Annotated in this window: 49 protein-coding genes, 1 other RNA gene and 2 pseudogenes (1 of these 52 running past the window's edge); 24 read left to right on the top strand and 28 right to left on the bottom strand. The window is 63.4% G+C overall.

What is annotated here, in order from left to right; translation table 11 throughout:
• The first annotated feature begins 261 nt into the window (after nt 1-261).
• From H9X91_RS05385 to H9X91_RS05340, 10 genes are all read left to right on the top strand, one after another.
• Nucleotides 262-735 carry a sigma-70 family RNA polymerase sigma factor gene (locus H9X91_RS05385; protein WP_204803295.1) on the top strand — a complete coding sequence of 158 codons (474 nt, stop codon included), beginning with the start codon at nt 262-264 and terminating at the stop codon, nt 733-735.
• Nucleotides 732-2081: a DUF4179 domain-containing protein gene (locus H9X91_RS05380; protein ID WP_204803293.1), complete on the top strand. Its 1350-nt coding sequence runs from the start codon at nt 732-734 to the stop codon at nt 2079-2081. The genes H9X91_RS05385 and H9X91_RS05380 overlap by 4 nt, the downstream gene beginning before the upstream one ends.
• A 169-nt stretch (nt 2082-2250) precedes the next feature.
• The gene (ruvC, locus tag H9X91_RS05375) at nt 2251-2763 is read left to right on the top strand and encodes a crossover junction endodeoxyribonuclease RuvC (RefSeq protein ID WP_204803292.1); all 513 of its coding nucleotides are present in this window, start codon (nt 2251-2253) and stop codon (nt 2761-2763) included.
• Between the two features lie 135 nt (nt 2764-2898).
• Nucleotides 2899-3504 (top strand): Holliday junction branch migration protein RuvA, encoded by a 606-nt coding sequence (ruvA, locus tag H9X91_RS05370; protein ID WP_204803289.1) that lies wholly within the window; start codon nt 2899-2901, stop codon nt 3502-3504.
• 10 nt (nt 3505-3514) lie between these two features.
• Nucleotides 3515-3745, top strand: coding sequence for a hypothetical protein (locus tag H9X91_RS05365; protein ID WP_204803287.1), 231 nt, complete (start codon nt 3515-3517; stop codon nt 3743-3745).
• Between the two features lie 7 nt (nt 3746-3752).
• Complete coding sequence (locus H9X91_RS05360; RefSeq protein WP_204803285.1) at nt 3753-4085, top strand: DUF6054 family protein; 333 nt, start codon at nt 3753-3755, stop codon at nt 4083-4085.
• Nucleotides 4086-4132: 47 nt separating this feature from the next.
• A complete protein-coding gene (gene ruvB, locus H9X91_RS05355) occupies nt 4133-5197 on the top strand; it encodes a Holliday junction branch migration DNA helicase RuvB (protein WP_204803283.1) in 1065 nt (354 codons plus the stop codon).
• Nucleotides 5198-5385: 188 nt separating this feature from the next.
• A complete protein-coding gene (glmM, locus tag H9X91_RS05350; RefSeq protein WP_204803281.1) occupies nt 5386-6741 on the top strand; it encodes a phosphoglucosamine mutase in 1356 nt (451 codons plus the stop codon).
• Nucleotides 6742-6808: 67 nt separating this feature from the next.
• Nucleotides 6809-7450, top strand: a complete 642-nt coding sequence (locus tag H9X91_RS05345; protein ID WP_204803279.1) for a sigma-70 family RNA polymerase sigma factor — start codon at nt 6809-6811, stop codon at nt 7448-7450.
• Between the two features lie 38 nt (nt 7451-7488).
• A complete protein-coding gene (locus H9X91_RS05340; protein WP_204803277.1) occupies nt 7489-7770 on the top strand; it encodes a zinc-ribbon domain containing protein in 282 nt (93 codons plus the stop codon).
• Nucleotides 7771-7858: 88 nt separating this feature from the next.
• Here the strand turns inward: H9X91_RS05340 and H9X91_RS05335 are convergent, their stop codons facing one another.
• From H9X91_RS05335 to H9X91_RS05320, 4 genes and pseudogenes are all read right to left on the bottom strand, one after another.
• Nucleotides 7859-8386: a methylated-DNA--[protein]-cysteine S-methyltransferase gene (locus tag H9X91_RS05335; RefSeq protein ID WP_420850731.1), complete on the bottom strand. Its 528-nt coding sequence runs from the start codon at nt 8384-8386 to the stop codon at nt 7859-7861.
• Nucleotides 8386-8517 carry a helix-turn-helix domain-containing protein gene (locus tag H9X91_RS14785; protein WP_204803273.1) on the bottom strand — a complete coding sequence of 44 codons (132 nt, stop codon included), beginning with the start codon at nt 8515-8517 and terminating at the stop codon, nt 8386-8388. The genes H9X91_RS05335 and H9X91_RS14785 overlap by 1 nt, the downstream gene beginning before the upstream one ends.
• A 5-nt stretch (nt 8518-8522) precedes the next feature.
• Nucleotides 8523-8651, bottom strand: a pseudogene (locus tag H9X91_RS14695) (Ada metal-binding domain-containing protein); the annotation flags it as partial.
• Complete coding sequence (locus tag H9X91_RS05320; RefSeq protein WP_204803271.1) at nt 8641-9312, bottom strand: DNA-3-methyladenine glycosylase family protein; 672 nt, start codon at nt 9310-9312, stop codon at nt 8641-8643. The pseudogene H9X91_RS14695 and the gene H9X91_RS05320, both read right to left, overlap by 11 nt.
• Before the next feature lie 168 nt (nt 9313-9480).
• Here H9X91_RS05320 and H9X91_RS05315 point away from each other — a divergent pair, with 168 nt between their 5' ends.
• Genes H9X91_RS05315 through H9X91_RS05305 form a run of 3 tightly spaced genes read left to right on the top strand, consistent with a single transcriptional unit; the run spans nt 9481 to nt 10603 of the window.
• On the top strand, nt 9481-10251 hold the full coding sequence (locus tag H9X91_RS05315) for a type III pantothenate kinase (RefSeq protein WP_204803269.1): 771 nt from the start codon (nt 9481-9483) through the stop codon (nt 10249-10251).
• A gap of 15 nt (nt 10252-10266) precedes the next feature.
• A complete protein-coding gene (locus H9X91_RS05310; protein ID WP_204803267.1) occupies nt 10267-10410 on the top strand; it encodes a hypothetical protein in 144 nt (47 codons plus the stop codon).
• A gap of 28 nt (nt 10411-10438) precedes the next feature.
• The gene (locus tag H9X91_RS05305) at nt 10439-10603 is read left to right on the top strand and encodes a hypothetical protein (protein ID WP_204803264.1); all 165 of its coding nucleotides are present in this window, start codon (nt 10439-10441) and stop codon (nt 10601-10603) included.
• Between the two features lie 73 nt (nt 10604-10676).
• On the opposite strand, the gene H9X91_RS05300 is transcribed toward H9X91_RS05305, so the two are convergent.
• Nucleotides 10677-11915, bottom strand: coding sequence for a 6-phosphofructokinase (locus H9X91_RS05300; RefSeq protein ID WP_204803262.1), 1239 nt, complete (start codon nt 11913-11915; stop codon nt 10677-10679).
• 214 nt (nt 11916-12129) lie between these two features.
• On the opposite strand from H9X91_RS05300, the gene fba reads away from it, so the two are divergent.
• The 4 genes from fba (at nt 12130) to H9X91_RS05280 (ending at nt 15773) form a co-directional block, all read left to right on the top strand.
• A complete protein-coding gene (gene fba, locus H9X91_RS05295; RefSeq protein ID WP_204803260.1) occupies nt 12130-13098 on the top strand; it encodes a class II fructose-1,6-bisphosphate aldolase in 969 nt (322 codons plus the stop codon).
• A 187-nt stretch (nt 13099-13285) separates the two neighbouring features.
• Nucleotides 13286-13918 carry a helix-turn-helix domain-containing protein gene (locus H9X91_RS05290; protein WP_204803258.1) on the top strand — a complete coding sequence of 211 codons (633 nt, stop codon included), beginning with the start codon at nt 13286-13288 and terminating at the stop codon, nt 13916-13918.
• A 49-nt stretch (nt 13919-13967) separates the two neighbouring features.
• Nucleotides 13968-14471: an amidase domain-containing protein gene (locus H9X91_RS05285; RefSeq protein ID WP_204803256.1), complete on the top strand. Its 504-nt coding sequence runs from the start codon at nt 13968-13970 to the stop codon at nt 14469-14471.
• Between the two features lie 84 nt (nt 14472-14555).
• Nucleotides 14556-15773 (top strand): S-layer homology domain-containing protein, encoded by a 1218-nt coding sequence (locus H9X91_RS05280; protein ID WP_204803253.1) that lies wholly within the window; start codon nt 14556-14558, stop codon nt 15771-15773.
• Between the two features lie 41 nt (nt 15774-15814).
• On the opposite strand, the gene H9X91_RS05275 is transcribed toward H9X91_RS05280, so the two are convergent.
• The 3 genes from H9X91_RS05275 to H9X91_RS05265 all read right to left on the bottom strand — a co-directional run bounded on the left by H9X91_RS05275 (nt 15815) and on the right by H9X91_RS05265 (nt 19439).
• Nucleotides 15815-16837 carry a tyrosine recombinase XerC gene (locus tag H9X91_RS05275; RefSeq protein ID WP_204803251.1) on the bottom strand — a complete coding sequence of 341 codons (1023 nt, stop codon included), beginning with the start codon at nt 16835-16837 and terminating at the stop codon, nt 15815-15817.
• A gap of 443 nt (nt 16838-17280) precedes the next feature.
• A complete protein-coding gene (gene radA, locus H9X91_RS05270) occupies nt 17281-18657 on the bottom strand; it encodes a DNA repair protein RadA (protein ID WP_204803249.1) in 1377 nt (458 codons plus the stop codon).
• Between the two features lie 65 nt (nt 18658-18722).
• Complete coding sequence (locus H9X91_RS05265; RefSeq protein WP_204803247.1) at nt 18723-19439, bottom strand: N-acetylmuramoyl-L-alanine amidase; 717 nt, start codon at nt 19437-19439, stop codon at nt 18723-18725.
• A 174-nt stretch (nt 19440-19613) separates the two neighbouring features.
• On the opposite strand from H9X91_RS05265, the gene H9X91_RS05260 reads away from it, so the two are divergent.
• Nucleotides 19614-20093: a spore coat protein CotJB gene (locus H9X91_RS05260; RefSeq protein WP_204803318.1), complete on the top strand. Its 480-nt coding sequence runs from the start codon at nt 19614-19616 to the stop codon at nt 20091-20093.
• Entirely contained in the window at nt 20093-20689 is a 597-nt protein-coding gene (locus H9X91_RS05255; protein WP_204803245.1) for a manganese catalase family protein, read from the top strand. The genes H9X91_RS05260 and H9X91_RS05255 overlap by 1 nt, the downstream gene beginning before the upstream one ends.
• A gap of 75 nt (nt 20690-20764) precedes the next feature.
• Here H9X91_RS05255 and H9X91_RS05250 read toward each other — a convergent pair whose 3' ends face one another.
• The 4 genes from H9X91_RS05250 to murD form a co-directional block, all read right to left on the bottom strand.
• Complete coding sequence (locus tag H9X91_RS05250) at nt 20765-21010, bottom strand: polya polymerase (protein ID WP_204803243.1); 246 nt, start codon at nt 21008-21010, stop codon at nt 20765-20767.
• Between the two features lie 461 nt (nt 21011-21471).
• Nucleotides 21472-23508 carry an NAD-dependent DNA ligase LigA gene (gene ligA, locus H9X91_RS05245; protein WP_204803240.1) on the bottom strand — a complete coding sequence of 679 codons (2037 nt, stop codon included), beginning with the start codon at nt 23506-23508 and terminating at the stop codon, nt 21472-21474.
• Nucleotides 23509-23523: 15 nt separating this feature from the next.
• Nucleotides 23524-24231 carry a sporulation protein YunB gene (yunB, locus tag H9X91_RS05240; protein ID WP_204803238.1) on the bottom strand — a complete coding sequence of 236 codons (708 nt, stop codon included), beginning with the start codon at nt 24229-24231 and terminating at the stop codon, nt 23524-23526.
• A 45-nt stretch (nt 24232-24276) separates the two neighbouring features.
• A complete protein-coding gene (murD, locus tag H9X91_RS05235; RefSeq protein WP_204803236.1) occupies nt 24277-25653 on the bottom strand; it encodes a UDP-N-acetylmuramoyl-L-alanine--D-glutamate ligase in 1377 nt (458 codons plus the stop codon).
• A 260-nt stretch (nt 25654-25913) separates the two neighbouring features.
• Between murD and H9X91_RS14310 the strand changes: the two are divergent.
• Nucleotides 25914-26486, top strand: a pseudogene (locus H9X91_RS14310) (cysteine hydrolase family protein).
• A gap of 43 nt (nt 26487-26529) precedes the next feature.
• An RNA gene (gene rnpB, locus H9X91_RS05220) (RNase P RNA component class A) lies at nt 26530-27097 on the top strand.
• Nucleotides 27098-27136: 39 nt separating this feature from the next.
• Here rnpB and H9X91_RS05215 read toward each other — a convergent pair.
• The 7 genes from H9X91_RS05215 to spoIVA all read right to left on the bottom strand — a co-directional run bounded on the left by H9X91_RS05215 (nt 27137) and on the right by spoIVA (nt 32744).
• Nucleotides 27137-27301, bottom strand: a complete 165-nt coding sequence (locus tag H9X91_RS05215) for a hypothetical protein (RefSeq protein WP_204803223.1) — start codon at nt 27299-27301, stop codon at nt 27137-27139.
• Between the two features lie 13 nt (nt 27302-27314).
• A complete protein-coding gene (locus tag H9X91_RS05210; protein WP_204803222.1) occupies nt 27315-28295 on the bottom strand; it encodes a helix-turn-helix domain-containing protein in 981 nt (326 codons plus the stop codon).
• Between the two features lie 279 nt (nt 28296-28574).
• Nucleotides 28575-29312: a YebC/PmpR family DNA-binding transcriptional regulator gene (locus tag H9X91_RS05205; RefSeq protein ID WP_204803220.1), complete on the bottom strand. Its 738-nt coding sequence runs from the start codon at nt 29310-29312 to the stop codon at nt 28575-28577.
• A gap of 6 nt (nt 29313-29318) precedes the next feature.
• Entirely contained in the window at nt 29319-30110 is a 792-nt protein-coding gene (locus H9X91_RS05200; protein ID WP_204803217.1) for a Nif3-like dinuclear metal center hexameric protein, read from the bottom strand.
• Entirely contained in the window at nt 30088-30804 is a 717-nt protein-coding gene (locus tag H9X91_RS05195; protein WP_204803215.1) for a class I SAM-dependent methyltransferase, read from the bottom strand. The genes H9X91_RS05200 and H9X91_RS05195 overlap by 23 nt, the downstream gene beginning before the upstream one ends.
• A 72-nt stretch (nt 30805-30876) precedes the next feature.
• The gene (locus H9X91_RS05190) at nt 30877-31086 is read right to left on the bottom strand and encodes a DUF1858 domain-containing protein (RefSeq protein ID WP_021750706.1); all 210 of its coding nucleotides are present in this window, start codon (nt 31084-31086) and stop codon (nt 30877-30879) included.
• Nucleotides 31087-31268: 182 nt separating this feature from the next.
• Nucleotides 31269-32744, bottom strand: a complete 1476-nt coding sequence (gene spoIVA, locus H9X91_RS05185; protein WP_204803213.1) for a stage IV sporulation protein A — start codon at nt 32742-32744, stop codon at nt 31269-31271.
• 222 nt (nt 32745-32966) lie between these two features.
• On the opposite strand from spoIVA, the gene H9X91_RS05180 reads away from it, so the two are divergent.
• The 3 genes from H9X91_RS05180 to H9X91_RS05170 all read left to right on the top strand — a co-directional run bounded on the left by H9X91_RS05180 (nt 32967) and on the right by H9X91_RS05170 (nt 35520).
• Entirely contained in the window at nt 32967-33842 is an 876-nt protein-coding gene (locus H9X91_RS05180) for a transporter substrate-binding domain-containing protein (protein WP_338111945.1), read from the top strand.
• Between the two features lie 103 nt (nt 33843-33945).
• A complete protein-coding gene (locus H9X91_RS05175; protein WP_204803211.1) occupies nt 33946-34719 on the top strand; it encodes an amino acid ABC transporter permease in 774 nt (257 codons plus the stop codon).
• A 15-nt stretch (nt 34720-34734) separates the two neighbouring features.
• On the top strand, nt 34735-35520 hold the full coding sequence (locus H9X91_RS05170; protein WP_204803209.1) for an amino acid ABC transporter ATP-binding protein: 786 nt from the start codon (nt 34735-34737) through the stop codon (nt 35518-35520).
• A 116-nt stretch (nt 35521-35636) separates the two neighbouring features.
• Here H9X91_RS05170 and H9X91_RS05165 read toward each other — a convergent pair whose 3' ends face one another.
• The 9 genes from H9X91_RS05165 to fmt all read right to left on the bottom strand — a co-directional run.
• Nucleotides 35637-37175 carry a DUF3794 and LysM peptidoglycan-binding domain-containing protein gene (locus H9X91_RS05165; RefSeq protein WP_204803208.1) on the bottom strand — a complete coding sequence of 513 codons (1539 nt, stop codon included), beginning with the start codon at nt 37173-37175 and terminating at the stop codon, nt 35637-35639.
• 255 nt (nt 37176-37430) lie between these two features.
• Entirely contained in the window at nt 37431-37586 is a 156-nt protein-coding gene (locus H9X91_RS05160; RefSeq protein WP_204803206.1) for a hypothetical protein, read from the bottom strand.
• 195 nt (nt 37587-37781) lie between these two features.
• On the bottom strand, nt 37782-38696 hold the full coding sequence (gene rsgA / locus H9X91_RS05155; protein ID WP_204803204.1) for a ribosome small subunit-dependent GTPase A: 915 nt from the start codon (nt 38694-38696) through the stop codon (nt 37782-37784).
• Nucleotides 38686-40689, bottom strand: coding sequence for a Stk1 family PASTA domain-containing Ser/Thr kinase (gene pknB / locus H9X91_RS05150; protein ID WP_204803202.1), 2004 nt, complete (start codon nt 40687-40689; stop codon nt 38686-38688). Before pknB ends, rsgA begins: the two co-directional genes overlap by 11 nt.
• Before the next feature lie 13 nt (nt 40690-40702).
• Nucleotides 40703-41449, bottom strand: coding sequence for a Stp1/IreP family PP2C-type Ser/Thr phosphatase (locus H9X91_RS05145; RefSeq protein ID WP_243414429.1), 747 nt, complete (start codon nt 41447-41449; stop codon nt 40703-40705).
• On the bottom strand, nt 41446-42489 hold the full coding sequence (gene rlmN, locus H9X91_RS05140) for a dual-specificity RNA methyltransferase RlmN (RefSeq protein ID WP_204803200.1): 1044 nt from the start codon (nt 42487-42489) through the stop codon (nt 41446-41448). The genes H9X91_RS05145 and rlmN overlap by 4 nt, the downstream gene beginning before the upstream one ends.
• Nucleotides 42486-43832, bottom strand: a complete 1347-nt coding sequence (gene rsmB / locus H9X91_RS05135) for a 16S rRNA (cytosine(967)-C(5))-methyltransferase RsmB (RefSeq protein WP_204803198.1) — start codon at nt 43830-43832, stop codon at nt 42486-42488. The genes rlmN and rsmB overlap by 4 nt, the downstream gene beginning before the upstream one ends.
• Entirely contained in the window at nt 43829-44575 is a 747-nt protein-coding gene (locus H9X91_RS05130) for a zinc metallopeptidase (RefSeq protein ID WP_204803196.1), read from the bottom strand. The genes rsmB and H9X91_RS05130 overlap by 4 nt, the downstream gene beginning before the upstream one ends.
• Before the next feature lie 33 nt (nt 44576-44608).
• Nucleotides 44609-44937, bottom strand: the end of a protein-coding gene (fmt, locus tag H9X91_RS05125) for a methionyl-tRNA formyltransferase (RefSeq protein ID WP_204803194.1). 586 nt of this gene lie beyond the right edge of the window; only the last 329 of its 915 coding nucleotides appear in the window; its start codon lies beyond the right edge, outside the window — the gene reads right to left on this strand; it ends in the stop codon at nt 44609-44611.

The raw sequence follows: 44937 nt of genomic DNA, 5'->3' as shown, positions 1-44937 counted from the left end.
CCCCGCCGCGCCCCGCGCGGTGGGGAGAGGAGGAGCAAGGGAGCGGGCGCAGTTTTCGCCGCAGGCGGAAACGGAGCTGAGCGGACTTTGCGACGACGACAATGGGGGGTGCATCTGCCCAGCCATCAGCATGGCTGTCATTCCCGCGTCCAATGGGACGTCCCCCTGAGCCCCCCCGCATCCAAAAATTTTCCCATTTTTGTGAAAACAAAACCCTTCTCCAGATTCTCTAAGGAATAGAGAGCAGAAAGGAGGCCCGCCATGGATCACGATGAATTCGCCCGCCGGGCGGAAGCCCTCCGGGCACGGCTGTACCGGACGGCGTATCTGTACCTGGGCAGCGAGGCCGACGCTCTGGAGGCCGTGGACGAGGGCGTCTACCAGGCCCTGCGGGCGCTGAAGCAGTTACGGGAGCCGGCGTTCTTCGAGACCTGGCTCACCCGGATCGTGCTGAACGAGTGCCACCGGGAGCTCCGCCGCCGCAGGCGACTGGCGGGTGAGGAGACCCTGCCGGACACCGCCGGGCCGGACGCTTACGACGCCCTGCCGTTGAAGGATGCCATCCGCCGCCTGCCGGAGGAATTACGGGCAGTGGTGATCCTGCGGTTCTTCGCCGGATACACCCAGGCGGAGACCGCCCGGGCGCTGAACATCCCCCAGGGCACCGCGGCCACCCGCCAGCGGCGGGCGCTGGCCCTGCTGCGGCTGGAACTGGGAGAGGAGGGAGACACATGACCCGAAATGAGGAGTATCAGGCCCTGCTCCAGGAGCTGGAGGCCACCCCGGCGGCCCTGGACACCACCGTGGAACGGGCCCTGCGCCGCCGGAGGCGAGACCGCCGCCTGCGGTTCTTCGGCGTTCCGGCGGGGAGCCTGGCGGCCTGCTTCATCGCCTTCGTGCTGCTGGTGAACCTGTTTCCGCCCTTTGCACGGGCCTGCGGCGGCGTGCCGGTGCTGCGGGCGCTGGCTCAGGCGGTTGCCTGGTCGCCGTCCCTCTCCGCCGCCGTGGAGAACGACTACGTCCAGCCCATGGGCCAGTCCCAGACGGTGAACGGCATCACCGCCACCATCGAGTATGTGATCGTGGACCAGAAGCAGGTGCACATCTTCTTCACCCTGGAGGGGACGGGGTACGAGAGCCTCTCCGCCGAGCTGCCGGAATTTACTCCCAGGCAGCGCTGCTCCGTGCTGTCGTCCGACTTCCGGCAGCCGCCGGGGACGCTGCTGCGCTTCACACTGGACTACCAGGACAACGACGTTCCGGAGGGCTTCACCATGGCCTTCGGCGTCACCGGGGAGACGGAGACGGAACCGGAGAACGCCCCCGCCGCGCCCAGCCGGTCCATCCTGGACGAACCGGAGCGGGAGGAGCCGGACATCCTGGCATCGTTCGCCTTCGATCTGGCCTTTGACCCTACCTACACCGCCCAGGGGGAGCTCGTCCCGGTGAACAGTACCTTCCAGCTGGACGGCCAGACCCTGATGGTGAAGGAGGTGGAGGTCTATCCCACCCACGTCCGTGTGAACGTGGAGGGGGCGGCGGACAACACCGCCTGGCTGAAGGACCTGGACTTCTACCTGGAAAACGAGGACGGGGAGCGGTTCGACTCCATCTCCAACGGCGTCTCCGCCACCGGAGACCCGGATACACCGGCCATGAAGTCCTTCCGGCTGGAGAGTCCCTACTTTGCGGACAGCACGCATTTGACCCTCCACATCACCGGCGCCACCTGGCTGGACAAGAACAGGGAGCGGGTCCGGGCGGATCTGAAAAACGGCACGGTGGAGTGGCTGCCGGAGGGAGTGACGGTGCAGGCGATACAGCACCGGGAGAACGGCTGGATGCTGACCTTTGATGTGACGGCACCGGCGGACATCCACAAGCAGGTGTTCGCCAGCCGGTACTACGACGAGGCCGGGACGAAGTATGACATGGACAACTTTGGCTGGAGCGTTCTGGACGACGGCCACGGAGAGGCCTATCTGCCCCTGAGGGACTATGACCAGGACACGGTGCTCCTGGAGCTCAATTGGTCCCACACCACCCAGGCGGAGGTTCCGGTCACGATCCCCATCAAATAAGATAAAAGTAAAGAGATAAGAGATAAAAGATCCACCTGCCGTGTCAGAGGGGACGATCTTTTATCTCTTATTTTTTATCTCATATATCTCATATCTCATATCTTTTAGGTTGCTTCTCTCCCCGAAATTTGCTATACTGATAAAGTATGTAAACTGGAGGGGAAGCGCCATGCGGATCCTGGGCATCGACCCCGGCTACGCCACCATCGGCTTCGGCCTCATCACGGCGGAGCGGGCACAAGTGCATATGGTGACCTACGGCGCCATCACCACCCCGGCGGGACTGCCCCTGTCGAAACGGCTTTACCAGATCGGCACGGACATGGAGGACTTGATCGGCCAGCTGAAGCCGGACGTCATCTCCATCGAAGAGCTGTTCTTCAACACGAACCTCACCACCGGCATCGCCGTGGCCCACGCCCGGGGCGTACTGCTGTACACGGCGGAGAAGTGCGGCATCCCGCTGCACGAGTACACGCCCTCCCAGGTGAAGATGGCGGTGGTGGGCTACGGCAAGGCGGAGAAGCGCCAGGTGATGGACATGACCCGCCGCCTGCTGCGTTTGAAATCCGTCCCCAGGCCCGACGACGCGGCGGACGCCCTGGCCCTGGCATTGTGCCACGCCCGGAGCGCCACGTCCCGCCTGCCCCAGCAGGACAGCGGGGTCAAGGAGACAGTCTGAACAATTAGGAATTAGGTGTTAGGAATTAGAAATTTTAGTGTCCGGCGGAGCCGGACCAATTGAAATCGTTCCGCCTGCGGCGGAACACAATCATTCCTAATTCCTCATTCCTAACTCCCAAGGAAGTGTGATCGAATGTTTTACTACTTAGACGGCACCGTGGCGGAGATCCTGCCCTATCTGGCGGTCATCGACTGCGGTGGGGTGGGGTACGCCTGTAAAACCACCAACTACACCCTCTCCCGGCTGAAAAAGGGCCAGCGGGGGAAGCTCTACACCTATCTGGACGTGGGGGAGAACGCCTTCGGTCTGTACGGCTTCGCCACGCAGAACGAGCTGAACAGCTTCAAGCTGCTGATTGCCGTCAGCGGCGTGGGGCCCAAGGCGGCCCTGGCCATCCTCTCCACCTCCACGCCGGAATCCCTGGCCATGGCCATCGTCACCGGCGACGAGAAGAGTTTGACGGCGGCGCCCGGCGTAGGCAAGAAGCTGGCCCAGCGGATCATTCTGGAGCTGAAGGACAAGATGGCCAAGGAGAGCGCCGTCACCGGGCTGGACTTCTCCGGCGGGGGAGCCGTCAGCGCCCCGGCCTTCACCAGCAAGGCGACGGAGGCAGCCCAGGCCCTGGCGGTGCTGGGCTACACCAGCGCCGAGGTGTCCATGGCGCTGAAGGGCGTGGACGTGGAGAATCTGCCTCTGGAGGAGATCATCCGCCAGAGCCTGAAGAAAATGGTAAAATGAGGTGGATGAATTGGGTACCAAGATCTTAGCGGTCGTACTGATGCTGGGCGCCGTCGGCATGGCGGTCCCCACCATGCTGTACGGCATGCGGTTTTCTGTGCTGTTCAACCGGGGCCGTCAGCAGCACGATCTGAACGACCAGGAAAAGCGCCGCCGGAACAAAAACGGCGTTCTCTTCGGCATTTGCCTGTGCTGCGTGTACGGCCTTGCCTGGCTGGCGGTGCAGGTCTTTAAGATGTGAGGCGGCCATGGCAAAATACGAGTGCACCATCACCGGCGATTTTGACGGCGTCCTCCGCCGCCTCCACGACGGCGTGATGAACGGCAGCGCCTCCGCCAGCTACGAGGACGGCAGCGACTACCGTTCCGGGGATTTTCGCTGTGCCGTCCGGGTGTATGAGCGGTACAGCTGGTCCGGCGGCAATCGGGTCAGCATGAGCATGACTCTGGCTGGCCGGGGAGATGAGCTGTTTCTCTCTGCCATTACCTCCGGCGGCAGCCAGGCCATGTTCTTCAAGGTCAACACCTGGGGCGAGGAGGCATTCCTGGACACCCTCCGGGACGTGCTGGAGCACCTGTGAGCCGCCCCGGGACCTGACAGCACCCCACGAAAAAGGGAAGTGACACTTTGAGCATCGACTTTGGAAACGACATCTACGAGGAGCCCATCGTGGCCAAGACGTTCCTGCAGGAGGACGCACAGGAGGGCTCCCTCCGGCCCAAGACCCTGCGGGAGTACATCGGCCAGGAGAAGGCCAAGGAGAACCTGAACATCTTCATCCAGGCTGCCCAGAAGCGGGGGGAGGCGCTGGACCACGTGCTGCTCCACGGCCCGCCCGGCCTGGGCAAAACCACCCTGGCCGGCATCATCGCGCAAGAGATGGGGGTCAACATCCGCATCACCTCCGGCCCGGCCATTGAGAAGCCCGGCGACCTGGCGGCGCTCCTCACCAACCTGAACGAGGGGGACATCCTGTTTGTGGATGAGATCCACCGGCTGAACCGGTCGGTAGAGGAGATCCTGTACCCGGCCATGGAGGACTACGCCCTGGACATCATCGTGGGCAAGGGCCCCAGCGCCAACTCCATCCGGCTGGACCTGCCCAAGTTCACCCTGATCGGGGCTACCACCCGGGCGGGGCAGTTGTCTGCGCCCCTGCGGGACCGGTTCGGCGTAACGCTGCGGCTGGAGCTGTACACGCCGGAGGAACTCAGCGAGATCGTCACCCGGTCTGCCGGAATCCTGAACGTGGACATCGTGCCGGAGGGGGCCTATGAGATCGCCCGCCGGAGCCGGGGCACGCCCCGGATCGCCAACCGGATGCTGCGCCGGGTGCGGGACTTCGCCCAGGTGAAGGCCGACGGCGTCATCACGAAGGATGTGGCGGACCAGGCTCTGTGCGCCCTGGAGATCGACCATCTGGGGCTGGACCCCATCGACCGGCGGATGCTGGGAGCCATCATCGAGAATTACGGCGGCGGCCCTGTGGGCCTGGAGACGCTGGCGGCCACCATCGGTGAGGAATCTGTGACCCTGGAGGACGTATACGAGCCGTACCTGATGCAGCTGGGCTTTCTGACCCGGACGCCCCGGGGGCGATGCGTGACGCAGAAGGCGTATCAGCATCTGCACATGCCCATTCCCGGCGGCATGACGGCAGAACCGCCGGATATGGAGCAGCTGAGCCTGTGAGGCGAGCCGCTTGTCTCCGGCTCAAGCGCCGCCGCTTGCGGCGGCTGCCTCCGGCATGTGCCTGCGGGCGCAGTCCTTTCAGCAAAGCCGAAAAGAAAATGAGGGGCACATCGTTCCAGCCGGCGACGCAGCATTTTTCCGTCCAATGAGGCGGTTCCATCATATGAAACGAACGAGGTAATGATATTATGGGTAAATTATTTGGCACTGACGGTATCCGCGGCGTAGTGGGGGAGAACCTCACCGCCGATATGGCCTTCCGGGTGGGCCAGGCCATCGCCACCGTGCTGGAAGAGGAGAAAGGCAGCCGCCCCACCTTGGTGATCGGCAAGGACACCCGCATCTCCTCCGACATGCTGGAATCCGCTCTGATGGCAGGCATCTGCTCTGTGGGAGGCGACGTGAAGCCGGTGGGCACCATACCCACCCCCGCAGTGGCATACCTCACTGTACAGGAGCGGGCGGACGCGGGCATCGTGATCTCCGCCAGCCACAACCCCTATGAGCACAACGGCATCAAGGTCTTCAGCGGCCAGGGCTACAAGCTCTCCGACGCGGTGGAGGGCCGGATCGAGGAGAAGATCCTCTCCCAGGAGCCCATGAAGGTGCGCACCCGGGGGGAGATCGGCCGCCGCCACCACGGCATGCGTCAGCTGAAGCGGGACTACATCGACTTTGTCGCCTCCACCATTGAGTCGGATCTGGCGGGCCTGAAAATCCTGGTGGACTGCGCCAACGGCGCTGCCAGCGCCACGGCGCCGGAGCTGTTCGGCCGCTTCAAGGCCCGGACGGACTTCATCCACCACGACCCGGACGGGGTGAACATCAACAGCCGCTGCGGCTCCACCCACATGGAAGATCTGGCCGCCTCCGTGGTGAAGGGGGGCTACGACATCGGCGTGGCCTTTGACGGCGACGCAGACCGCTGCCTGTTGGTGGACGAGACCGGCGCCACCATCGACGGCGACAAGGTCCTGGCGGTGTGCGCCATGGACCTGAAGCGCCGCGGGAAGCTGAACGGCAACGCTCTGGTGGCCACAGTGATGAGTAACCTGGGGCTCCACGAGTTCTGCCGGAACAGCGGCATCGACCTGATCTGCACCGACGTGGGGGACCGGAACGTGCTGGAGAAGATGCTGGAGAAGGACTACCGCATCGGCGGAGAGCAGTCCGGCCATACCATCTTCACCGACCTGGAGACCACCGGCGACGGCGAGGTGACGGCCCTCCAGTTCCTGCAGGTATTGGCCCGCTCCGGCGAGAAAGCGAGTTCCCTTGTCAGCTGCTGCGCTGTCTACCCTCAGGTGCTGGTGAATGTGGAGGTCCCCCACAGCGGCGGCGTGAAGGAGGCTATCATGGCATCTCCCGAGCTGGCGGAGGCCGTAAAGCAGGAGGAAGCGGCCCTGTCCGGCGCTGGCCGGGTGCTGGTGCGGCCCTCCGGCACGGAGGCCCTGATCCGGGTGATGGTTGAGGCCAAGACTACCGACGTCGCCCAGGCTGTGGCGGACCGCTTGGCGGATTTCATCAAATCGCAAAAAAAATAAAAATTTGTTTCTTGAATTTTTTTACAAATTGCTTGACATTTCACCAAATAGACAGGTATAATACGATATGTACAGTTCTAACGAGAAGACGCCCCAGCCCCTGGACCAGTGCAGTGACGAAATGCTCTGCACCCTGGCTGCCGGCGGCAGCCGCGACGCAGAGGAAGCTCTTGTGGCGCGGTATAACCGACTGGTCCGCAGCTGCGCCCGCCCCTTTTTCCTGGCAGGCGGCGACAGTGAGGACCTGACCCAGGAGGGCATGGTGGGCCTCCTCAAAGCTGTTCGGGAGTATGACGCCTCCAAGGAGGCATCCTTTCGGACCTTCGCAGAAATCTGCATACGAAACCGGCTGTATTCCGTTCTCCGCGCCGCGGCGCGGGATAAGCATCTGGCGCTCAATCAGTCGGTTCCCCTGGATACACCCTTCTTTGATGCCAATTCCTACACCTCTGGTACCAGCGATCTGACTCAGCGCGATCCCGAAGCGTATCTCATCGACAGGGAACATACCGCTGCCCTCTTATCCGGTGTCCGGAAACAGTTGTCCGAGTTTGAAGCAAAGATTTTGGGGTACTATTTAGACGGTCTTTCATGCAGGGAAATTGCCGAGACGGTAGGCAAGCCCCCAAAGTCCGTGGACAACGCCGTGCAGCGCATTCGGCGCAAGGTGGCACGGCAGCTTCTTTCCGGCGATCTCAGCGGAAGCTGAACGCAATATATTTTTCTTTTCAAAGAGAGGGTAACATCATGTACGAAGACAAGACCTTAGTGTGCAAGGAGTGCGGCAAGGAGTTCGTGTTCACCGCCGGCGAGCAGGAGTTCTATGCTGAGCGCGGCTTCCAGAACGAGCCCCAGCGGTGCAAGGCCTGCCGTGACGCCCGCAAGAACGCGGCCCGCGGTCCCCGGGAGTATTTCACCGCTGTCTGCGCTGCCTGCGGCGGCGAGGCCCGCGTGCCCTTCGAGCCCAAGTCTGACCGCCCCGTGTACTGCAGCGAGTGCTTCGCCAAGATGCGGGAGCAGCAGAGATAAACGATATCCGTTTTCGTCTCTTGCGAGAAGCGGCGTCCGAATGGACGCCGCTTCTTTTTATTTCAGCGCAGGCGGGAAGGGGTCTCTCTCACAGGGCCGTGCCCCGGGTGGGGACGTACAGCCCCGCCATGTCCACGCCCTCCAGCTCCAGCAGGAACTGCTTCTTGGCAACACCGCCGGCGTAGCCGGTCAGGCTGCCGTCGCTGCCCACCACCCGGTGGCAGGGGATCAGGATGGAGATGGGGTTGTGGCCCACGGCACCGCCCACGGCCTGGGCCGCAGCGGAGATGCCCCGGTCCCGGAGCTTTTGTGCCAGGGCACCGTAAGTGGTGACGGTGCCGTAGGGGATCTCCAGCAGGAGCTGCCACACCGCCTGGCGGAAGGAACTGCCCTGGGGCGCCAGCGGCGGCAGGGCAGGGAGGGGGGCCTTGGCAAAGTACGCCTTCAGCCAGGCTTCTGCCTCCCGAAAAACTGACAAGTCTTTTTCCTGTACAGTATCTGGAAGGCCAGCGCCGAAGTACTTCTGCCCCTCCAGCCACAGACCGGTGAGGGCCGTGCCGTCGGCGGCCAGGGTCAACGTACCCACCGGAGAGGGGAGCGTAGTCAGATATGTGATCATGATGACATCTCCTTTGTTCGATATGTGCCGGGGGAGCAGCCCAGCTCCCGCCGGAAAGCCCGGTAAAAGGCGGAGAGGCTCTCAAAGCCCGCCTCACCGGCCGCCTGGGCGGAGGGAAAGAACTGCACCCGGTCCCGCCGGGGCGGACGGGGGGGCAGGAGGGGCGGCAGAAGACGCCCGTGGAGGTGACGCCGTAGAAAAACACGCCGTCGAACCGCCGGTCGTTGGCGGCGACCGCCTGCCAGCGCTGGTCATCTGTCATGGACCGCACCTCGCTTTTTCTCCGGCGCCCGCTTGGCGGCCGGGTCCGTCAGCTCCGGCAGGGCGCCGCAGGCGATGGCCCAGAGATACAGGCTGGCGGTAGTTCCGTAGGGGCTGTATCGCTTCCGCAGGCGCCGGAAAAAGGCCGGGTCGATGGTCCGCTTCCGGTACAGCATCCGCATGCCCCGGAGGATGGCCAGGTCTCCCCAGCTGACCACGTCCGGCCGTTGGAGGCCGAAGATCAGCAGCATCTCCGCCGTCCAGGGCCCCACGCCCCGCAGGGAGGTAAGCTGGGCCAGCACCTGGCTGTCCTCCATCTCCGCCAGCGCCTTTAGGTCAAAAGCGCCGGACGCCACCTTCCGGGCGAATTCCAAAATGTACGACGCCCTCCGGTAGGTCATGCCCAAAGCCTGGAGGGACTCCACCGACATGGCGGCCACCGTCTCCGGTGAGAGGGGGGCCGCCGCCGTCTGGAGCCGCTGCCACACCGTCCGCTGTGCGGCCATGGACACCTGCTGGCCGATGATGTGGTGGAGCACGGAGGAGAAGAGGTCCGGGTCCACCTCCCGATGGATGGGACCGATCCGGTCGATGGCCGCTCCCAGTTTTGGGTCCCGGGTCCGCAGATGGGCAATCTCCGCCTCACCGTAAGGAAAGTCCATAGCGCCGCCTCCTCTTCCATGTCTGGTAAATCAAGTATAGCAGAGATGGCGGCGGATTTCTTCCCATTTTCGGATGTTTCATCGAAAAAAATTCCCGCCCTTGCATCCGGCAGCGGGGCGTGATACCATAGAACATCATAGAGGACAACGGGAAAAGGAGCGAGGCACATGCTGCTGGCCATCGATGTAGGAAATTCCACCACCTCCGTGGGGCTGTTTGACAGGGACAAGCAGCTGCGCTTTCTGGCGTCTCTGGACACGGACAGCCGCAAGACCGCGGACCAGATCAGCATCGACCTGATGAACCTGTTCACCCTCTATCACTTCCGGTTCGAGGACGTGACGGGCGCCATCCTGTGCAGCGTGGTGCCGCCGCTGAACTTCATGATGGAGAAGGCCCTGACCCGGCTGCTGGGCAAGCCCCCCATGGTGGTGGGTCCCGGCGTGCGGACGGGGCTGAACATCCGGCTGGCGGTCCAGTCCCAGGTGGGAGCGGACATCGTGGCGGACGCCGTGGCGGCGCTGGAGAAGTTCGAGCCTCCCATCGTCACCATCGACATGGGTACCGCCACCACTATCGGCGTCATCTCCGAGGGGCGGAACTATGAGGGCGGCATGCTGCTGCCGGGGGTCAATGTGTCTCTGGAGGCCTTGAGCCGCCGGGCGGCCCAGCTGCCGGCCATCTCCCTCCAGCACCCGAAGGTCCTCATCGGAAAGACCACGGAGGACTGCATGCGCTCCGGCATCGTCTACGGCACTGCCGGTATGCTGGACGGCGTCATCGACCGCATCCGGGAGCAGTTCCCGGGCCGGACCCTCAGCGTGGTGGCCACCGGCGGCAACGCCCCGGTGATCGTCAAGTACTGCCGGAACCACATCGTCTACGACAAGTACCTGCTGATGGACGGCCTGTGGGCCATCTATCAGAAGAACAAGTGAGGGGGAGGGAACTGCATGGCGATGTTGTTTGCCGTGGCCTTCTGGACCATCATCGCCGGGATCGCGGGGCTTGCGCTGGGCCCCGCCATCGGCATTATCTGCGCCATCGGCGTGGCGGCGGGATTCATCTGCTGGACTGTTCAGGGCCGGAAGAAGTGAGGCCCGATCGAGACAGGGGGGACATGCAATGGGTGCCTTGGGACATGCGCTGCTTTCTGTGCTGATCGTACTGGTGTCCGGGTATCTGGGCTGCTTCATGGGGATCGCCGGATGCATCATGGCCACGGTAGCCGCCGCTGTGGGGTGTATCATCTACCATCTAGAGCGGCGGCAGGAGAATAACAAAACATGAGTAAGACGAAGCTCCCGGCACGAAAATCGTGCCGGGAGCTTTCTTCGTGGTTGCTGGTTTTGGGAAAATCTGTTTACTTCACCAGGACCTTTTTCAGCTTGGCGAAGCGGGGCAGGGAGTCCACCTTGGGCAGCTTGGGCTCCCCCTGGATCAGGGGCAGCACGTAGTCGATGAAGGGCTTCTCCACGCCGTTGTGGGCGGCGTTGATCCACTCCAGAGGAACCTTCTTCTCGGTGTTGGCCACGTCGGTCAGGGGCAGCAGCTTCGTCTTGCAGACGTACTGGCCGTTTTCATAGCTGCGCTCGAAGCCCACCATCTTGTCGGTGATGCCGGCCACGGCGTTCTCCACGGCGGCCTTGCCGCTCATGACGGCCTCCTCGATATCGGTCTCGGACGCCAGGTGAGCGCCGCACCGCTGCAGCAGGCTCAGCTCAATGCCCCGGACCTTGGCGCCGGTCTTCTCCTTCACCACGTTGGCAAGCAGGGAGGCCAGGCCGCCCAGCTGGGCATGGCCGAAGCCGTCGGTGGCAGAGGTCTTGGCCTCGGAGACGAAGGAGCCGTCGGCGTAGTGAATGCCCTCGGAGACGGCCACCATGCAGTTGCCCTTCTCCTTGTAGATACGCTCCACGTCGGAGAGGAACTGGTCCATGTCAAAGTCCACCTCCGGCAGGTACACCAGGTCGGGACCCGCGCCGTAAGCGGAGGCCAGGGCTGCAGCGCCAGCCAGCCAGCCGGCATGGCGGCCCATGATCTCGATGATGCAGACCATTCCGGTGTCATACACCCGGGCGTCCTGATAGACCTCCATGCAGCTCGTCGCGATATACTTAGCGGCGGAAGCGAAGCCGGGGCAGTGGTCCGTGCCGTACAGGTCGTTGTCGATGGTCTTGGGCACACCCATCACACGGCACTCGTAGCCCACTTTCTGCATGTACTTGCTGATCTTGTTGCAGGTGTCCATGGAGTCGTTGCCGCCGTTGTAGAAGAAGTAACGGACGTCATACTTCTTGAAGATCTCCAGGATGCGCTTGTAGTCGGTGTCGTCCACGTCCGGGTCCGCCATTTTGTACCGGCAGGAGCCCAGGGCGGAGGAGGGCGTGTACTTCAGCAGCTCCAGTTCTGCCGGGTCCTCCTGGCTCATGTCGAACAGCCGGTCGTTCAGAACGCCCTTGATCCCGTGCTCCGCACCCAGCACGCGGGTGATGTTGGGGTCCTTCAGCGCCGTGGCGATGACGCCGTAGGCACTGGCGTTGATGACGGAAGTGGGGCCGCCGGACTGGCCGAAAATGCAGGCGCCTTTCAGTTCACTCATGGGAAAAATCCTCCTCAGCTTTTGTTTCGGGATGCTTCCATCATCATATCATTCAAAAAATGAATTGTAAATACTTGCATTTTAAAAATGTTGTGATATTATCATAGAGGAAAAACGTTTTCGTTCTTTTGACCGGCGCTTTTTGACAATTCGGGTCAGACCCCCCGGCCGAGGCGGGAGAGCGGGACGAATCAAAGAACAGGAGTTGATTCTTATGGCACTGGTTACCACTACCGAGATGTTTAAGAAGGCTTATGACGGCGGCTATGCCATCGGCGCGTTCAACGTGAACAACATGGAGATCGTCCAGGGCATCACCGAGGCTGCCCGGGATCTGGAGGCTCCCCTGATCCTGCAGGTGTCCAAGGGCGCGCGGGCCTATGCCAACCACACCTATCTGGTGAAGCTGGTGGAGGCGGCCGTCATCGAGTGCCCCAATATCCCCATCGCCCTGCACCTGGACCACGGCCCCGACTTCGAGACCTGCAAGAGCTGCATCGACGGCGGCTTCACCTCTGTGATGATCGACGCCTCCAGCAAGCCCTTTGCTGAGAACATCGAGATCACCCGCAAGGTCGTGGAGTATGCCCACGACCACGGCGTGGTGGTGGAGGCCGAGCTGGGCGCCCTGGCTGGCATCGAGGATGATGTGAAGGTCTCCGCCGAGGAGTCCCATTACACCCATCCCGAGGAGGTCCAGGAGTTCGTGGAAAAGACCGGCTGCGACTCCCTGGCCATCGCCATCGGCACCAGCCACGGCGCCTACAAGTTCACCGCCGCCCAGTGCACCCGGAACGAGAAGGGTGAGCTGGTTCCGCCTCCCCTGCGGTTCGATATCCTGGATGAGGTGGTCAAGCGCCTGCCCGGCTTCCCCATCGTGCTCCACGGCTCTTCCTCTGTGCCTCAGGAGTTTGTGAAGATGGTCAACGAGTTCGGCGGCAAGATGCCCGACGCCGTGGGCATCCCTGAGGAGCAGCTGCGCAAGGCTGCCCGCAGCGCCGTGTGCAAGATCAATATCGACTCCGACCTGCGTCTGGCCATGACCGGCACCATCCGCAAGTTCATGGCGGAGCATCCCGACAAGTTCGATCCCCGCGAGTACCTGAAGCCCGCCCGTGCCGCCATCAAGGAACTGGTGGCCCACAAGATCGTGGACGTGCTGGGCTGCGATCACAAGGCGTAACTTGCCAAATAACACCTCTACAGACCGGGGAGACGGGCGCGTCTCCCCGGTCTTTTTTGCATTCCGGTGCCAAAAGGGGCCGCTCCAGCTGGATTCCACTTCTGGTTGCGGAGGTTCCACACAGATGCGGTGGCAGCCAGGGACCCGATCTGCTACCATGGAAGCATCTGACAAGGAGGTCAAGACCATGACATTTGGAGAAAAGCTATATCAGCTCCGGAAGGGGCGGAGCATGAGCCAGGAGGCCCTGGCCGGAGAACTGGGTGTCTCCCGCCAGGCAATCTCCCGCTGGGAACTGGGAGAGGTGCTGCCGGACACTGCCAGCGTTTTGGCGGTGAGCCGCCTGTTCGGGGTGTCCACGGACTATTTGCTGCTGTCGGACTGCACCAGCGAGGCAGAGACTCCCGCAGCCCGGGCCGGCGAACAGAGCCTTCGGCAGCGGCAGGAGGCGGTAGGGAAGGGCGTCCTCAGTAGGGTCCTCTGGCTGGCTCCGGCCGCTGTCTACCATTTCTATCGCCTGGGCGCCTGGGAACCAGTATCTATCTGGTACCTGCTGGGGCTGCAGGTCCTGGTCTCCGCGCTGCTGTGCCGCCAGAACCACAGATACCTCCAAGAGGGAGGCGCCTGGCGGGATCTGACAGTACCGGATCTAGCGGCTTTTGCCTGTGTACTGCTGTTGCCCTTTCCACTGGGGGCGGTACTGAATACCTGGGGCGTGCTGCTGGGCCAGCTGGCCGCTGTGATCCCTTTGGTAAAAAGTATAAAAACTTTACGGCTTCACTATGGCCTGACCTGGAAGTCCTGGCGGAAGGACCGCTGAACCGTCCCGTCCCCCGCTGCATACAATGGGAGGAAAAGGAGGGACCCCCATGCGCTTTTTTGCGGACTACGACCGCTCGGCCGCGGTGCTCTACGCCCATCAGTGGGCCTATGGCCGGAATCCGGCCTTCTACGACTATGAGAACCTGGGGGGCGACTGCACCAACTTCGCCTCCCAATGCGTATTTGCCGGCAGCGGCGTCATGAATTTCACGCCGGACTTCGGCTGGTACTACATCGATGCCAACCAGAAGTCCCCATCCTGGACCGGCGTACCCTATTTCTGGAACTTCATGACCCGGAAGGAGCCCTCCGTAGGCCCGGTGGGCATTGCCTGCGACCTGACGGACCTGCGGCCCGGGGACCTGGTACAGCTGAGTTTCGACGGCCAGGAATTCCAGCACACGCCGGTGGTGGTGCGGGTGACGGCCCCCATCACCCTGGAGACGGTGCTGATTGCCGCCCACAGCTACGACGCCGACAACCGGCCCCTGTCCTCCTACACGTTCCAGGACATCCGGTTCCTCCACATGCTGGGCACCATCCGTCCATGAGGAAACAGAATTTACAGTTTGTTCATATTTCCACATGTCAGTCTGCTATCATGGAGACGACTTGTACAAGAGAGGGTGGTCTCCATGAAAAAGTTGTTGTTCAGCCTGCTGGCAGCGGCGCTGACGGCGGGGTTGCTGGTCCCGTCGGCCGGCGCCGTGGATACAGGCTTTTCCGACGTCCCCGCCGAAAGCGCCTTGGCGGGAGAAGTCCGGAAGGCCGTGGACTATGGCCTGATGAACGGCTACGATAATGACACCTTCGGCTATGGCGACTCCATGACCCGGGCCCAGTTCACGGCGGTGCTGGTACGGATGATGGGCTGGGGCACCGTGACGCCACAGACGCCCTCCTACACCGACGTACCCGCCTCCCACACCTGGTACGGCGTCATCGAGACTGCCGCCGCCCACGATGTGGCGGACGCCGGCGGCGCGTTCCGGCCCAGTGACCCGGTGACCCGGGGGGAGATGGCAGAGTTGCTGGTCCGGGCCCTGGGACTGAAGGGGGCGGCAGAGAGGCTGAACGACACTTCATCCACTTATTCCCGCATCCACAGCGGCACACCGTTCATCGACCTGCCCGAGGGCAAGGCGGGGTACATCGCCATCGCCTATCGGATCGGCATGACCAACGGCACATCGCCCACCACGTTTTCCCCGGACAACACCGCCACCCGGGCCCAGGCGGCGGCCATGCTGGTACGGGTCCATGAGAAGATGCACCAGCTCCCGGACTACGTCCACGGCTTCTACGCCATCTCCTCCTACAGCCAGCTGCATCTGGCGGAAGATTACACCGCTATCGGCAATCTGGCAGATAGGATCATTCTAATGGCCTATGACTATGATGCCAAGGATATGAGCGATTTCACGAAAACCACCTACTACCAGACTGCCGCCACAGTCCCCATGGACCAGGTCTATCTGAGTCTCAAGCTCCTGACGGACCGGGTGGCTCCGGAAAAGGTGCTGCTGGGCTTCTCCGCCAGATCCGCCGCCTGGCAGATCGACGAAAATGGAGATCTGCTCTCCGGCACGCCGGTGTATCCCACGGCAGAGACCGTGGCGGCCCGGCTGGCTCAGCCTGACACAGAGACCGGCTGGTCGGACACCTATCAGCAATCCTACGCCATCTACACCACAGAGGACGGCGGACGCTACTTCCTGTGGTACCAGGACGACGCCAGCATCCAAACAGAACTGCGGTGTGCCAAGCTGCTGGGGGTCTCTGGGGCGTCTCTCTGGCGGCTGGGCACCCTGCCCACGTCCGCGGACTGGAACTGGAACAGCCTGCTGAGCTGAGAGCGGCTCATACAAAGAAAGACGGCTGAGAGCTTTTTCTCTCAGCCGTCTTCTTTCGGCTTTTTCTTTGATTTTTTCACATGTGACAAGGGATTTGCCTTTGCAGCTACCCGGAGGGATTCATTGTCGATGTGGGTGTAGATCTCCGTGGTATTCAGGTGGTCGTGGCCCAGCACCTCCTGGACCGCCCGGACGTCCACGCCGTTCTGCAGCATCAGCGTGGCGGCGGTGTGCCGCAGCTTGTGGGAGCTGTACTCCGCCGGGTCGATGCCCGCCTGGCCCAGCCGCTTTTTCACCATGGCGTGGACCGTGGAGCGGCTGATCCGCTCGTTCTGGGACGAGAGGAAGAGGGCATTTTCATCCCGGCCGGTGATAGGCCGCCGCACCGCCAGGTACTTGGCAATGGCGTCCTGGCAGGCGTCATTCAAATAGATGATGCGGACTTTGTTGCCTTTGCCCAGCACCCGCAGGGCGTCGTCCTGAATGTCGTTGAGATTCAGGCCCACCAGCTCGCTGATCCGCAGGCCGCAGTTGAGGAACAGCGTCAGGATGCAGTAATCCCGCTCCTGGTTTTTGCCGTCCACAGCGTCCAGAAGCTGGATGCTCTCATCCAGGGTCAGGTATTTGGGCAGCGTTTTCTTCAGTTTCGGTGAGTCGATATCTTTGACAGGATTTTCACGAAGTAGGTGCATCTTGTTGGTGAGATAGTTGTAGAACGACCGGATGGTGGCGATCTTCCGGGCCCGGGACGCGGCGTTCAGGCCATAGCCGGAGTTCCGGCTGTTCTGGTGCTGGACCCGGTCCCGGCTGAGGTACGTCATGTAGCCGTAAATGTCCGTCAGGGTCACGGAGGCCACGAAGTCCAGATCCACGTCCATGATATCGATTTCCTCCAGAGAGTGCTCACGGAGTGACGGGTCGCGGGTCTGCTTGAGATAGCGGAAGAAATTCCGCAGGTCCAGAAAGTACTCGTCCACAGTCCGCTTGGAGTGTGCTTTAATAGTTTCATGGTACGAAAGAAAGTCCCGCAGGATCTGCGGCGCTTCGGTGCGGTAATCAGCCATGACGATATCAGCTTGCGGACAGATGCCGGATGCAGCCACAGGCGCACAGCCGCTGGAACAGCTTCCGGAGGGGCCCAGGCCATGCCGGGGGCTGAAAACGGCTCGAGAGCCGTCTGACTCTCCCATAAATTGAACAAAATTTTTATTTTGTTCAATTATATATCTGTCCGCAAAATCCTCCTTCCCTGAAAGGGTTTCTAAAAAAGCAACTGCAGGCCGCCGGCGGGCAGCGCGGCACACGCCGGGACCCACTGCCCAGCTCCGCGCCGGACATAAAACCCGCCGCTTCCGGCAAAGCTAGTCCCAAATCCATGGAGATGGGATGGTGCGTATGAGTTTGATCCCCTGTACCAGCCAATGCGTGTATCAGCAGGACGGCGTCTGCACGTTGGACAGCGCCGCGGCGGCGGGTCTCCCCGCTCTGGGCGGCGCCTGCGTCCACTTTATCCCGACGGACGCAGGGCGGCTCGGATCGCCTCACCGATATTCCGCACCGGGATCAGCCGAAGCCCCTCGGGCGCGGCCAGCTCCCCGGTCCGGCGGGACGGGATCAGGCACTGGGTGAAGCCCAGCCGCCGGACCTCGCTGATCCGCTGGCCCAGCTGGCTGACAGACCGCAGCTCCCCGGTGAGGCCCACCTCCCCGATGGCCACCAGATCCGCCGGCACCGGCCGGTCCAGATAGCTGGAGGCCAGGGCGATCACCGCCGCCAGGTCCGCCGCGGGCTCGTCCAGGCTCAATCCGCCGATGATGTTCAGATACGCGTCGCAGGCGGAGACCTTCAGCCCCCCCCGCTTCTCCAGCACCGCCAGCAGCATGGCAAAGCGGTTGTAGTCAAAGCCGTTGCTGGTGCGGCGGGGGTTCCCGGCGGGCGATGACACCGCCAGCGCCTGAATCTCCGCCAGCACCGGCCGGGCCCCCTCCATCACGCAGGTGACGCAGGTGCCGGGGGCGTCCTCCGGCCGGCCGGACAGCAGCATCTCCGAGGGGTTCTCCACCTCCTGCAGGCCGCTGTCCCGCATTTCAAAGACGCCGATCTCGTTGGTGGCGCCGAACCGGTTCTTGGCCGCCCGCAGAATGCGGTAGGCGGTGTGCTGGTCTCCCTCGAAGTACAGCACGCAGTCCACCATGTGTTCCAGGACCTTGGGGCCGGCAATGGAGCCCTCCTTGTTCACATGGCCGATGACGAATACCGTGATCCCCTGCCCCTTGGCCAGCTGCATCAGGGCCATGGTGCAGTCCTTCACCTGGCTGACGCTACCCGCCGGGGACTCCAGCGCGTCGCTGTACAACGTCTGGATGGAGTCCACGATCAGCACGTCCGGCGTCTCCGCCGCCACGGACTCCAGCACATCCCCCAGACTGGTCTCGGAGATGACGAACAGCCGTTCGCTCTGGACGTCCAGCCGCCGGGCCCGGAGTTTTAACTGGTGCTCCGACTCCTCCCCGGATACATACAGCACCTTGTTCTCCCGGCAGAGGCTCTCACAGATCTGGAGCATGAGTGTGGATTTGCCGATGCCCGGCGCGCCGCCCACCAGCACCAGCGAGCCCTTGACAGCGCCGCCGCCCAGGACCCGGTCCAGCTCCCTCATGCCGGTGGAGAAGCGAATCTCCTCATCCGCCTCCAGCTCCGTCACCGGCCGGGCTCGGCGGACAGTCCCCCCTCCCGCCGGGCGGGAAGCCCCCTTCCCTGCCGTCTTGGCGGCCTGAGGCTGCTCCACGATGGTATTCCACGCCCCGCAGGCCGGGCACTTCCCCGCCCACTTGGGCGTCTCATTGCCGCACTCCGTGCAGTAGAACAGGGTCTTTGCCTTCATTGCAACCTCCATAGTGAGTTAGGAATTAGGAATTGATGTGTTCCGCAATTCCTCATTCCTCATTTCTAATTCCTAATTGTCAATACGCCTGCCGCGATGGCGGCCGCCAGCTTGGTCTGGTAGGCCGGGTCACGCAGCTGCTCCGTCTCCGCGGCGTTGGACAGAAAGCCACACTCCACCAGCACGCCGGGAACCGTGATCTCCTTCATCAGGTACACGGAGGACGGCACCTGGGCCGCCTTCTTCTCGTTTCCGGCGTTGATGGCGCCGTTCAGGGCCGTTTGGACGGACTCCGCCAGCGCCTCCGCCCCCTCCTGCCGGTTCCAGAACACCTGGGCCCCCCGGGTGGAGGGCGACGACGGCAGGCTGTTCTGGTGGATGCTCACCAGCACTGCGCCGGGGATGGCGTTCACCAAATCTACCCGGTTGTGGAGATCGGAGACCTTCTTCTCCCGGAGCGAGGTGCTGCCGGGATCGTAGATGGCGTCCTCCCCCTCCCGGGTGACGGCGGTGGGCATCCCGGCGAAGGTCAGCAGATCCCGCACCCGCCGGGCGATGGCCAGGTTCAGGCCGCTCTCCACCGTGCCGTCACCGGCCACGGCGCCGCCGTCCTCCCCGCCGTGGCCGGCGTCCACCACCACGGTGAAGGGCGTCCCCTCCTCCGGGGCGAACGCCGCCGTGAAGGCGGCGTTCCCATGCCACAGCACGGCGGAGAGCCCGGCGACAAAACAGCACAGCAGGACCAGATACGCCACATGGCGCTTACGGATCAGAATCACCACAGGCAGCACCTCCCTGCAGGGAGCCTATGCCGATCAGCTTATCCCATATTCCCGATTATAGCGGCTCAGGCGACGGAAATCAAGGGCAGGCTCCTCCCCGCCCGTCTCCGCATAAGATGGCGTGGGCGCATGGCACCATGCGCACCCTACCCCAGAAGGAGGCATCCATTGCAGATGGAGAAACCCAACACCAATACGCCGCCCACGCCGTCTGTGCCGGCCGGCAGCTGCCAGCCCAACCAGGGCACGCTGCCCGGCACCTGCGCACCCATGGCGTTTCCCTTTGTGGCCATGCAGGAGGAGAACCCCGTCCGCTACAGCCGGATGGAGGCCCTGCAGACCGGCACCCTGTTCCCTGGGCTGGACCTGCCCTTTAAGGCGGCCATCCAGGCCAAGACGAAGATGTCCAACACCGCCCTGGTGGAGCTGATGGCCCTGGACTTTGCCATTGACGAGCTGGGGCTTTACCTCACCACCCACGCCCAGGATCAGGAGGCCCTGCAGCTGTACTGGTCCTATATCAAGCTGGCCAAGGAGGGCCGGGAGAAATACCAGAAGATGTACGGCCCCCTGCTGCAGACGGATCTGACGCCGGAGGATGGCTACGCCTGGCTGAAAGACCCGTGGCCCTGGGAGGAAGGAGGCAATGACTGATGTTCATCTATGAGAAGAAGCTCCAGTACCCGGTGAAGATCAAGAACACCAACCCCCGCCTGGCATCCCTCATCATCTCCCAGTACGGCGGGCCCGACGGAGAGCTTGGCGCGTCCCTGCGGTATCTCAGCCAGCGGTTCTCCATGCCCTATCCGGAGCTGAAGGGACTGCTGACGGACATTGGAACGGAGGAGCTGGGCCATCTGGAAATGATTGGCGCCATTGTCCATCAGCTGACGAGGAATCTCACCGAGGATCAGATCCGCTCTGCCGGGTTCGACGCCTATTTCGTAGACCACACGGCAGGTATCTACCCCACCGCTGCCTCCGGTTCCCCTTGGAACGCCGCCGGCATCGGGGTCAAGGGCGACCTGATCGCCGACCTGACGGAGGATCTGGCTGCCGAGCAGAAAGCCCGGGTCACCTATGACAACATCCTGCGCCTCTCCGACGACCCGGATGTGAATGACGTCATCAAGTTCCTGCGGGAGCGGGAGATCGTTCACTTCCAGCGCTTCGGCGAGGGACTGCGTCTTGCCAAGGACAAGATGGATGCGAAAAACCTGTACTTCGTGAATCCATCCTTTGACAGATGAGCTGCTGAATCCAAAACACCCGCCGCCCCTTTTTAAGGGCGGCGGGTGTTTTCAGGCGCTTTGGAGGCTGATTGCTCAGTCCCCGTTCTTCATCAGGTCCTCCACCAGGGGCATCAGCAGGGCCTGGTCCTCTTTCCGGTCGGCAAAAAGCTCCAGGGAATCCCCCTGCTCCTCGATGAGACGGCCGATAGCGATATACCGGGACATGGAGGATTTCAAATTAAAAATGTCTCCCTCCGGGCTCTTCAGGTACACCTCTCCGCCGCACTGATTGACAGCATCCAGGAACTCCTGCACATCCGCTTCAGAACGCAGTCGCATGGGAAACACATCCTTTCTTGTCAGACTACCAGCTCTCCGCTGGTGCTTCACAAAGATACCACGGCGGCCCCGGATTGTCTATGGCCGAACTGGATAATGTTTCAGGGGAGGCCCCCGGAAGTTATTGATGAAATGCACAAAAATTTATTATATTTTTATACAACTATACAACCAGTACAATCGCAGCTGGTCGGACTGGCCAAAGGCGCTTCTGTAGGGGGGATGTTGGGGTGCGTCCCATTGGTCGCGGGAATAGCAGCCATGCTGATTGCCGGGCAGATGCACCTCCCATTTCTCTTTTGGCCTTGCCAAAAAGAGAATGCGGGCGTACCTCCGAGGGAACGCCCCCCTGTGGGAACTGGATCATCCCGGACGGCGGCCCACCTGGTTTCCCCGGCGGAAGCCAGCACCCCGGCTGCGGAACGGCCGAAAAAGCGGAGGCTGCCGCCTCCGCCTTTCGTTTATGCTTCCGCCTCGCCCCGGCCCAGCAGGGCCAGAACGGCGTCCTTGTCGCCGGGGACCTCGTCCACCAGCACCCGGTACTGCTCCTCATTCAGCACCGGTACTCCCAGCTCCTGGGCCTTGCGGAGCTTGGAACCGGCGGCCTCTCCAGCCACCACAGCGCTGGTCTTTTTGGACACCGACCCGGACACCTTGGCCCCCAGGGCCTCCAGCTTCTCCCCGGCCTCCTTGCGGGAGGCGGACTCCAGCTCGCCCGTCAGGACGAAGGTCAAGCCCGCCAGCAGGTCCCCCGCCGGCTGGGCGGTGCTCTCCATGTTGACGCCCGCCTCTTTCAGGCGTCGGATCAGGTCTTTCGCCTGGTCGCCCTGGAAGTAGTCCACGATGCACCGAGCGGTGACGCCGCCCACGTCGTTGATCTCTGTCAGCTCCTCCTCCGTGGCGTTCATAAGGGCGTCCATGGTGCCGAAGTGGGCGGCGATGGTCTTGGCGGCCTTCTCCCCCACCTGCCGGATGCCCAGGCCGTACAGCAGGCGACTCAGGTCATTGGCCTTGGAGTTCTCAATGGCCCGGATCAGGTTCTCTGCGGACTTGTCCCCCATCCGGTCCAGCTGCGCCACATCCGCGGCGTGGAGGCTGTACAGATCCGCGGCGTTGGCAATAAGCCCGGAGTCGATGAGCTGCTGGATGACCGCCGGGCCGCAGCCGTCGATGTCCATGGCGTCCCGGCTGGCGAAGTGAGTCAGGTTCCGCAGCAGCTGAGCCGGGCACTCGGCGCCGGTGCACCGCAGGGCCGCGCCGTCCTCGTCCCGGACTACCGGTGCGCCGCACACCGGGCAGGTGTCCGGCAGCGTGTAGGGCACCGTGCCCTCCGGCCGTTTGTCAAAGTCCACGCTGAGGATCTCCGGGATGATCTCCCCCGCCTTCTGCACCAGCACCGTGTCGCCGATGCGGATGTCCTTCTCGGTGATGAAGTCCTGATTGTGGAGGGTGGCGTTGGTGACGGTAGTACCCGCCAGCCGAACAGGAGAAAGCACCGCCTTGGGGGTCAGCACGCCGGTGCGCCCCACCTGCACCACGATATCCTGGACCACGGAGTACTTCTTCTCCGGCGGGTACTTGAAGGCCACCGCCCACTTGGGGAACTTGGCGGTGGAGCCCAGGATCTCCCGGTCCGCCAGATAGTCGATCTTGATGACCGCCCCGTCGATGTCGAAGGGGTAGTCCAGCCGCTCGTCATTGATGCGGTCGATCTCCGCCTGGATCTGGGCCGGGTCGGAGAGGGTCTTGTGGGGGATGACCTTGAAGTGCTGGGAGGCCATGTACTCCAGCGTCTCCGTGTGGTTCTGGAAGGTCCTGCCCTCCGCCAGCTGCAGATTGAACACCTGGATATCCAGCTTCCGCTCCGCACAGATCTTGGGGTCCAGCTGCCGCAGGGACCCGGCGGCGGCGTTCCGGGGGTTTGCCATGGGGGGCTTGCCCTCCAGCTCCCGGCGGGCGTTAAGCTCAGCAAACACAGCCCGGGACATGTAGACTTCGCCCCGGACGATAAGCCGGGGCAGCTTCTCCGGCAGCTGCATGGGGATGGCGCGGATGGTCTTCAGGTTCTCCGTCACGTCCTCGCCCACCCGGCCGTCGCCCCGGGTGGCGCCCCGGACGAACACGCCGTCCCGGTACTCCAGCGCCACGGAGAGACCGTCCACCTTGGGCTCCACGGAGTAGGCGGCACCTTCTCCCAACGCCTCCCGCATCCGCCCCAGGAACTCGGAGACCTCGTCGGCATTGAACACGTCCTGGAGACTCTCCAGGGGCACCGGGTGCTCGTAGGTCTCGAACCCCTCCAGGATCTTGTCGCCCACCCGCTGGGTGGGGGAATCCGGGGTGATCTCCTCCGGGTGCTCCGCCTCCAGCTCCTCCAGCCGGCGGTTCAGCCGGTCATACTCATAGTCCGGGATCACCGGCGCGTCCAAGACGTAGTACAAATAGCTCTGCTGGTTCAGAAAGTCCCGCAGCTGCTTCATTTCCTCGCGGTAGTCCATAGGGCTGCTCCCTTCTCAGCTGTTGTTCAGAATGTAGTCCTTCAGATCCTCTTCATAGGTATCCGGGTCTGTGGAGAAATAGGTGTAGGTGTCCGGCACCGTTCCCACGATCACCGTCTCCGCCACGATGAAGGAGTTGGACACCTTGGTGGCGGTGCGGAATCCCGGCAGCAGGATGCTGACAGATACATCCACCGTCAAAATGATCTGGTGCTTCGTCTGGTTGATGCCGGCAGAGGTAAAGGCGTTGCGGAAATTGGCCTCTGACGAACCCACCGACTCCATCCGCACACTGATCCTGGGCCCCCGGCCCGCCAGCAGCGCAGATCCAGTCAGGCTGCCGATGGGGATGGACAAATCTCCGGTGGGTACCTGACTGATCCGGGTCAGGACGGTATCCAGGATCTCCGCCTGCAGGTGGTTGAAGGCCGCCATATTGCTCCGCACGGCGGTGATGTGGCCCTCCGTGTCCTTCTCAAAGGCTACCAGACCGTCATACTGCAGCTCGCCCTTCTCGATGGCCTCATACACCGCCTCACTGACGATGCGGGTGACGGTGTTGGACACCCGGGTCGTGGCCATGCTCTCCAGCAGAGGCCGCATCTGGGTGGCGGCAATAAAGGCCACAGTCAGCGCCAGGACCATGGTGAGAAAGAGCAGGGCCCGCAGCACCCTCCGCCGGTCCATCCGCCGGCGGTAGAAGTAAAATCCGCGCCAGATCATGATGCCGCCCCCCTTCCCGCCATTGTATGCGGGGGCGGCCTGGCCTTATTTCAACGCGTTCACCAGGTCCTTGAAGACCTTGCCCCGCTCCATGAAGTTGGCGAACCGGTCAAAGGAGGTGCTGGCCGGGGACAGGAGCACCACGTCGCCGGGCTGCGCCGTCCTGCGGGCCAGCTCCACCGCGGCGGGGTAGCTGTCCACCTCCATGATGGGGAGGCCAGTGAAGTTGGAGGCCTTCTCCACGGCGGCCCGGATGACCCCGGCGGTGGCACCGCAGAGGATCAGGGCCTTCACGTGCTCGTTGATCTCCGGGCCGATGGCGTCGTAGGAGATGCCCTTGTCCTTGCCCCCGGCAATGAGGATGACCTTCTCCGGGAAGGACCGGAGCCCGGCGATGGTGCGGCTGGGGCTGGAGGCGATGGAGTCGTTGTACCACTTCACCCCATCCAGTTCCCGCACCAGCTCGATCCGGTGCTCCACGCCGCCAAAGGTCCGGGCAAAGTCCCGGATGGTCTCGTCGGGTACCATGCTGTCCACGGCGGCGATGGCAGCCATGTAGTTCTCGATGTTGTGGACGCCGGGCAGCTTGATGTCGGCGGTGTCCAGCACCACCCGCTCGCCCTCAGCATTCCGGCAGACGATGGATGTGCCCCGGAGGAACACGCCGTCCGCCACCTCCCGCTTCCGGGAGAACCACCGGACCCGGCCCGGGGCCTTTTCCGCGCAGCGGACGGTGGCCTCATTGTCTGCGTTGAAGATGGCAGTATCCTGGTTCGTCTGGTGTGTAAAGATATTCTCCTTGGCAGCGATATACTCCTCGTAGCTCTTGTGGACGTCCAGGTGGTTGGGGGAAAGGTTCGTCACCACGGCGATGTGGGGGCTCCGATCCATGGTCATCAGCTGGAAGGAGCTGAGCTCCAGCACCGCCAGGTCCGTGGCCGCGATGTCCGGCGTGTCGCACAGCAGCGGGTGGCCGATGTTGCCCCCCAGGTGAACGGTGCGCCCGGCGGCCTCCAGCAGCTTTGCGATGATGGTGGTGGTCGTCGTCTTGCCGTCGGAGCCGGTGACGGCGATCTCGGTACAGGGGCAGACCTCAAAAAAGACCTCCATCTCGCTAGTAAGCCGGCTCCCGCGCTCCACCGCCGCCGCCAGCTCCGGCACGTCGGGCCGCAGGCCGGGGGTGCGGAAGATGACGTCCTCCGTCAGGTCTTTCAGGTAGTCTTCCCCCAGCTGGAGGCGGCAGCCGTGCCGTTCCAGCTCGTCTCCCAGCTCTCCCAGGTCCTCCCGGTTTTTTTTATCACAGGCAGTGACTTGGATGCCGCGGTCCAGCAGCAGCCGGATCAGGGGCTGGTTGCTGACACCGATGCCGATGACGGCCACGGACTTGCCACGCAGGGAAGAAAGATATTCCTCAAATTTCATGGAAACGCTCCTAACGCCGCGCCAGGCGGCAGAGATTGACAGACAAGGGAATTATACCGCAGTTTGGGGAAAATTACAACCGGGGTGGTCCGGTTCCCGGTTGTTTTCTCCGATCTTGCGCGGGGCGATCCGGTCTGGTATACTGGCCTCACCATCAGGAAAGGAGCGCTGCCGAGATGAAAATGAGCCTTGGCGTCAATTTTGACCGGGACTGAGCCCGGCTGTCCCCCTTCGAAAATCATCAAAAAGGAGTGACAGCCATGAAGCTGGGAACCAACTGCGCTCTGCTGGTCATCGACATCCAGCAGGAGGACTTTCAGAACATGACCCCGGACAATCTGGCGGACCCTACCTGGGACTGCATCCGCAGTGCCCGGAGGGTGCTGGACGTGTTCCGGGCCCGCCGCCTGCCGGTGATCCATGTCCAGGAGGCCCACCGGGCGGATCATGTGGACTTCGGCCGGGAGCTGGATGGCGCCGAGGGGCCCCACTGTCTGGAGGACAGCCCCGGCACGGACTTCGCCTAGCTCACCTATCCCCTGCCGGGGGAGTACCGGGTGGTCAAGCGGCGGTACAGCGCCTTCTTCGGCACGGATCTGGAGATCTTGCTGCGGGGCCTCCAGGTGGACACGCTGGTGCTGGTGGGCGGCCTGACGGACGTGTGTATCCACTACACCGCCGCGGATGCCCACCAGTGGGACTACCACATCCGGGTGGTGGCGGACGCGGTGGCCGGCTCTGATCCGGAGGCCCACGCGGCCTCCCTGCGGGCCATCCGGTATCTCCAGCGGGACGCCCTGGTGACCGCCGCCGATGTGGAGGCCGCAGAGTGACCAGGCGTTGACAATCCCGCCGGATTCCGGTAAAATAGACGGGCGAGTAAGACAGACAGTCGCGCGGCCAGGCCGAAAGGCCGGTCGTGAGGAAAGTCCGGGCTCCACAGGGCAAGGATAACGGGTAACGCCCGCCGAAGGCGACTTCAGGAAAAGTGCAACAGAGATATACCGCCCCGTCGTCGCAAGCTCCATATCCTTCGCTGTCATCAGCGCAACCCACGATGACGGCGCCGTTCCACGTTGGTTCGGCAGGATACAGTGCGTGCAGCGCCACCGCGTCCCCCACTCCGGAAAGAACCCAGCGAAGCGGTTCTTTTCGGAAGAGGAGGAGCAGCGGAATGAGTGAGCTTTCGCCGCAAGGCGGAAGCGAAGGATATGGAGCTTGCGACGACGAGGTAAGGGTGGAAAGGTGCGGTAAGAGCGCACCCGACGGCTGGAGACTGTCCGTCGCTGTAAACTCTATCCGGAGCAACACCGGTATGGGAGCAGGGGGTCCGACCCCCAAGGCTGGCCCGGCCGCTCCCGGGGTGGCTGGAGCGTATCGGCAACGATGCGTCGAGATAGATGACTGTCAAATACAGAACCCGGCTTACAGTCTTGCTCGTACAAGAAGAGGTCCTGGCGAACGCCAGGGCCTCTTTTGGTCCCTATTGATACCGGTACTGCTGCGCGGTGTACTGGTCGATGCAGCGGAGAAACAGCTCCCGGCTCCGGAAGGCCAGATACTGCCCGCCCGCCTCCGGGTGGAAGGAGACGATCCGCCGCACCGGGTCCACCCACAGCTCCCAGAGGGTGGCTGTATTGGTCTCCATGGGCGGCACCTCCTCACTGTTCCCAAATGCACGTCAGATTTTCCCGAATCTCCTCCGGCACCGTGTCCGGCCAGGAGACCGCCTGCACTTCCCCGTCCACCATATCGTAGACGGAATAGGGTTTCTCCGGCCAGCGGGTGCGGACCACCAGCTCGTCGATGCCGTCGCCGTCGGCGTCCCAGGGCGTGGCGGTGACGCAGTCCTCCACCCGCAGGATGTCCCTGGAATCAAAGGGTCCCAGATTGGTATAGACCCAGCAGATATAGTCGCACAGGTAACCCTCCCCGTATGGATTGGGGTAGTAGTTTTCGCTCTTGCGGTACACCATGGACAGGCCGAACAGCGGCCCCTCCCCTTCGTCCATTTGGGCGTCCATGATCCCGCCCAGGGAGTAGTTGCCGGTTGCCTCCAGCGCTGTCACAGTGCCCTCTCGGGTCAGCCGGCTGTAGCGGCAGGAGATTTGGAAGATCTGTTTGTCTCCCGCCTGATCTGCGAGCTGAACGCCGTCGATGTTCACACCGCCTCCGCACTTCAGCTTGATGAGGTGGCCCTCCTCCCCCTCGATGTACACATAGTCTACGCTGTCCACGGTCTCCATCAGCACCAGTGTGTCCCGTACGTCCTCTGTCACCATAATTTGCGTCCACGCCACCACGGCGGCTGTGATGGCCAGCAGCACCAGCACCGCCGCCAGCCGCTGCCAGGATCGCCGCCGCTCCTTCCGCACGCTGTCCCGGGAGATGTCCAACAGGTTCTGCATGGTCTCCTCCTCTCCTTTCACCGCCTGCCGCCGGCAGGCCATCAGCTCCTCCACCGTCAGATCCAGCGCCCCCGCCAGAGGTTCCAGCAGCGTCACGTCTGGATAGCTCATTCCCCGCTCCCACTTGCTGACGGCCTTGTCCGTCACGTGGAGCCGGGCGGCCAGATCCTTCTGGGTCAGGCCCAGGGACCGGCGCTCGCCGCCGATGAAATTGCCAAGCCGCTCCTTGTTCATGTGTATCACCTCGGGTCCAGTGTAGCCGAATCGTCGGATTTTGGCAACCGACTGGTGGTAGAGAGGAGAGTTCTGCTCCTACAGGGGGCTGCTTCCGCAGGAATGCAATGTCCTGCCATCAGCATGGCTGTTTTCCCCCGCCCAAATGGGTGGCTTCTTCTCTATGTGAATACATTGGACCTCTCTTGCGCGCTGATTACACAAAAGTTAAGTTTTGTTTATTTTTTAGGAGATGAAAAGAGGACGGGTCTCCCCGTCCTCTCGGTATCCAGCGATGGCTCAGTCGTTGTTCCAGTTGTGCCAGACGTTCTGCACGTCGTCGTTGTCCTCCAGCATGTCGATGAGCTTCTCCATGTTCTTCACGTCTCCCTCGCCGGTGAGGGTGATGTAATTCTGGGGCACCATCTCGATCTCCGCGCTGGCGAAGGCGTAGCCCTTCCCCTCCAGGGCCTTCACCACGTCGTTGAAGGCGTCGGGGTCACAGGTGATCTCCAGGGCGGGGCCGTCGGCCTCGAAGTCGGCGGCGCCGGCCTCCAGGGCATCCATCATGACGGTGTCCTCGTCCAGCTCACCCTCCTCGTTGTCGATGACGATGACGCCCTTCTTGTCGAAGGACCAGGACACGCAGCCCTGGGCGCCCAGGTTGCCGTTGCACTTGTCGAACGCGTGGCGGACCTCCGGCGCAGTGCGCTGGCGGTTGTCAGTCAGGGCCTCCACGATGACGGCCACGCCGCCGGGGCCGTAGCCCTCGTAGGTGACGGCCTCGTAGTTGTCGGTGCTGCCGGCGCCCAGAGCCCGGTCGATGGTGCGCTTGATGTTGTCGTTGGGCATGTTCACAGCCTTGGCCTTGGCAATGACCGTGGCCAGACGGGAGTTGTTGTTGGGGTCGCCGGAGCCGCCGCCCTCTTTCACGGCCACGATGATCTCCTTGGCGATCTTGGTGAAGGCGGCGGAGCGCTTGGCGTCGGCCGCACCCTTGGTCTTCTGGATATTATGCCACTTGGAATGTCCGGACATAGCTGATTACTCTCCTTCTACGTAATACTGGATGACCTCCCGGTGGGAGGCGGACTTGGACACGTCGAGGCCCGGGAACTGTCCGCACAGATACTCCACCAGCACGGCGCACACGGGGTCCTCGGTGGGGAAATGGCCCGCGTCGATCAGGCGGATGCCCTTCCCCTCCGCGTCCAGGAATTCATGATAGCTGAGGTCCGAGGTGACGAACACGTCGCACCCCGCGGCGATGGCCGCGTCCGCATAGTCGGCGCAGGCGCCGCCGCCCACCGCGATCTTCTGCACCGGGCCCTCTGCCCCGGCGTACCGGACGCCGTTGGCCCGCAGACACCGGCAGACATGCTGGGCGAATGCCTGGAAAGGCATAGGACTTGACAGGTGTCCCACCCGGCAGATCCCGTCCGTGACCTCCAGCGGCCCAGGGTCCTCCAGCCCCAGGGCGGCGGCCAGCGCATCGTTGACGCCGCCGGGGGCCACATCCAGGTTCGTGTGCATGCAGATGGCGGACAGGTCGTTCTTCAGGATTTTCAGCAGCAGGTGCCCCTGGGGCGTGTCCTGCCGGACGGACTGCACCGGCAGCCACTTGCAGTTCATCACCGGGTGGTGGCTGACGATCAGCTGGCACCCCTGGGCGATGGCCTCGTCCGCCACAGCCTCCGTGATGTCCAGAGCCACCAGGACCTGCCGGACCTCCCGGTCCGGGTCCCCCAGCAGCTGCCCCACGTTGTCCCAGTCCATGGCGCCCTCTTTGGGGGCCAGGCGGAACAGGGCCTGTTCAATTTCCCGGACCGTTGGCATGGCGCCATTCCTCCCTCATTTGCAGAAGCTCCGTGATGACGGCCCGGGCGTAGTCGCCCCGTTCCCTGGCCGACTGTGCCGCCGCCCGGTTGGACCCGGCCGCCGCCGCCTGGAGCTGGATGATCTTCTCGATGATGTACCGGTCCCCCAGAGGGTCATAGAGCAGATCCGCCCCGGCCCACTGCTGGCCCAGGGTCAGGGTCATCTCCCCCGCCCCGGCCTCCATGACGGGATAGAGGAATCCCCGGTCCCGCACCAGCGCCTCCCGCCGGATGGCATAGCCGTTCTCCGCCAGGAAGGCCCGCAGCGCTTCCGCCCGGCTCTGGGGCTGGAGCAGCAGCGTGTGGCCGCCATCGGCGGTCCAGGGCGCGCGGGCCAGGATCTGGGCGATGTTCTCGCCCCCCATGCCGGCGATGACGATGGTGTCGCACTCCTCCGGCTGCACCGCCGCCAGGCCGTTGCCCAGGCGGTAGGTGATGCGCTCCTCCACGCCGTACCGCCGGCCGGTCTGGCGGGCCCGGTCCAGGGGGCCCCGGCGCAGATCGCTGGCAATGGCAGAGGCCACGCGGCCCTGCAGCGTCAGCCACACGGGCAGATAGGCGTGATCCGTGCCAACATCAGCGAGGTGCGCGTTCTGCGGCACCCAGGCGGCGATCTGCCGCAGGCGCGGCGTCAGTTCCAGATGTTTTCCCATGGCGCCCTCCTGTCCGGCTGTCGGCGGAGGACGCATACAGGCAGCTCCCGTATGCGTCCCGCAGATTTGGAATTATTCCGCCTTCTTGTTGGCTTCCTCGTTCACCAGGGCCAGCAGCTTGTCGCAGTCCACGCCGTGGACCATACAGGCCTCCTCCACGGTCTCGCCCCGGGAGGAGGGGCAGCCCAGGCAGTGCATGCCGATGGACAGGAAGATGGGCGCGGTCTGAGGCGCCACGTCCAGGATGTCACCGATGATGGTGTCCTTCTTGATCTCGATCATCAGAGGTTCCTCCAATTCTAATCTAAAATTCAGCAGAGGTATTATACTCTAGTTTTCGCCTGTTTTCAAGAGAAAATCTCAGAAAAGCCTGGAAATCCGGAAGTTCCGGCCCAAAGGAGGCCTGTCCGGCCGGGGCAGCCGGAAAGCGGGCACCGGACATCCGGTGCCCGCCGGGGCCGCTTTTATAGAATGATGCAGATGAGTCCCCCGCTGCCCTCGTTGATGATGCGGGTCAGCGTCTCCTGGAGCTTCCGCCGGGCGTCCTCCGGCATCCGCTTCAGCTTGGCCTGCAGGTCCTCGTTCACCAGCTCGTGGAAGCTGCGGCCGAAGATGTTGGACTGCCAGATCTTGCTGGTGTCCCCCTCGAACTCCTGGAGCAGGTAGTTCACCATGTCTTCGGACTGCTTCTCGTTGCCCACGATGGGACTGACAGCAGTCTCGATGTCCGCCCGGATCATGTGGATGCTGGGGGCGCTGGCCTTCAGCCGAACGCCGTAACGGCCGCCCTGCTTCATGATCTCCGGCTCCTCCAGCTTCAGCTCGTCGATGCCCGGCACCACAATGCCATAGCCGGTCTCCCGCACGTCCCGGAGGGCGGATGCCACCTTGTCGTACTCCGCTTTCACCGCCGCCAGCTTGGTAAGCAGGCTCATCAGGTCCCCGTCATCGGCCACCTCAAAGCCGGACTGCTCCGACAGGGTCTGGTAGAACAGCTCCCGGGGCAGGGCCAGACGAGCTGCGGCCACGCCGGTGCCCAGGTCGATGGCGGTGATCTTCGCCTCGCTGATGTGTTCGCTCTCTCCCAGGGCGGCGATGACGCCCTCCACCTCCCGGATATGGCGGAGCTGTGCAGTGTTCTGGCGGACGGCGTCGTACAGTCCCGCTTTGATGGGGTGACTGGCAGGCAGAGCGTCCACCCAAGGAGGCAGGAACAGGTCCAGCTCCTGCATGGGGAACTCGTAGAGCACCGCCTTCAATATGGCGGCCACCGCGTCCTCGTCCAGCTCCAGGCAGTTGACAGCCATGCAGTGGACCTCGTACCGGGAGGAGATGTCCTTGGCGATGGCCTGGGCCCGGTCGCCCCGGGGGTCGGCGGAGTTCAGCAGAACGATGAAGGGCTTCCCCAGCTCCTGCAGCTCCCGGATCACCCGCTCCTCCGCCTCCAGGTAGTCCTCCCGGGGGATGTCGGAGATGGTGCCGTCGGTGGTGATGACGATGCCGATGGTGGAGTGCTCAGCGATGACCTTCCGGGTGCCGATCTCCGCCGCCTCGGTCATGGGGATCTCGTGGTCGTACCAGGGGGTAGTGACCATCCGGGGGGCGTCGTCCTCCATCTGGCCGATGGCTCCCTTCACCATGTAGCCCACGCAGTCGATAAGCCGCACGGAGCAGTTTCCCCCGTCCGGCAGCTGGATCTGGGCGGCCTCCTCCGGGACGAACTTGGGCTCGGCGGTCATGATGGTCCGGCCGGAGCCGCTCTGGGGCAGCTCATCCCGGGCCCGCTCCTTCCGGTACACGTTATCGATGTTGGGGATCACCTGGGTCTCCATGAACCGTTTGATGAACGTGGACTTCCCGGTGCGCACGGGGCCCACCACACCGATATAAATATCCCCAGCGGTGCGGGTGGCGATATTCTGATAGATACTGGTATTCATAGCATCCCGTCCTTTTTCCGCTCCATAGTCTTGTTCCATCTCTATGTCCCAGCGGAACAAAGTATGACAGCCCGTCTTGTTTTGGAGAAGATGCACAAATTCCGGCAACAGGCTTCTCTGTTCTTGGCCGTTTTTGCGGCTTTACAGAAATAATTTAGTGTGGTAAACTGCTAATGTAATGAAACGAACGGGATCCCCGTTCGGAGATTTGGAGGATCGACGATGAAAAACATGAAGAAGCTTTGGGCTCTCCTGCTGGCCCTTGCCATGGTGCTCTCCCTGGCCGCCTGCGGCGGCACCTCTGACGGCGAGACCGCCACCGACGACCAGACCACGGAAGACACCGCCACGGACGAGACCACCGAAACCGATAGCGACCTGGCCTATGTCCAGGACAAGGGCTCTCTGGTGGTGGGCATCACCTACTTTGCTCCCATGGACTACAAGGCGGAGGGCAGCGACGAGTGGATCGGCTTTGATGCCGATCTGGCCAAGCTGTTCGCCGAGAGCCTGGGCGTCTCCGTGGAGTTCCAGGAGATCACCTGGGACTACAAGGTGGAGGAGCTGAATTCCCGCGCCATCGACTGCGTGTGGAACGGCATGACCCTCACTGAGGACGTGGTGGCCGCCATGGGCACGTCCAACCCCTACTGCACCAACTACCAGACCCTGGTCTACTCCGCTGACCGGGCCGCTGAGTTCGAGGGCCTGACCAGCCTGGAGGGCCTGAATATCGCCGTGGAGTCCGGCTCCGCCGGTGAGGACGCCGCCGTGGCCCTGGGCGCCACCACCGTGCCGGTCCAGGCTCAGTCCAACGCCCTGATGGAGGTTGCCGCCGGCACGTCCGACGCCGCCGTCATCGACGTGCTGATGGCCGCCGAGATGACCGGCGAGGGCACCAGCTACGCCGATCTGGTCTACAGCCTGAACCTGAACGAGGCCCAGGACCTGCCCTCTGAGGAGTACGGCGTGGGCTTCCGGCAGGGCTCCGACCTGGTGGACGCCTTCAATACCTTCCTGACGGAGAAGGTGGCCGACGGTACCGTGCTGGAGGTGGCCACCACCTACGGCCTGCAGGACGCCGTGATCCTGGAGTGACCCTCTGTCCCTGCGAACGCCATCCAAAAGCAGAGCGCGCGCTGCGCGCTCTGCTTTTCGGCGGCTTTCCCCTCCATCACACTGACCTTGAGAGGACGATACCATGATCGAATTTTTCACCTCCAGCACATTTCAGACCGTGCTGTCCGCCCTGAACAGCGGATTTCTCAAGACCCTCCAGCTGTTTTTCATCACCCTCATCGGGGCGCTGCCCCTGGGGCTTGTCATCAGCTTCGGCTCCATGAGCCGCCTAGCGCCTTTTGCCCGGCCGGTCCACTGGTTCCTGCGGCGGCAGAAGCGGGCGCCGGGCCGGATCGCCAAGGCCCTTATCGCCTTCCGCCCTATCCGCCTCATCTGCCGCCTGGTGGTCTGGGTCATTCGGGGCACACCTCTGGTGCTGCAGATCATCGCCTTATTCTATGTGCCCGGCATCCAGCGGTGGTTCAGCTGGCCCAGCGGCGAGTCCGGCCGGATGATGGCCGTGTGCGTGGCCTTCATCATCAACTACGCCTGCTACTTCTCCGAGATCTACCGGGGCGGCATCCAGGGGGTGCCCAAGGGCCAGCAGGAGGCCGGGCAGGTCCTGGGCATGACCAAATCCCAGATCTTCCGCCACATCACCCTGCTGCAGATGATCAAGCGCATCGTGCCCCCCATCTCCAACGAGATCATCACCCTGGTGAAGGACACCTCCCTGGCCCGGGTCATCGCCCTGCAGGAGGTCATCTGGATGGGAGAGTCCTTCATGAAGGGCAACTCCGGCATCGCCGGCCTCACCTGGCCGCTGTTCTTCACTGCCGTCTACTATCTGATCTTCAGCGGCATCGTCACGGTGCTGTTGGGCAAGCTGGAAAAGAAGCTGGACTTCTTTCAGTAAGGAGGGAAACGCTGTATGGCAATTCTGGAAGTACATCACATCGAAAAGCACTTCGGCGCCACCCGGGTGCTGGAGGATATCAGCTTTGATCTGGAGCAGGGCCAGGCCCTGGCCATCATCGGCTCCTCCGGCTCCGGCAAGACCACGCTGCTGCGGTGCCTGAATTTTTTGGAGAAACCGGACCAGGGCACCATCTCCGTGGCCGGCAATCTGATCTTCGACGCCGCCGATCCCGCCACCCAGCGGGAGAGCGAGGTGCGGAAAAAGCGGCTCCACTTCGGGCTGGTATTCCAGTCCTTCAACCTGTTCCCCCAGTACACGGCCCTGAAGAACGTCACGTTGGCCCGGGAGCTGCTGGCCCAGGAGCAGCTGGACTTCAAGGAGAACAAGAAAAAGATCCTGGAGGACATCCAGGCGGACGGCCGGGAGCTGCTGGCGAAGATGGGCCTCAGTGAGCGGGCGGACCACTACCCCAGCCAGCTCTCCGGCGGGCAGCAGCAGCGGGTGGCCATCGCCCGGGCCCTGGCGCTGCGCCCAGATATCCTCTGCTTTGACGAGCCCACCTCCGCCCTGGACCCGGAGCTCACCGGTGAGGTGCTGCGGGTCATCCGGGAGCTGGCGGAGCAGCGGACCACCATGATCATCGTCACCCATGAGATGGCCTTCGCCCGGGATGTGGCGGACCAGGTGATCTTTATGGACGGCGGCGTCATCGTGGAGCAGGGCGATGCCCGCCAGGTCATCGAGCACCCCCGGGAGGAGCGGACCCGGCAGTTCCTCTCCCGGTATTCCGAGGGCTGAGAATCCCAGAGAACGCAAGAAAAGAGCGGAGCCAAAAGCTCCGCTCTTTTTGTCTCCTGAACCCTGCCCGCAGAGGACCGGCGCTTTCTTCAAAGCGGGAAACTGCTTTGAGGAGGTTATGCCCGCTTCCGAGGGATCAGCAGCAGCTGGTCCCTGGGGATGTCCCCCTCCGTCTCCAGCTGGTTGGCCGCCAGGATCACGCCGATGGTGGTGTTGTATCGCTTCGCCAGGTCCCAGGCAGTCTCCTGCTTTCCAAGACAGCGCAGCACCAGGGACGGAGCGCCGGCAGTGTCCTTGGGAGCATCGGTGTCGATCTTGCCGCCGGACACGCAGGCCCGCTTCACCCGCGCTGCCGCTGCCCCCTGGAAGTCCACCGGGAACCGGACCTCGATGCCCCGGTCCGTCAGACTGCCCTGGATCTCCGCCCGACAGGCAGCTCGTGCAGTGACCCGGCAGTCCTCCGGCAGCTCCAGCTGGCAGCTGACATCGATGGTCCGTTCTGCCACCAGGGGCACGCCCCCCTCGTCCAGATACAGCGCCCGCAGATCCGCTCCGGTCCGCAGAACGGTGCTCTCCCCCTCCCGGCTGACGGCCACCGGCCCGCAGGTGACGGAGAGTGCCAGGATAGAGTCCGCCACCACGCCGATCTCCAACACTTCCCGCACGCTTTGGCGGCGGGCAAGCTGCTCCCGGAGGGAGGTGAGCTCCAGCGGCGCGGCGTCATAGGTCAGGTCGTAGGCTGTGGAGTACAGGTCGCTGAGGATGCTGACCTCCTGGGTCTGGCGCACCAGAGCCGTAGCGTGGAGATACAGCGTCACAGCGATCTCCCGGCCCTCGGCGTCGGCGCCGTCCACCTGCAGGTCCGCACCTGTGAGCTGCAGCTGGACTGTGGGCTCCGCCCCCTCCGGTACCCCCTCCACCTCCATGATCTGGGAGAAGGGCAGTTCTCCGGAGGACGTGCAGCAGCGGCCGTCCGCCGTCCGGTACAGAAGGCTGACAGTGAAGATGCCCTTGAACAGCAGCTTGCTGCCCACGATCTTTGTCTCTGTTACCGCAGGGCACACCTGGCTGGTAAGGAGCTCTGCCGCCCCCTCCCGGCCCGGAGAAAGGTCCATCTGCTCAGAGAAGGTGAAGTCCTTCTCCACGATATGCGTCAGCAGGATGACATGCTGCTGTTCCTGCTTTTTTTCGATGCACAGCTCCGGCCCTGCCTCCACGTCCGTACAGATCCACAGGGGCCTGCGCTGGAAGCCGGTGAGGCGGGTCACCAGCTTGCAGTGTGTGAACACCTTCCGGGGATTCAGCATCCGGGTCTCCAGAAACTCCGTCTCTGTCTCTGCCAGCAGGACGGCACAATCGGCAAGGCCGCGGCCGTCGCTCTCCGCGGTGAACGGCATGGCAAATTCCAGGGTTCGGATGCCTCCCTCCCCCTCCGGCGTGTACAGCACCGTCACCCGGACCGTTCCGGAGACCGTTCCCCTGCCGTCCCGGAGCTCCCGGCTGTGGAGAAACACCCGGCCCGTGGTCTCAATGATCCGTGCGATGTCCGGGCAGTAGTCCGGCACGATGGTCTCCGCCGTCTCCTCCTGGGTCAGTGTCAGCTCGGCGCTCGTCTCATAGGCGTCGAGGCAGGTCTTTTTCAATTCCAGTTCCATGGTTCGCCCTTCCTTTCCGGCCGTTGTCCTCCGGGGACAGCCCGCCGCAGGCAACTGGCGGCAGGGACGGAAGAGGCCGCCGGCGGCGCTTCTCCCGCCCCTGCCGCCGCTACGTATGTCCACGGAGTCTCGCTCTGCTGACACTGTATGTTCGGCCGGGACTGGTTATTCCGATATCCTGAACAGCTTTCGTAAGATTCCGCTGAGTGCCTTGGGGGACTTCCACACCATGATCCGCATCCAACTCGCTCCTTTCTAACGCCGGCAGCAGGCGCAGCCGCACGCGATCAGCAGGAATGCCACCAGAAACATCAGCAGCCCCGCCGGGAAGATCGCCGCGATCAGGATCCCCGCCCCCAGCGCCGCCGCACAGATGCCCAGCAGCGTGCATCCGCCGCCTCTTCGAAACATACGTCCCACGCCCCTTTCTCACTCTCATTATATACGGTCCGGCGGGAAGGGTGCGGGGAGAGTGAGGAGTCAGGAAATAGGAGTTAGAAGTTATGGTGCTGCCTGCGGCGGCAATCTTAATGCGTCCGGCTCTGCCGGATATCAAACCTTCTACCTCCTATCTTCTATCTCCTGACTGCAAAAAGTCCGCCGCGTCTACTGACGCGGCGGGCTTTTTGCCTGTCTCTTTTTCTCCTGCCAGTCCTGGAGGGGCTTCAGCTCCTCGTACAATCGGACATAGCTGGCATGCCGGCTCTTCTGGATCTTTCCCTCCCGCACCGCCTCCAGCACGGCGCAGCCGTTCTCCTTGGTGTGGCTGCACCCCACGAAGCGGCACTGGTCCAGGTAGGGCCGGAACTCCACGAACGTCTCCGGCAGGCGGTGCTTCAGCTCCAGGTTCAGTTCGTCCGTCTCAAAGGAGGAGAAGCCCGGGGAGTCTACCACATCCGCCCCACAGTTCAGGTGGAACAGCTCCACATGCCGGGTGGTGTGGCGGCCGCGGCCCAGGGCCTGGCTCACGTCCCCCACCTGGATGTTGAATTCGGGGTCCAGGGCATTCAGAATACTGGATTTGCCAACGCCGGAGTTGCCTGTAAAGGCAGACAGCTTCCCAGCGATCAGAGGTTTCAGCTTCTCAATGCCCTCGCCTGTTTCGGCGCTGACCCGCAGGGTGGGGAACCCGGCGGCGTTGTAGATTTCATACAGCTCGTCGGCGCTGTCCAGATCGCACTTGTTCAGCAGCACCACCACATCGCAGCCCTTCAGGGCGGCGATGGACGCCACCCGGTCGATGAGGAAGGGATCTGTCTTTGGGATGGCCCCGGAGGCGATGACCACCAGCTGGTCGATGTTGGCCACCGCCGGCCGGGCGAAGGCGTTCTTCCGGGGCAGGATGGCCTCCACGACCCCTTCGCCGCTGCCCAGCTCCCGGACCTCCACCCGATCCCCCACCAGGGGAGAGACGCCTTCCTTCCGGAACTTGCCTCTTGCCCGGCAGGTGAGGACCTCAGCGCCGGTATTCACATAGTAGAAGCCGCTGAGGGCCTTCTGGATCCGTCCCTCACAGCCCACCGAACGTCACCTCTTGGGAAGCACTGCTGTGCTGACCGTCAATCAGAATTTCCACATAGGAAGTTCCGCTGCCATACACAGGCAGGGGGAACGTGTACTGATAGTCAGCGCAGTTTACCGTCTCATTGAGAATTTCATTGCCGTCCTGCAGTACCTGAAGTGTTACAGTTTCCCGATCATCCGGCAGGGGAATCATAATCATCTCCATCCCCTCTTCACCGGTGGAGTCCTCTGGCCCGGTGCTGACCCACAGCTCCACGGTGCTGCCGGCGGGCACCTCTGTCGTGGCTTCTGGATTCTGCCGAATGATATAGCCCTCCTGCACCGTGTCGCTGGCCTCTTCATGGACCTCAGCAACCAGCCCCATGGCATCCAGCTGCTTTTGCGCCTGCGACAATTCCAGACCCTCCAGCGGGATCAGCGGCACGGTCTGAGGGCCCCGGCTGAGGACGAAGGTGATGGTGTCCCCCTTGTGGAGCTCCGCTTCCGCTGCCGGGGTGGTGGAGATGATGACGTCGGCGGCCAGCTCGTCGTTGTACTCCTTCTGGGTCTCCTCATAGGGCTGGATATTCAGCTCGTATTCCTCCACCAGATCCTGCAGGATGGTCAGGGCCTGCTCATAGGTCACGGGGTTGGTGGTCAGGTCCGGCATGGTGCCCACGTCCTCCCCGGCGCTGATCCAGACGTTGATGGTGATGGGCAGTTCGCCCTTCTTCTCCGTCTCCGGCTCCGGGTCCTGGCGGACGATCTCGCCCACGGCGGCGTCGCTGGCCTCCGTGCCCGCCACTACCACCTGGAAGGTACCGTCCGCCACGCTGGCCTGCTGGTTGGCCTGCTCCTCCGTCATGCCGATCAGCCGGGGCACGGCGTAGGTGTCCGCCGCTGCCGGGACCATGGAGGCAAAGATAGCCCGGAACAGGAAGAACAGGACCACCACGACCACCACGGCGCCGCCGCCGATCAAAGCCGCCTTCTTGCCGCCGCTGAGGCGGGAGGGCCGCTCGTCGTATCGGTCGTCCTCATAGCGGCGGCTCCGCTCGTACGCGGACTCCCGACCCGGCCGGTGGCTCTGGGGCGGGACCGGAGTCCGCAGCTTTTGGGTGGGCTCGTCAGACTCCTCTGTCCGCAGGTCGCTGAGCTCAAAGTCCAGGTTCACGCCGGGGTTTTTCCGGAACGCCTCCAGATCGGCGATCATGGCATCTGCAGACGGATACCGCTTGTCCAGATCCGGAGCCATGGCCTTCATGCAGATCAGCTCCAGCTGCTCCGGGATATCGGGGTTGATCTCCCGGGGGGCCAGGGGTACGGAGCTCAGGTGCTGGATGGCCACGGACACGGCGCTGTCCCCCTCAAAGGGCAGGCGGCCGGTAAGCATCTCATACAGCACCACGCCGGCGGAGTAGATGTCGCTGCGGGCGTCGATCCGGTCCCCCCGGGCCTGTTCCGGGGAGATGTAGTGGACGGAGCCCAGGGCCTCCTGGGTCAGGGTCTGGGCGGCGTTTTCCAGGCAGGCGATGCCGAAGTCGGCCACCTTCACGCTGCCGTCCCGCAGCACCATCACGTTCTGGGGCTTGATGTCCCGGTGGACGATCCCACGGCTGTGGGCGTGGGAGAGGCCCCGCATGATCTGGGTGATGAAGTGCAGGGACTCCCGCCAGTTCAGCTGGCCCCGCTTCTCCATGTACTGCTTCAACGTGATGCCGTCGATGAGCTCCATGACGATATATTCGATATCGCCGCCCCGGGACACGTCGTACACCGACACGATGTTGGGATGGGACAGCTGGGCGACAGCCTGGGACTCCGCGTTGAAGCGGCGGCGGAAGTCCTCGTCCTGGGCCAAATCGCTCTTCAGGATCTTGACGGCCACCAGCCGGTTCAGCCGGTGGCACTTGGCCTTGTAGACCACCGCCATGCCCCCGGTGCCGATGCGCTCCAGGATCTCATAGCGGTTGTCCAGCATTCTCCCGATATAAGGGTCCTTGTGTTCCATGTGTCTCCCCCCTTTACTGCATCTGCATCAGGACGGCCGTGACATTGTCCGGCGCGCCCTGGCTCCTGGCAATGGCCAGCAGCCGGTCCAGGCAGGTGTCCGGCCCGTCCCCGTGGATGACCTCAAAGAGCATCTCCTGGTCGGTGACGGTGTTCACCAGCCCGTCGGAACACAGCAGCAGATACTCCCCGGCCTGCATCGGGCATATGTACCCGTCGCAGTCCGCGGAGATGTCCGGCCCCAGGGCCCGGGTGATGAGGTTGCGGCTGGGGTGGCGGCGGGCTTCCTCTTCGGTGATGTCCCCCCGGTCCACCATGCTCTCCACCAGGGAGTGGTCCTTGGTGATGCGGGTGATGCCGTTCTCGCTGATGTGATAGGCCCGGCTGTCCCCCACGTTGGTGACCACCACGCCGGCGTCATAGGAGATAGCGGAGACCAGGGTGGTGCCCATGTTCCGGCACTCCTCCCGGCGCTCCGCCTCCTCCTGGATGGCCTGGTTGGCCAGGGACACCGCCTGGGCGGAGGCCTCCAGCAGCTGCTGGGGGTCCTGGTCCGCTGTCAGCAGCTTCTCCAGCTCCTCCAGATAGACGGAGACGGCGATCCGGCTGGCCACCCGGCCGCCGGCGGGGCCGCCCATGCCGTCGCAGACCACGCCCACCGTGCGGCCGGAGGCCTCATGCTGCGCCGTGGCGTAGGCGTCCTGGTTCTCCTTCCGGACAAGGCCGATGTCGGTCATGCCCCAGACATTCATTTGGTTCATTGGGAACACTCCCCTTTCTGCGCTTCTTCCATGGCCTTCCGGCGGAGCTGTCCGCAGGAGGCGTCGATATCTCCACCCAGGCTCCGCCGCACCGTGGCGGTGACGCCGTGGGATTCCAGCCGTTTTTGAAAGGCCCCGATCCGGCGGGAGGGCTTGTAGGGGCTCTCCACCACGTCGTTCAGGGGGATCAGGTTCACGTGGCCCGGCATGCCCCGGAGCTTTTTGGCGATCAGGTCCGCCTGCCAGTCGTGGTCGTTGACGCCGTCGATCATGGCGTACTCAAAGGAGATGCGGCGCCCGGTCCTGTCGAAGTAGTCGTGGCAGGCGGCGAACAGCTCCTCCACGTCATAGGCCCGGTTGATGGGCATGATCCTGCTTCTCGTCTCGCTGTCCGGCGCGTGGAGAGACACGGAGAGGGTCAGCTGCAGCTCCAGCTCCGCCAGCTGCCGGATGCCCGGCACGATGCCGCAGGTGGAGAGGGAGATGTGCCGCATCCCGATGTTCATGCCGTCGGGGTGGTTCACCAGCTCCAGGAATTTCAGCACCGTGTCCAGATTGTCCAGAGGCTCGCCAATGCCCATCAGTACGATGTTGGACACCGGCAGGCCGGAGTCGATCTGGGTGAACAGCACCTGGTCCAGCATCTCCGCCGGGGTCAGGTCCCGGACCTTGCCGGCGATGGTGGAGGCGCAGAATGCGCACCCCATCCGGCACCCCACCTGGGAGGAGATGCACACGGTGTTGCCGTGGTGGTACTGCATGAGCACCGTCTCGATGCAGTTGCCGTCTCCCATCTCCCAGAGGTATTTGATGGTCCCGTCCAGCCGGGACACCTGCTTCCGGGCCACCTTGGGGGCGGTGATGAAACAGGTCTCCTTCAGCTTTTCCCGCAGGGGCTTGGAGAGATTCGTCATCCCATCGAAGTCCGTCACCCCTCGATGGAGCCAGGTGAACACCTGCTTGCCCCGGAAGGCCGGCTCCCCCAGAGACTGGAGGAAGGCCGTCATCTCCGGCAATGTCTGTGATTTCAAATCGGTCATGGGTCGCTCCTAAGTAGCCGCCGCTCCATGCGGCAGATGTAAAAGCCGTCGGTGTGGTGACGGTGGGGCCACAGGGTCACCTGGCCCTCGGTCTCCCCTACCGGATCAGGCAGGGCGAAGGGCGTCCGGACAAAGTCCGGGTGCTCGGCGAGAAAGCCGTCGGTGACCTCCTGGTTCTCCTCCGGCAGGATGGTGCAGGTGGAGTACACCAGCGTTCCGCCGGGCTTCACATACCAGGCAGCGTTGTCCAGGATGGCCCGCTGGATCACCGGCAGGGCAAAGAGGTCATCGGGCTTCTTGTACCGGATGTCCGGCTTCTTGCGGATGATGCCCAGTCCTGAGCAGGGGGCGTCCACCAGCACTGCGTCAAAGGCACCTTCCCACTCCGGCCGGAATACCCGGCCGTCGGCGGCCTCTGTGCGGATGCACCCGAGGCCCAGCCGCTCCGCCCCCTCCCGGATGCGTTTCAGCTTGTTCTCGTGGAGATCGCAGGCGACGATCCCGCCCCGGTCCTCCATCTGGAAGGCGGCGGCGAAGGACTTGCCGCCCGGCGCGGCGCATACGTCCAGCACCCGCATGCCGGGCCGTACCCCGGCAATTTGGGACACCAGTCGGGCCGCCGGGTCCTGGACCAGGAATTTTCCATCCTGGAACGGCGCCAGCGCCGTCAGATCCCCGGCGTGCTCCAATTCCAGAGAGCCGGGCACCCAGGGGTGCTTCCGTACGATAACGCCGGAGGATTCCAGCTCGGCCGTCAGGTCCTCCATGGTCGTTTTCAAGGGGTTTATCTGAACAGTCAGGGGCGCCGTGGCGTTGTCGGCGGCGAGAGCCACCTCGGCCTCCTCCCGTCCCAGCAGAGCCAGCAGCCGCTTTACCAGCCACTTGGGGTGGCTGTACCGGATGGAGAGGTACTGGACCTCGTCCCGGTCCGGGATGAGCGGCAGGTCATTCTTGTTCCGGGAAACTTGCCGCAGCACGGCATTCACCAGGCCGGACGCCTTGGCCCGGCCGTTGGCCTTGGCCTGCTCCACTGCCTGGTTGACGGCGGCGCTGTCCGGCACCTTGTCCAGAAACAGGATCTGATACGCCCCGATCCGCAGGATCTCCGCCAGGGGCGGCTGGAGATGGTCGATTTTCTGGGAGCAGTAAGACCCCAGGTAGAAGTCCAGCAGCAGCCGGTTCTGCATGACGCCGTAGACGATGCGGCTGCACAACGCCGCCTCCGCCCCGGACAGCCCGTCCCTGCGGAGCTGCGCTTTCAGGGCAGCATCCGCCCAGGCCCCGGCAGTGCGGCAGCTCACCAGAACACCCAGCGCGGTGTCCCGGGCATTTGGGGCTCTCATCGGCTGCCTCCCCGGTCCCGTCCGCCGCCCCGGCCGATGAAGATCAGCACGAACCGCAGCAGCTGCAGCAAGCTCATCAGCAGCGCCGCCACATAGGTCATGGCTGCGGCCCGCAGCACCTTTTTGGCGCCTGGCAGCTCGTCCTCGTACAGCAGCTGCATCTCCTCAATGGTCCGGATGGCCCGGGACGAGGCGTTGAACTCCACCGGCAGCGTCACCAGCTGGAACAGTGTGGTGAAGGAAAACAATACGATTCCGATGAAAAACAGCGACTGGCTGTACAGGAACAGTCCGATGAACAGCAGGATGAAGGACAGGCTGGAGCCGATCTGGGTCAGGGGGATGATGGCGGATCGCACCCGGATGGGGGCGTAGTTCTGGGCATACTGGACGGCGTGACCCGCCTCGTGGGCCGCCACTCCCACCGCCGCAATGGTGGGGGCGTCATAGACTCCCTCAGACAGATAGATGGTGTTGTCCCTGGGATCGTAGTGGTCTGTCAGATTCCCCCGGCAGGGCCGGATGGGCACGTCGTAGACTCCGTTGAACCGCAGCACCGCCTCCGCTGCCATAGCGCCGGTGAACCGGCGGCGGGTGGCGGTCCGGCTGTATCGCCGAAAACTGCCGGACACCTGGAACTGGGCCCAGATCGACAGCAGCAGCACAGGGATCAGCAGCAGGAAATACAGGTTATTGGCCAGGAAATCCGTGTAATTGTAGTAGCCGTAACCGTAATAGGGCATAGAAAACCTCCCGAATCGTGAAACTGGCGGGGCTCAGACCTCCAGCGGGTGTCCCAGCAGATAGGCGCCGGCGGCCATGCGCTTGCCGCCCTCTGCCTGGAGCTCCGTGATATAGAGACTCTCTCCCCCGCCGCAGGCCACCCGGATGCCCTGCTTCCCGGCGGAGAGCACCGTGCCCGGAGCTGCGTCCGTCCGGTCCCCAGGGGCTGTCCGGAAAACCTTGAATCGCTGCCCTGCCAGCGTGCAGGCCGCGCAGGGCCAGGGGATCAGCCCCCGGACCTGGCAATCGATCTCCCGGGCAGAGCGGGTCCAATCGATAGGAGACATTTCCTTCGTCAGCATGGAGGCGTAAGTCTGCGCCC

It is taken from the genome of Oscillibacter valericigenes (assembly GCF_016902445.1).
Classification (GTDB): Bacteria; Bacillota; Clostridia; order Oscillospirales; family Oscillospiraceae; genus Oscillibacter; species Oscillibacter avistercoris.
The sequence above is the reverse complement of the archived record's forward strand: the minus strand, read 5'-3'. Positions and strand labels throughout refer to the sequence as shown.

Bases quoted from the DNA above. Each gene is read 5' to 3' on its own strand.
- H9X91_RS05305 (WP_204803264.1), top strand. From the start codon at position 10,439: ATGGGTGCCTTGGGACATGCGCTGCTTTCTGTGCTGATCGTACTGGTG.
- yunB (WP_204803238.1), bottom strand. From the start codon at position 24,231: ATGATCTGGCGCGGATTTTACTTCTACCGCCGGCGGATGGACCGGCGG.
- rlmN (WP_204803200.1), bottom strand. From the start codon at position 42,489: ATGACCGATTTGAAATCACAGACATTGCCGGAGATGACGGCCTTCCTC.
- H9X91_RS05385 (WP_204803295.1), top strand. From the start codon at position 262: ATGGATCACGATGAATTCGCCCGCCGGGCGGAAGCCCTCCGGGCACGG.
- H9X91_RS05180 (WP_338111945.1), top strand. From the start codon at position 32,967: ATGAAAAACATGAAGAAGCTTTGGGCTCTCCTGCTGGCCCTTGCCATG.
- H9X91_RS05285 (WP_204803256.1), top strand. From the start codon at position 13,968: ATGCGCTTTTTTGCGGACTACGACCGCTCGGCCGCGGTGCTCTACGCC.
- H9X91_RS05275 (WP_204803251.1), bottom strand. From the start codon at position 16,837: ATGGCTGATTACCGCACCGAAGCGCCGCAGATCCTGCGGGACTTTCTT.
- H9X91_RS05210 (WP_204803222.1), bottom strand. From the start codon at position 28,295: ATGAACAAGGAGCGGCTTGGCAATTTCATCGGCGGCGAGCGCCGGTCC.
- H9X91_RS05165 (WP_204803208.1), bottom strand. From the start codon at position 37,175: ATGGAACTGGAATTGAAAAAGACCTGCCTCGACGCCTATGAGACGAGC.
- ligA (WP_204803240.1), bottom strand. From the start codon at position 23,508: ATGGACTACCGCGAGGAAATGAAGCAGCTGCGGGACTTTCTGAACCAG.
- murD (WP_204803236.1), bottom strand. From the start codon at position 25,653: ATGAAATTTGAGGAATATCTTTCTTCCCTGCGTGGCAAGTCCGTGGCC.
- H9X91_RS05205 (WP_204803220.1), bottom strand. From the start codon at position 29,312: ATGTCCGGACATTCCAAGTGGCATAATATCCAGAAGACCAAGGGTGCG.
- ruvC (WP_204803292.1), top strand. From the start codon at position 2,251: ATGCGGATCCTGGGCATCGACCCCGGCTACGCCACCATCGGCTTCGGC.
- H9X91_RS05255 (WP_204803245.1), top strand. From the start codon at position 20,093: ATGTTCATCTATGAGAAGAAGCTCCAGTACCCGGTGAAGATCAAGAAC.
- ruvA (WP_204803289.1), top strand. From the start codon at position 2,899: ATGTTTTACTACTTAGACGGCACCGTGGCGGAGATCCTGCCCTATCTG.
- rsmB (WP_204803198.1), bottom strand. From the start codon at position 43,832: ATGAGAGCCCCAAATGCCCGGGACACCGCGCTGGGTGTTCTGGTGAGC.
- H9X91_RS05250 (WP_204803243.1), bottom strand. From the start codon at position 21,010: ATGCGACTGCGTTCTGAAGCGGATGTGCAGGAGTTCCTGGATGCTGTC.
- H9X91_RS05145 (WP_243414429.1), bottom strand. From the start codon at position 41,449: ATGAACCAAATGAATGTCTGGGGCATGACCGACATCGGCCTTGTCCGG.
- H9X91_RS05340 (WP_204803277.1), top strand. From the start codon at position 7,489: ATGTACGAAGACAAGACCTTAGTGTGCAAGGAGTGCGGCAAGGAGTTC.
- pknB (WP_204803202.1), bottom strand. From the start codon at position 40,689: ATGGAACACAAGGACCCTTATATCGGGAGAATGCTGGACAACCGCTAT.
- H9X91_RS05260 (WP_204803318.1), top strand. From the start codon at position 19,614: ATGGAGAAACCCAACACCAATACGCCGCCCACGCCGTCTGTGCCGGCC.
- H9X91_RS05215 (WP_204803223.1), bottom strand. From the start codon at position 27,301: ATGGAGACCAATACAGCCACCCTCTGGGAGCTGTGGGTGGACCCGGTG.
- H9X91_RS05320 (WP_204803271.1), bottom strand. From the start codon at position 9,312: ATGGACTTTCCTTACGGTGAGGCGGAGATTGCCCATCTGCGGACCCGG.
- H9X91_RS05315 (WP_204803269.1), top strand. From the start codon at position 9,481: ATGCTGCTGGCCATCGATGTAGGAAATTCCACCACCTCCGTGGGGCTG.
- H9X91_RS05310 (WP_204803267.1), top strand. From the start codon at position 10,267: ATGGCGATGTTGTTTGCCGTGGCCTTCTGGACCATCATCGCCGGGATC.
- H9X91_RS05170 (WP_204803209.1), top strand. From the start codon at position 34,735: ATGGCAATTCTGGAAGTACATCACATCGAAAAGCACTTCGGCGCCACC.
- H9X91_RS05190 (WP_021750706.1), bottom strand. From the start codon at position 31,086: ATGATCGAGATCAAGAAGGACACCATCATCGGTGACATCCTGGACGTG.
- H9X91_RS05160 (WP_204803206.1), bottom strand. From the start codon at position 37,586: ATGTTTCGAAGAGGCGGCGGATGCACGCTGCTGGGCATCTGTGCGGCG.
- glmM (WP_204803281.1), top strand. From the start codon at position 5,386: ATGGGTAAATTATTTGGCACTGACGGTATCCGCGGCGTAGTGGGGGAG.
- H9X91_RS05380 (WP_204803293.1), top strand. From the start codon at position 732: ATGACCCGAAATGAGGAGTATCAGGCCCTGCTCCAGGAGCTGGAGGCC.
- fba (WP_204803260.1), top strand. From the start codon at position 12,130: ATGGCACTGGTTACCACTACCGAGATGTTTAAGAAGGCTTATGACGGC.
- H9X91_RS05300 (WP_204803262.1), bottom strand. From the start codon at position 11,915: ATGAGTGAACTGAAAGGCGCCTGCATTTTCGGCCAGTCCGGCGGCCCC.
- spoIVA (WP_204803213.1), bottom strand. From the start codon at position 32,744: ATGAATACCAGTATCTATCAGAATATCGCCACCCGCACCGCTGGGGAT.
- H9X91_RS05175 (WP_204803211.1), top strand. From the start codon at position 33,946: ATGATCGAATTTTTCACCTCCAGCACATTTCAGACCGTGCTGTCCGCC.
- H9X91_RS05280 (WP_204803253.1), top strand. From the start codon at position 14,556: ATGAAAAAGTTGTTGTTCAGCCTGCTGGCAGCGGCGCTGACGGCGGGG.
- H9X91_RS05200 (WP_204803217.1), bottom strand. From the start codon at position 30,110: ATGCCAACGGTCCGGGAAATTGAACAGGCCCTGTTCCGCCTGGCCCCC.
- H9X91_RS05360 (WP_204803285.1), top strand. From the start codon at position 3,753: ATGGCAAAATACGAGTGCACCATCACCGGCGATTTTGACGGCGTCCTC.
- H9X91_RS05345 (WP_204803279.1), top strand. From the start codon at position 6,809: ATGTACAGTTCTAACGAGAAGACGCCCCAGCCCCTGGACCAGTGCAGT.
- H9X91_RS05195 (WP_204803215.1), bottom strand. From the start codon at position 30,804: ATGGGAAAACATCTGGAACTGACGCCGCGCCTGCGGCAGATCGCCGCC.
- radA (WP_204803249.1), bottom strand. From the start codon at position 18,657: ATGAAGGCAAAGACCCTGTTCTACTGCACGGAGTGCGGCAATGAGACG.
- H9X91_RS05290 (WP_204803258.1), top strand. From the start codon at position 13,286: ATGACATTTGGAGAAAAGCTATATCAGCTCCGGAAGGGGCGGAGCATG.
- H9X91_RS05130 (WP_204803196.1), bottom strand. From the start codon at position 44,575: ATGCCCTATTACGGTTACGGCTACTACAATTACACGGATTTCCTGGCC.